Source organism: Vibrio sp. HENC-03 (assembly GCF_000305755.2).
GTDB classification, from domain to species: domain Bacteria; phylum Pseudomonadota; class Gammaproteobacteria; order Enterobacterales; family Vibrionaceae; genus Vibrio; species Vibrio owensii.
Genome location: NZ_JH976123.1, coordinates 788 through 57,582, shown reverse-complemented (window position 1 = coordinate 57,582; position 56,795 = coordinate 788). Strand labels below are relative to the sequence as shown.

The window sequence follows — 56,795 nt, the reverse complement described above, 5'->3', positions numbered from 1 at the left end:
CGCGGTAAATCCTGATGGCTCGTTCAATGTCACTGTTCCTGCCAATGACACCACATACAGCATCACTGTTAGCACAACGGATGATGACCTATTTGAAGGCCCTGAGACCTTTACGTTGTCCGGTGCAACTGCCGTACAGACCACGCCAGCAGAAGGCACAGGTACGATTGTTGATGATGGCAGTGGCCCAGGTCCCGATCCAGATGATGATCGCCCAACCGTGGCATCGATTAGCTCAACCACCGTCAACGAAGGCGATCCTGCGACACTTGATGTGACCATGAGTAATGCGAGTACAACAGATACTGTTGTCAGCATGACGCTCGCCGATGGCACAGCAGACGGTGGCGTAGATTACACCGATACACAGGTGACGATCACTTATGCGGACAACAGCACTGAAGTTGTCGCGGTAAACCCTGATGGTTCCTTTGATGTCACTGTTCCTGCAATGGATACGACATTTAGCGTTACGATGGAAACACTAAATGACGATATCTATGAAGGTGATGAAACATTCACACTATCGGGTTCGACGTCTGTTCAAACTACGCCTGCGGTCGGTACGGTAACGATAGATGATGAAGCGGATAGACCAAGCGTTGCAGATATCACAGATATACAAGTTACCGAGGGTGAGGACGCGACCTTTAATGTCACATTAAGTAACGCAAGTACGGTCGCGATTTTAGTCAGCATGTCACTACTTGATGGAACCGCTTTAGCAGGGGATGATTTTAATGCGACATCTGTGACAATTACTTATGCCGACAATACGACCGAAGTGGTCAATGTGGCACCTGATGGAACGTTTGATGTCTCAGTTCCTGCAAACGATACGACATTTAGCGTTACGGTTAATACTCTTGAAGATCAAGTTTATGAGCAATCAGAAAACTTCACGTTGACTGGCGAAATCCAAGGCCAAAATGTCGCAGCTTCAGGTATTGGTACAATTCTTGACGATGACAACACACCTCCAACCGTAGAAGATTTCAATATCATTATTGATTTGAATAACCCCGGTGAAGATGCGTTGATTGATTTTGGTCCTTATGCGCAGGACTTGGAAGATGACTTCGATCCTTTCGATGATAAAGAAACCAGCATTTGCATCACGACGCTCCCTGAGTATGGGTATCTTTACTACTTTGATGACCAGAATAATGAGGTTGTACTCGAAATAGGAGATGTTATCCCTGAATCAACAGAAGTGCGTTATGCGCTTACTGAAGACTTCTTCGACGAACAAAGTTTTGATTCACAAGACTTGTTGGATGAGTTTGATAAAGACTTTATCGCGGACACTGTTGACGTTAATGGCTTGAGTTTCTTTGGTGGAACTATCGATAGCAACGGAGATTTTGTTAACAACGCTCAAATCAAAGTGGACTTTGCAAACCAACAAGTTGGTTTGGTTGTTGTTTCTCCCGGAGAAACAGGACAAGGTGATGAGATCAGTACTAGTGAGTTCATTGCGATTGAGCTAGATGAAGGCCTCGAGGCCGAAGAAGCTCGCCTCGACCTAGCGAGCTTAAATGACCGCTTTAATAGTGGAGCTGCTTGGATCAATGTTTATTTCTACATGGATGGTGTCCTAGCAGAAACGCAGGTCATTCAAACCTCTGACATTGTGTTTACCGGTAATCAAGAAGGTTTTGCCACAGTGGCTATTACTAACGGTAGTTTCGACGAAATTCGCTTGTTCCCAGAGACGAACAGTGCGAGTGACAAAGCGAGTTTTACTCTCGTCGGTACTCAGATTACCAGCTTTAATAATGTGAACGACTCCTTTGATTACAAGGCAATAGATTCAGATGGTCTCACCAGTGCCGATTCTGCAACCGTGGATATTGATTTTACCAATGTGTCTGTTGATGCAGTCGAAGCGTTTGGTATTCAAGTGGGAGCGTTGCAAGTTAATACTATTCAAGGAACTGATCAGAATGACAACTTAGTCGGAACGGACAGCAATGACATCTTGAACGGTGGACTTGGAGACGATGTACTCACAGGTGGTGGGGGTAACGATGTATTTAAGTGGACAGAAATGGATACGGCAACAGATACGGTTACCGATTTTGAAAGCGGAGATTCATTAGACTTTACGGACTTGTTTGATGACGTGAGTGAGAGTGATATATCTGTTCTGCTAGATGACCTGAGTTCTGGTGACTATGCTGGGCAGGTTGACGATATCTCAGTTTCTGTGACGGAAGATGGTGGAAATTCAACATTGACCATCAACAAAGATGGCCAGCAGCTTGAAGTTAACTTTGACGGCGCGTCGGCGGCTGATATCGCAAACAGTATCATCACCAACCTCGAGCAATTGAGAGAATAAAAAAACGGAGCGAAAGCTCCGTTTTCTTTTTGAGTTGGTTTTAATCAGCGATTATAGAACTTTACACGCAAAACCTTTAAGGTAGAAACCTTCTGGGTAGGCCGTATCCGTTGGGTGGTCGGCTGCTTGTTCAAAACGCTCTACAAACTTAACTTGGCGGTTTGCATCTACTGCGGCGTCAGCAATGATTTTTTGGAACAGAACTTGGTCCATTAAGCCTGAGCATGAGTAGGTCAATAGCGTGCCACCTGGGTTTAGAATTTGCATCGCCAACATGTTGATGTCTTTGTAGCCACGACATGCACCGTTTAGCTGTGCTTTACTTTCTGCAAACTTCGGTGGGTCCATGATCACAACATCGAACTTCGTACCTTGGTCACGGTATTCGCGTAGTAGTTTGAAAACATCTGCGTTTAGGAACACAGCGCGTTTTTTCGAGATATCAAACTCGTTCAGTTTTGCGTTGAACTTAGCAGTGTCTAGAGCTGGTTGTGATACGTCCGCATTGATAACGCGTTTTGCGCCGCCTTTTAGTGCGTACAGACCAAAACCGCCGGTGTAAGAGAAACAGTTCAGAACTTCTTTGTCTTTCACGTACTTCATCGCTTGTTGGCGGCTGTCGCGTTGGTCTAGGTAGAAACCCGTTTTATGACCACCAACGATGTCTACGCTGATTTTTACGCCGTTCTCTTCAATCACCACTGATTTTGGTGGCTCTTCACCGTGCAGTACGCCAGTGGTTTCTTTCAAACCTTCTTTCTTACGTACCGCGACGTCTGAACGCTCGTAAACGTTGCAGTCTGGGAAACACTCAACCAAAGCATCAACAATCGCTTGCTTGTTGTATTCTGCGCCCGCACTTAGAAGCTGGCACACAAAGAAGTTTTGGTAACGGTCGATGGTAACGCCAGGCATACCATCAGACTCAGCCGCGATAAGACGGTAGCCAGTTAGGCCATCGCGCTCGATGATGTCTTCACGAAGAAGCTGAGCGTTGTTGAAACGCTTAACGAAGAAGGCTTTGTTGATTTCTTCTTTTTCAAAACTCCAGATACGAGCACGAATTTGAGAAGCTGGAGAATATGCCGCTTTAGCTAGCCATTTTCCGTCGTGAGTGAATACATCAACGGTTTCGCCAAGAGCAGGTTCGCCCTCAACTTTACTGATGCCTCGAGAGAAGATCCAAGGGTGCTTGCGCTTAACCGATTTCTCACGACCTTTAACCAAATAGATAGCAGCTGTCATTTCTTTAGCTCTTGTTGAATTTTGAAAGGGGCGTATTGTCCGGGATGTTGCCCGCAAAAGCAATATCCATCGACAATCCAATCATTTGTAGAGGCTTTAATTATAAACTGATGAGTGGAGTAACGGATGGGTTTTCCAGATACAAAAAAGGGCCACCGAAGTGCCCCTAGTTACTCGTTTAAGCGATTAAGCTTTCAAGCCAGTCAGTAGCGACTCCATAGTGTCACTTTGAGCTCGAAGCTGCTCGACGTTTTGCGACGTTGTGCTGATCATCGTACATACATTGTTTGCTTGTATGCGAATCTCTTCAACGCTTGATGCGATATTGTCTGCCACGACACCTTGCTCCTCAGCTGCTGTCGCAATTTGAATGCTGCTGTCTGAGATAGTTTGGTTCTTGTCTGCTAGTGAGCCAATCTCGTGGTTCACTTCAGCCATCAGAGTTTGGCCTTCGTTCGCATTGTGAACCGTGACTTCCATCAGTTTAGTCAGTGATTGGCTGTTACGTTGTAGCGCTTCAATCATTGCTTGAATCTCAACTGTCGCTTGTTGAGTGCGGCCTGCAAGAGCGCGAACTTCATCAGCAACAACCGCAAAGCCACGACCTTGTTCGCCTGCACGAGCCGCTTCAATCGCAGCGTTCAAGGCAAGTAGGTTAGTTTGCTCAGAGATACCGTTGATGGTTGTTACCACTTCATCGATTTGAGCTGCGTTTGCATCTAACTCTTCAACTGCTTGAGATGCCGATTGGATCTCAGTAGAAAGGTTCGAGATAGAGTGAAGGGTATTTTCCACTTTCACCTGACCTGATTGCGCGACGCTGCGAGCATCATCAGTTTGTGTGCTTGAGTCATGAGCCAGCGTTGCCACTTCACGAATTGTGGAAGCCATCTGTTCTGTCGCACTTGCCAGTGAGTTAAGGTGCTCTTGTTGAGTATTTGAGATCTCAGAGCTGTTGTGAATCGAAAGGTTAAGGTCAGAGCTGATTTGCTGCATCAGCGCTACGGATTCTTGAATCGACTGAACCATCTTTTGTTCGCGATCCGCTACTTTGTCGATAGTAATCGCGATTTCGCTGAACTCATCACGAACACGGAAGAAATTCATACGCGCTGTTAGATCACCATCTGCCAGCGTATTGAGCGCTTTGTTCATCGTAAACATCGCACCACCGATGAAAGTCATGATGTAGTAAACACCAATCGCGATAATGAACAGAGTCACAAGAATAATACTGACTTGCGCTGTAGAAAGTGCGGTCCATAAAGACTGCTCATGGTTTGCAACTAGGCTAAATGCGCCATTCAATACAGAAACAGAGTCTGGGCCAGTACCAAGGGTAATTGTCTCTGAGCCAGCAATAAGGTTTGCAACTTGAGATTGCGAAAGGTTACCTGCCTCAATAAGTCCCTTCATTAACATCAACTCTTCCTGATACAGACCAGAAATCATGGCGTCAGCGGCACTATTCAGGACTAAAGTGAGAATGACTAATGCAAGAAGAGGAAGGAAGAAGAGTAAATAGAACTTTTCTTGAATTTTTAAATGGATGAGATACTTATCAATCCAACGGAAGGGAATTTCTTTCATAATTATTATAACCATATAAAAACCCACTATCCTTAGTGGGGTAAATAGACGCAATTAATATATCACTCAAATATAGGGAGCGGTATACGGATGGTACTAAAGTGTGAGAAGTTTCTGATAGTAGGTCACGTACAAGGGGTAGGATTTCGATACCACACATCGCATCAAGGATTGAAGCTCGGTTTAACGGGGTACGCGAAGAACTTAAACAACGGAGATGTTGAAGTGATTGCCTGTGGTACAGAAGAGCAAATTGAAGCGTTTTCGAAGTGGTTAGAAGAAGGACCGCGGACAGCGAGTGTGGACAGTGTCACTCAGGAAAGTGTGTCTTACAAACCTTTCCGCGGATTTAAGATCTTATAGCTTTATAAACTGTCATTTTGTAAGTGGTATTTTTAAACCAGAGCCTTACAAACATTTCGCTGGTTTAGGAAGGCCTGCCAATTTGGTTGCCTGTTTCGCTGGGCCTTTCTTAAACAGTTTGAACAGGTACTTGCTGTTACCTTTCTCAGGGCCGTGCGCCTTTTCCATCGCTTTCACAAGCATTCTTACCGCAGGAGAGGTGTTGAACTCCTCATAAAAATCACGTACGAAGTGAACCACTTCTAAGTGCGCATCGGTAAGTTCGATCTCTTCATCTTTTGCTAGAAGCTCAATCATGCCTTCTTCCCACTGAGTGTGGTCAAGTAGGTAGCCTTGAGCGTCGGTTTCAATTTCTTTGCCGTTGTAAACGAACATAGCTTTGTTTCCGCTAAGTAACCATTGATACGTATAGGGTAGCGTAGAGCGAAGCTTAGACTCAACAAAAGAATCTTTTAAGGCTTCTGAGCGAAGTAAATTTACACAATTAATACCAGATAAAGAAAGTCACGGTAGAAGAGGTTAATTGCGCTGACTATTCACAATAATGTAAATTTATTCATCTCGTTAGAAAATTCTCGGGGTGAGTATCTGTGTATTTGCATTTTTACCCAAAGTTATTCATTTCTTATTGTCTTTTTTAATGACTTCATATGCTTAAGTGAGGCGTTGACAAACAATGACTCGCTTACGACGTTGTGTTTGTTCTCATGGGGCGATACTCTCTTGGTTTAATAAGTGACCTGTGTTCAGGTTAGAATCCAAAATCATGACAAGGAGTTAGTCGTGTCGAAACAACGTTATATTGAGATTAACGATAACGTCAAATCCACTTGGTCTATCGAGCGTATTTGGAAGCTCGCAGAATCTTTACCCGTAGAAGAAATTGCAATTGATGATATCAAAGGCCCGAATGAGGTGACTTGGTTTAGTGAAGAGGGGCCGCTGCCAACCTGTCGTGAAATAGCGAAACATTGCCAACGTATCAACAACGCCGATTTGTCCTATCCCGTAATATTAACCAGTGATTATCGAGTCTTTGATGGCATGCATCGAATTGCCAAGAAAATCATGTTGGGAGAGGAAACCATCCAAGTGAGACGGTTTAGAGAAAATCCAGAGGCTGACGAAGTTATCGAGTTGACGGTAGACCAAGCATAACAAACTGAATTACTTGCAAAGAAAAAGCCCGAAGTAGAATTTCGGGCTTTTGAGTTTTAATTCAATCTAACGAATTAGTCGTCGTTCATGATGCCTAGGATGCTTAGTAGGCTGATGAAGATGTTGTAGATTGAAACGTATAGCGTAATCGTTGCAGAGATGTAGTTTGTTTCGCCGCCACGGATGATGCCTTGAGTGGTCATCAGAATTGCCATGGTAGAGAACACAATGAACAAGCTGCTAAGTGCTAGATGCAGAATAGTTGATTGGATGAAGATGCTCGCAATCATACCTACAACTAGAACGACAAATAGTGACAACATAAGGCCGCCCATCATAGATAGGTCGCGCTTAGTTGTTAGAGCGTAAGCAGAAGCTGCCATGAATGACAGAGCGGTACCGCCTAGTGCTGTTAGAACAACGTCGCCCATACCAGCACCGATGTACATGTTTAGAATTGGACCAATGGTGTAACCCAAGAAGCCTGTGAATAGGAATGTAAACACTAGGCCCATGCTGTTGTTACGGTTTTTCTCAGTCAGGAATAATAGACCGTAGAAGCCAACCAACATCAGGATGATACCTGGACGCGGTAGGTTAAATGCCATAGACACGCCAGCCACAAGAGCTGACCATAGTAGAGTCATAGAAAGTAGTGCATATGTATTACGCAGTACTTTGTTGGTTTGTAGAGCACTCTCTTGAGTAGTAGTGCGAGAAAACATAGGACTGTTCATAATCTTCCTCTATAAGGGACTGTCTTATCTTTAATATATAGACATATATGGGCCCGATAGTTCAAAAAATCAAGCCCGCCACATGTATATCTAGAACAAAATAATAATAGAAATAATGTGTTATGTATGTGGCAACTTGTAACACAATATTACCGCCTTGCATAGCGAAGAAAGGCTTACTATTCAAAGCTCTGAAGCCCAGCTCACGAAGTAGGTTGCAAGATTGCGCGAATTTACAACATCTTGAATCAACTGGATTTTCGTAACATGAGTGAATGTCGACCAGTTAAGCAAACAAAAAGCGCTGATTTTGATGTCAGCGCTTTACAATTTTAGCTATGTATCTAAGTTTTAATGGTGAAGGATTTGAGCTAAGAAGTTCTGGGTTCGATCCGATTGCGGATTCTCGAAGAAGTCGACAGGGTTGTTCTCTTCGATGATTTCACCCGCATCCATAAAGATAACTCGGTCAGCCACTTCTTTAGCAAAACCCATTTCGTGCGTTACACACAACATGGTCATGCCTTCTTCTGCCAGTTCAACCATTACATCAAGAACCTCACGCACCATCTCTGGGTCGAGTGCCGATGTCGGCTCATCAAATAGCATTACTTTAGGGCTCATACAAAGAGAGCGGGCGATCGCCACACGTTGTTGCTGACCACCGGAGAGCTGCCCCGGATACTTGTCGGCTTGATCGGGGATCTTAACGCGCTCTAAGTACTGCATTGCGATGGCTTCGGCTTCTTCTTTTGGCATTTTCTTCACCCAGATAGGGGCAAGCGTACAATTCTCCAAAACCGTTAGATGAGGGAAGAGGTTAAAGTGCTGAAAACACATGCCCACTTCACGACGAACCGCCTCAATGTTTTTCAGGTCTTCTGTAAGTTCAGTGCCCGATACATAGATGCTGCCGGCTTGATGCTCTTCGAGACGGTTGATACAACGAATCATGGTCGATTTACCTGAGCCCGATGGTCCACAGATAACGATTTTTTCGCCTTTCTTTACGTCTAGGTTGATGTTCTTTAGTACGTGAAACTCACCATACCACTTATTCATGTCCTTCAACTGGATCATATAATCTTGTTGTTGCGTCATAATACGTCCTTGATCTTAGTGAGTTATCGTTTGTGACCGGTATGCAGTTTGTTTTCAAGCCATATCGAGTAACGCGACATGCCAAAACAGAATACCCAAAACACTAACGCGACAAATACATAACTTTCGGTTGCGAAGCCTAACCACTCAGGGTCGGTATTCGCAGCTTGTCCAATGCCCAGCACGTCAAACATACCAATAATAAGCACAAGACTGGTGTCTTTAAAGAGACCGATAAAAGTGTTCACAATAGAAGGGATAGTAATCTTGAGTGCCTGAGGCAAAATGATCAGTCCCATCTTTTTCCAGTAGGTAAGGCCGAGTGCATCTGCGGCTTCATACTGGCCTTTCGGGATCGCCTGCAAACCACCACGTACCACCTCTGCCATATAAGCTGCACTGAACATGACCACACCGATTAGCGCACGGATGAGCTTGTCAGTTTCTGAGCCTTGAGCCAAGAACAGAGGCAGCATTACCGAGGCCATAAACAGAACGGTAATAAGCGGAACACCACGCCACACTTCAATGTAAACAGTACAGATACTGCGGATGATCGGCATATCTGAACGTCGACCAAGAGCTAGGGCAACACCAATTGGAAGTGAAACCACGATACCAACAAGTGCGATGATCAACGTAACTAATAGACCACCCCATTTGTGTGTCTCAACGACTTCGAGACCAAATACGCCACCATAAAGCAGTGCGGCAATAATGAATGGGTAAATGTTTACGAAGAACAACCAAATCCAAATGCGTTTTGGTGTTTTCTCGTAAGCGAGTAGCACTGTAAAAATAGCCAATGTGATGTAGAACAGACGAGGGCGCCAGAGTTCAGCTTCTGGATAGAATCCATACATGAACTGTTCCCAACGCACGCTAATAAAGACCCAACATGCGCCTTCGCGTGTACAGTCATCTCTTGTTGTCCCGACCCAATCAGCATTGATGAATGCCCAATCGACGATATTCCAGAGTGCTGAGAATACGATGTAAGCCAGAATCAGCGTCACAATCGAGTTGATTGGTCCATTGAATAGATTTTTTCGTAGCCAACCTACGACACCAACCGTGTTTGCTGGCGGCGGGAGATCTGGCTGAAATTGATGTGTACTCATATTATCTCTCCACCAGTGCCACTTTACGGTTGTACAAGTTCATCAACGCTGAAGTAATCAAACTCAACGTCAAGTAAACGCCCATGGTCATTGCGATGATTTCAATCGCTTGTCCGGTCTGGTTCAACGTGGTACCGGCGAATACAGAAACCAGATCTGGATAACCAATCGCCATCGCCAAAGAAGAGTTCTTGGTGAGGTTCAAGTATTGGCTAGTAAGAGGAGGGATGATGATACGTAGTGCCTGAGGAATCACGACTAGCTTAAGCGTTTTTGTGCGTGGTAAACCAAGTGACATTGCTGCTTCAGTTTGACCATGACTCACTGCGTTAATACCAGAGCGAACAATCTCAGCAATGAACGACGCGGTATAGACGCTCAATGCCAACAGAAGCGCAGCCAGCTCAGGAATGATGCTGATGCCACCTCGGAAGTTAAAGCCTTTTAACTCTGGATACTGCAAAGAGATCGGCATACCAGCAAGGAAGTAAACCACTAAAGGAAGCCCAACAATTAATCCAAGCGCAATTCGGCCCATTGGCGTTTGTTGACCTGTTAAACGTTGCTTGTTGTTTGCCCACACGTTAACCAAAACCGTCGCAATGACGCCAAAGATAAGTGCAGCGATAACTAAACCGCTTCCTGCTTCCATCACAGGCGCTGGGAAATACAATCCACGAACGTTCAAGAAGATCGCTTCACCAAGGCTCATACTTTGTCTTGGTGATGGGAGCGCTTGAAGAACCGCGAAATACCAGAAAAAGATTTGTAGAAGTAGTGGGATATTTCGGAACGTTTCAATGTATACCGCAGCTAATCGACTCACCAACCAGTTGGAAGAGAGACGCGCGATACCCATAACAAAACCAATAACGGTTGCGAGGATAATACCAAGCACAGAAACCAGTGCGGTATTAAGAAGGCCAACGACAAAGGTGCGTCCATAAGAGAACGTTTCGTCGTATTCGATAAGAGTCAGGCCGATCCCAAAGCCTGCTTCTTGATTAAGGAAACCAAAACCTGTTGCGATACCACGCGCATCAAGATTGGTCAGTGCATTGTTGATGATTGTGTAAAAGAAAAATACCAGTGCGGCTACGGCAATGATCTGGAAAAGTGCGGAGCGAAAGGCTGGATTGTAAATCAGGCTCTTACTTCCGCTTGGTTTGGACATCGTACTTGGCGATGCATCATTCGTCGGTTTCATACAGCGATAACCTCAAACCCTTATTTATAGATTCACTCACGAAAAAGGGCGGCATAAACCGCCCTGTGATAATCGTTGTATTAGCGGATTGGTGGCGCGTACATGAAGCCGCCTGCATTCCATAGTGCGTTTACACCACGAGAAATTTTCAGAGGCGAACCTGTACCAACCGTGCGCTCGAAGCTCTCACCGTAGTTACCGACTTGCTTGATAACTTGATAGCCCCAATCGTCACGGATACCTAGACCTTTACCTTTAGGACCGTCCACACCAAGAATACGTTTGATGTTTGGATCTTTCGATTTCAACATCTCATCTGCGTTCTTAGAGGTAATGCCGTACTCTTCTGCGTTCACCATCGCAAATAGAGTCCACTTCGCGATATTGAACCATTGGTCGTCGCCTTGACGTACAACAGGACCTAGTGGTTCCTTAGAGATGATCTCAGGAAGAACGGTAGCAGAAGAAGGGTCTTTCAAATTCAGACGTAGCGCGTACAGACCAGATTGGTCAGTAGTTAGTACGTCACAGCGGCCAGCATCAAAACCTTTAGAAGTTTGCGCAGCAGTATCAAATACCACTGGTTTGTATGCCATGCCTTGGTTACGGAAGTAGTCTGCAAGGTTTAGCTCGGTTGTTGTACCTGATTGAACACATACTGATGCGCCATCAAGCTCTTTTGCACTTGAAACACCAAGGTCTTTCTTAACCATGAAACCTTGACCGTCGTAGTAGTTCACGCCGACAAAGTTCAGACCAAGAGCCGTATCACGGTGTAGTGTCCAGGTGGTGTTACGTGAAAGCACATCGATTTCACCCGATTGTAGTGCAGTGAATCGTTCTTTCGCGGTTAGGGGCACATACTTAACTTTCGTTTTATCCCCAAGAACGGCTGCAGCCAGTGCTTGGCAATATTCTACGTCGATACCTTCCCATTCACCTTTTGAGTTAGGGTTTGAGAAACCAGGTAGACCGGTACTAACGCCACAAGTAATAAAGCCTTGTTTTGTGACTTTGTCCAGAGTAGTGTCTGCTGCTTGAGCTGAAGTAGCCATCATGGCAGTAGAAGCCGCTACGACGGAAGCAAGAACTGTGAGTTTATTTGCCATTTGTATCCTTCCTGTATGATCCATGTTAAATCAGGAGCGACCTGATACAACGTGTCCTATTCATTTGTGTTTTCGTCCTACGTGATTGATTTTAGAAGAAACGGTCATCGTCAAATCAATCAGTTATAAGCGTAGGAAAGGATCTGCTAATTCTCAAATATATAATTTAAAAAGAGTTTTGGAGAGAAGTCACAACGTTCCTTGCGATTTAGAATGACGAAATGTTAATTGTTTGTAAATAGTGCAACTAATTGTCAGATTGGTGCATCAGAACAATCAACAAAAGATGGATTAAAACAAGAGGATAATAATTTGTTATTAAAAGTGTCATTAGTGTAGGGTGGCTATGTAAGCCGAAAATTTGAACAAATATTATTTGTGAAGTCGAAACAAGGTGAAGTGATTGCCCCATTTTTGGTAGCATGAATTTCGATAGTTATTTGAAGTGATCATGGATTGAAATGCGATATTTTCCTCTGTTCTTAGATTTAGTGAATAAACCCGTGCTGGTTGTCGGTGGCGGAGAAGTGGCGAGCCGCAAAGTTGAGGCGTTACTTAAGGCTGGTGCTGACATCACCATCGTGTCCCCAAGTCTTGTCGACTTTCTTGATAAACTTGCTCAAGAGCAGCAAGTGCATTGGATTCAACGTTTTTATTCAAGTGACCTTGTCACAAAGTCTTTCATTCAAGTGTGGGCAACCACAGATAACCCAGAATTGAATCATCAGGTTTATAAAGACGCCAAAGAGTTGGGCATCTTAGTCAACGTTGTAGACGATAAGCCTTACTGTGATTTCATTACGCCTTCAATGATTAATCGCGGACGCATTCAGATAGCTATCTCGAGTGGAGGCGCGTCTCCTGTACTGATCCGTAATATTCGAGAAAAGTTAGAAGCGATTCTGCCGCAAAATATGGGACTGATGGCGGAGTTTGCTAATTCAAAACGTAACTCGATTAAAGAAGCGCTACCAAGCGTCGATCTACGCCGTAAGTTTTGGGAGAACTATTTCTCTCATCCTGAAGTAGAAAACGCGCGAGATAATCGTGAGCTTGAAACCATCTATCAAGAAACCATGGCAAAGCCTCTGGATGAAACGGGAAGCTGCACTTGGATTCAAGTGGGTAAAGATGTAGAGATGCTGCCGATCAAGGCTGTACGATACATGCAGCAAGCAGAATTGGCTCTTTACTCAACCAAATGCGAAGCAGATGTAATGGAGCTGGTAAGAAGAGATGCGGAACGTGAGGCATTTTCTAGCGCAACTGAACTCTCTGACATGCTTAGAAAGGCCAAAGAAGAGCAACTTCGTGTTTGTGTATTCATCCCTCAAGGAACAAGTGAGTTTTCTCTCCTGCAAGGACAGGACCTTGTAATCTAATAAGAAGCGTACGTTCATAGCTTCTTGCAATAGTTAGAGGTTCAAAACAGACATACAAAAACGCCGACGAACACTTCGCCGGCGTTTTTTATTCCACTGTTCTCATTCTCATCATTAAGAGAATAGGAGAGCGCAATTAATCACGGAAGTTGTTGTACTGAAATGGGATACCCATCTCTGCTTCACGGATCGTTGCAATCGTCGCTTGCAAGTCGTCACGTTTCTTACCCGTTACGCGCAGTTTGTCGCCTTGGATAGACGTTTGAACTTTAAGCTTCGCGTCTTTGATTAGTTTAACTAGCTTTTTCGCTGTAGGCGTATCAATACCTTGGCGGAAAGCAACGTTTTGGTGCCAGTTCTTACCCGTCGCTTCTGGATTTTTTGCATCCATAGCGTTCGCATCAATGTTACGCTTTGCCAAGTGGCTACGTAGGATGTCACGCATTTGCTTAAGCTGGAACTCGCCTTCTGCTGACACTTTTACATTTTCTTCTACTAGCTCAAAGCTCGCATTCACATTGCGGAAATCGAAACGAGTAGACAGTTCACGGTTAGCGTTATCAACCGCGTTACGTAGTTCAACGGTATCGATTTCTGAAACAATATCAAACGATGGCATGAAGATTCCTTGATTATCTTGTTATAGGGAAATTACTTACTGGATTTTACTGCTTCTGCCAGCATGTCTAGCATAGTCACAGTATCATCCCAACCTAGACATGGGTCAGTAATCGACTGGCCGTAAGTTAGGTTGTGAATATCAGTCATTGGCTGATTGCCTTCTTTAATGAAGCTCTCTGCCATGATACCCGCAATGCGAGTACTGCCTGATTTAATTTGTTCACAAATGTCTTGTGCAACTTCAATTTGCTTGCGGTGCTGCTTCTGACAGTTTGCGTGGCTAAAGTCTACAATCAAACGTTGTGGCAAGTCGAATTCTGCAAGCGCTTCACACGCTTGTTTCACTGACGCTTCATCAAAGTTTGGACCTTTCTCACCACCACGAAGAATGATGTGACCATATGGGTTACCACTTGTGCGGTAAACTGTCATACGACCATTCTTATCTGGCGAGTAGAAGTAATGTGATGCTTTAGACGCACGAATCGCATCAATCGCAATTTTCACGTTACCGTTTGTGCCGTTCTTGAAGCCAACTGGGCAAGATAGGGCAGACGCCATTTCACGGTGAATTTGTGACTCTGTTGTACGAGCGCCAATCGCGCCCCACGTAATCAGATCAGCAATGTACTGGCCTGTGATCATATCAAGAAACTCAGTAGCCGTTGCAAGACCAAGCTTGTTGATATCCAGTAGCAGTTTACGAGCTTTGTGAAGGCCAGCTTCAAGTGCGTATGAACCATCTAGGTTAGGGTCGGTGATAAGACCTTTCCAACCAACAACGGTACGAGGCTTCTCAAAGTAAGTACGCATAACAATGAACAGTTCATCTTTGTACTTATCTTGAATGTCCGCAAGACGAGTTGCGTAGTCAATTGCCGCTTCAGTGTCGTGCACTGAACATGGGCCAACGATAGCAAGGATACGGTCATCCTCACCAGTCAAAATCTTCTCAATTTGTCGACGAGATTGAGCAATACGGTCTGCTACATCATCAGTGATTGGATGTACGCTACCTAGCTCTGCGGGTGTCGGCATTGGACCCAAAGGTTGGGTTCTCAATTCATCTGTTTTAATAGGCATGTTATAGCTTTATTCTCTATTGCGAAGCGGTAAAGATAACGGAATTATAGTTAGGAATAAACCGTTTCACGGGATTCTTATCTAGTAAATACCGAAATGTATGTAATGCTGTGGCTTATCATAAATGATAGTTATGTATAAATGACAAAAACGGCGGCAGAGATCAATACATAGTCGTTTGAATTTATAACTAGTTTTTCTATTTAGTAACACGCAAATTTGGCATTTTAAGCGTTAGAGCTAGGTGTGGTGGGTGTTTCATATTCAACGGAAAGCCTTACAGGAAAGAAACCGATTGCTAAATTGCCTACGTAGATCGATTTCTCGTTAACATTTCTTTGACATTTTGGCGCTTCATTGATTAACTGGTCTGACTAGTCTGGTAAGGAGACCAAGATGTTATCTGCTGTTCGCCGTGCAAATCTTTACTTAAACCTTTTTGGCTTTTCTAAAGTCCCACTTATCTGGTTGTGTAGACCAAAGATCCTTGCCATCGATGATCAACACGTTGAAGTTAAAATTCCATTAAAGCGAAGAACGAAGAACCATCTCAATAGTATGTATTTTGGTGCGCTTGCTGTTGGTGCCGATGTCGCTGGTGGTTTTCTTGCTATGAGTAAAGCAGAAGAGCAGGGAGAGCGTATCTCTCTTGCTTTTAAAGGCGTGACAGCTGAGTTTCTAAAACGTCCTGAAGGCGACGTGCATTTTGTGTGTCACGATGGTCCATTGATTGATGAAATGTTGCGAATGACATTAGAAACTGGCGAACGTATCAATCGAGATGTGAAGATCACCGCCCTGTGTCCGAGCATTAATGGTAATGAACCTATGGCCGAGTTTTCTCTTACGCTTTCTATTAAAAAAGCAGCTAAAAAACAAGCTGCTTAATTTCAGAATTCATATTGTGGGCTTAAACCAGTTCGATTTTCTCAAGAGAGACGATCTTTGAACGGTTAAGCACGACCTTCCAACGGTAATAAACGGGCTCATCAGTGTGGTTGTCTTCTTTGACAATCACATTGAGAAGGTGGCGTTTCTCTACCGACTCTTTACTTACTTGCCCATCATTCAAACGATAGACTCGGTTCGAGCTCTTATCCATTAAACGAATAATAGGGCGCAAACTAATGTTCAACGTTTCACGCGTTTGCTCGTAACCACTCAAGAACAACGACGTCGCCATCTCAGTCTTAGCATGGTAATGCAGGATTTGTTCTTCACGCTGAACCACACGCTTCTTACGAATGTTCTGAATACGATCCGGCAAACTTGAAAGCGAACGATAGTCTAACCATTCCAGCTTACGGCCAACGACTTTCTTCGTCGTCGGATCCATGTACTTCTTACGCCACTTTGGCTTACCTTTACGAATCCAACGCCACATTGCGTCACGCAAGTCGTCTTTAAAGATTTCACGTAGCGCATAGATAAATGACATCGCAATAATGAAAGACGCTGAAATCTCGCCTAGGTAATCTCGTGCAAGGATAACGGTACTTGTCACAACGACCATAACTAAGCCCGTCGCGATACCTTTGATTGCACGTTTGATGTTGTTACCCATCGACATCGTTTTTTCACGCAAAACAATGGGGTGCTCAATCAAACGTCTCAACAAGCGCATTTTGTTCGACAAACGTGTCACGTCCTCAACGACGCTCGCTGAGTTGTAGTTATTCAACTTACGGTGCGCTTGCTCTTTTTCACACAGAGTAATCAAGCGTTCTTTAATCGTACTGTAATCGCCTTCACGGGGAAGGTGAGCGACAAGAGATAGGAACTTTTGCTCGGTGTACCAAGACAAGTAATTGTCGATGTTAACGTAGTAACGCTTGAGGTTTTCTTCGTAAGGAATCGAACGACGTAGACGCTTCAGGATGTCGAGCGTCAATTCAATCACTTCATCCACTTCTTCCGCTGTTACGCTGTCACTATCATGCTTGTTTAATGCAGCTACGGCTTTATCAAGCGCAATAACGTATTGATACGCAAACAAACTCAAACTTACGCGGTACTGACGATTGGACAGACGACCACGTTTAGCAAGGCGGCTGTGCACTAAAGGCAAAAGCACCTCTGTACTGTAGTAAGAACGTTTTTGCGTGATTGAAGTGTAGTAGAACTCGGATTCGCTGATAATGTCGGAATTTAAACCCAACTCTCCGGGTACGAAAACATAGATATCAAGGTCGAGCGTTTTACTCTTTGCCAACGCATGGCTAATTTTTAAAGTTACCGAGTCTTGTTTGTCGACAGTGACCAAGGAAAGCTCCTGATTTTGCTAAAGCATCCTATATCCAAAAGCGTCCGTTCATTGAAATAACTTAAGGGCGGGCTAGGATAAATTGTTGAACGAGCACAGCATAACAGAGAGGTTTGGTTTTCTCTCTGATTTTCTTGTTAGTTTGGGTATAATTCCCAGTAAATTTAAAAAGAGACAAACTCAATGATTAAAATTGGTCAAATTAACAGCTTAGAAGTCACTAAAACGGCTGATTTTGGCGTATTTTTGGATGGTGATGATTACGGCTCAGTCATGCTGCCTAATAAATATGTACCAGAGGGTACAAACGTAGGCGATCATATTGACGTATTTCTTTACTTTGATTCAGAAAGTCAGCTAGCTGCGACCATTGATAAACCCATCGCTCAAGTTGGCGAGTGGGGCCTAATGCAAGTTGAAGGTGTGAGCAGCACTGGTGCATTCGTAAATTGGGGTATTAAAGAAAAAGATCTTCTTATCCCGTTTAGTGAGCAACGTGCTCGCTTTACTGCTGGTCAAAATATTCTGGTTTACGTATACACAGACAAAGCATCTGGTCGTATCGTAGGTACAACCAAGTTCAATAAGTGGCTAGATAAAACGCCAGCAAACTATGAAGTGAACGAAGAAGTTAACCTCATCATCGCAGAGCGCAGCCAACTTGGTTACAAGGCGATTGTGAACGGTGAGCACTGGGGCATGATCTTCCCATCTGACGTATTCGGAAAGCTGTTTATCGGTAAAAAGCTAAAAGGTTACATTAAGCAAATTCGTGAAGACGGTAAGATTGACCTAGCGCTACAAAAAGTTGGTGTCGCTAAAATGGACGACCTATCTAGCAAGATCGTTGAGCTACTAGAGAAGAAGGGCGGGTTCTTGCCTCTTAACGATAAATCTTCTCCAGAAGCGATTTTTGACGCATTTCGCACCAGTAAAGGCACGTTCAAGAAGACCATCGGTGGCCTATACAAAGCAGGTAAAATCGTTATTGAGAAAGACGGAATTCGTCTCACTGAATAAAGACTAAAGATGCAATTTGGCTGGTGGATCGAGTCTTAGTCGATAAGATTTGAACGAGAATTGAAAAGTACCAGCCAAAAAAATGGCCCAAACTCGTCCTTATTTTGGGCCTAGGGGAAACGGCTCCTTGATAGAGCCTGCGCTAAACTTTTTGACCAACACATATTGTCGGTTAAACATAGAGAGAAATGCCGTTTCAAAGCGATGCTTTGATATGTTCAGTTTAGTACAGCGCACTCGGATCGCTAGTGAACCCAGTTCCAATCATGCTTTAGAACCAAAAAGCCATCGTAAATACGATGGCTTTTCATTTATTTATAGCATTTCACTTTGCTACTAAAATAAGTTCTTATCTCGCACTAATTCGCGTGGAAGACCGTTTTTGATGCGGTTGCTTACCCATTTCCCAAGGCCAATAATGGCATCTTCGTACTTTACAAGAACTTCGCCTTTACCTGTTTTCATCTCAGCTGGAATATTTTGAGGACGAACATCACGACCCATATACCATTCACGCGCTTCTTCGATGGTTAGTTCAACCGCATTACTCTCATTACCTGTAGCCAGAGCTGTCGCAACTTGGTGTTGCCAGCGGTAACCGTTTTTATGGGCTTCAGCAATCTTGATGCCCATGCGAGAGAAACGCAGCTCGCCAATCATCGGTTCTAATGCGTCTGGGAAAAGCCACACATCTTTTTCACGAATCCAAACCGTGCTGTCTTCAGGCAGTTTGATGTCCATTGCGTTTTGTAGTTGCTTAGCGATCTCTGCAGATTCTTTGTTTGATGCTTTTGCAAATGGGAATTTACCCATGCGCTTCTTCACTTTTGGCGCTTCTACTGCCGCAAGTTTACGAATTCGAGCGACGAAGAAGCCTTCACAGTCATAAACTTGAGGGAAGATGTGCAAGAATCCTTCTTCGGTCAGCGCCGCTTCTGCATTTTCAAACAGATCTTTTAAGCTTTCGAATTCAACAGCGTCACCAAATGTCTCTTTTAGATGGTGACAAACTTGCTGGTTCTCTTCGGTGCTTAACGTACAGGTTGAGTAAACCATTACGCCACCTGGTTTTAGAGCATGGAACGCACTTTCAATAAGATCTTTCTGCGTATCGGCAATTTCAATGACGGACGCTTGCGTCCAATTCTTCATTGCATCTTCATCTTTACGAACCGTACCTTCACCAGAACACGGCGCATCGAGTAGAACGGCGTCAAATTGCTCTGGGAGCCAGCCACCAAACACACGACCGTCGAAGTTGCTTAGTGCAGCGTTACGCACGCCACAGCGCTCAATGTTTGCATGAAGTACTTTTACTCGGCTTGCCGCGTATTCATTTGCAACCAAAACGCCTTCGTTATTCATCAACGCAGCAATTTGAGTTGTTTTTGAGCCTGGTGCAGCCGCAGTGTCGAGAACCGCGTCGTACGATTCATTATTCATAAATAGGGCAGAGACAGGCATCATTGAGCTGGCTTCTTGGATGTAGAAAAGCCCTGACATGTGTTCAGCGGTGTTACCAAGTGGTACAACCGATTCATCCGCATCAATCCAAAAGCCCGTTTCACACCAAGGTACAGGAGAAAGCTTCCAGCCTTTTGCTTCTGCGCGCTCTAAAAACGCTTCAACGCTGATCTTAAGCGTATTAACACGAATACTTTTTCGCAGTGGCTTCTGGCACGACGCGACAAAGTCTTCCATGTTGAGGTGAGCAGGGAGGATGGTTTGGATTTTTTCCAAAAAAGCTTCTGGGATGTAAACGTTAGGATGCAAAGTGAAATCTCGATTGCAGAATTTGCCGCAAATGATATACGAAAGCGAGCCAGAAACGAATAGTCACAAAGGTTTGAGCAATAAAAAAGAGCAGCGATTGCTGCTCTTTAAGTCGTTATGGTAAATCTAACGCATTATGGTTTTGGTATTGCTGTGCGCCACTGTGTCCAGCTTTCTTCCGCTTGCGGGTATAAGTAGAAAGATTGACCGCGCTTCGCCGCTGGCGGGATTTTCGATTGCTCAGGAGTAGAGAAAGCGATACCGCCACGCACTAAGCTGTCAAAAGTTCCTGCCTTTATGTTTGCGCCACCAAGGCCGATAGAAACATCGACGCCAGAGACATTCCAGAACACACTGTTTTGACGAACTAAGTAGGCATACTCTGGCTGAATCTCGATTTTCGTTACCACTCGATCCGCAAATTCACCCAAACTCACATCCGTCACAGTACCGACTTCCATTTGACGATATAGGATAGGGGTACCAACTTGAACCGAGCCACGCTGTTCACTCTGTAGTGTAAAAGAAATACCTTGTTCAGCTTGCTGGCTTTTCGCTAATTCAAATTTGAACTTCGCTGCGCCATTACCCGGCTCGACACTGATAGATTTCGACACCAAAGCGCCCAAATTCTTAACACCACCTAAGCCAATTTCTGGTTCTGTTAACCAGAAGTGTGACCCGGTAACGGCAATGTTGTCGACGTATTCAGGAAGGATGCGAGCCGTAACCTCAACCATTTCTCGATGGAAGTTTGGAACAACCAAAGTAACTTCACCGACCTTAACACCTTGGTATTTGATAGGCGTTCCTTTCGCGACTTCTTGGCTTCCGTCGGTTTCAAGGGAAATCACACGGCCAAACTTACGTGCTTGGTTTTGGTCATTGTATAGCTTCCAACGCTGACCGATTTTATTCTCAATTCCCGGAATGGAATCAAACGCGATACCACCTTTAATGAGAGTTTTAAGAGGGTGCGCCTTCACACTAATGCCCGCGAGAGAGGCATCAATTTCAACACCTGAGCGATTCCAGAATACGGTTTGATCTGTAAGAAGGTGCGCATAACGATTTTCAATTGTCGCTTTTACAATGACACCACCGTCGACCAAATTGAAATCGGAAATACTGCCCACAGGCAAGTTACGGTAGAGCAGTGGGCTGCCTTTTGAAATTGGTGGTAATTCAGAAGCAAATAGAGTCAGCGTTTTTGACCCTGTTTGGTTGTACTGCGCAAGATCCGCCAAAGAGGCACTTTGGAATAGTTGGTACTCTTTTTGGACCTTTTCTTGCCCTTGACTTACAAAGCTAATTGAACCCGTTAGAAGCTGTTTTGCAGGCGGAACGGTAACGCTAAGCCCAGATTCAGTCAGTTCTGCAGAAGCACTGCCAGTGACATAAAAGCGGTTATTCGATTTGATCAGATGCTTGTATTCGTTGTCGATTAGGACATCCATGAATACTTCATGCTTCGCCGCCAGTGCCTTTGCTTCATCCAGCAAGCCGACTTTTATAATCGAACCAACCACAATACCTTTGTAAAGCACGTTTGCACCGCTGTCTAAACCAAAAGAGTTGTCCGAGACAAGGCGAATAGCAATCGATTTCTGTTGTTGTTGGTTAAAAACATTCTTACGGATGGCGGTAAAGCGTCTTGAACGTTCACCTTCACCCGGCACGATAGTTAAAAAGTTACCGCGCACAAGGTTTGCAATGTTCTCTACACCAGATAATGAGACTTTCGCTTCTTCAAGAACAAAGCGGGTTCCTGACGTTAGCATATCGCTAAACGCAGGCTGAATGGCTGCAGAAGCCAGAATCACTTCTCGACCTTCAGAGAGTTTTAAATCGGTGATTTGGCCAACTTCTAGGCCGCGATACATAATTGGCGCGCCTTCGCCACTGATTTTATTATCATCAGGAAGCGCGATTTTAATTAGGATACCTCGACCCGCTGTTTTCAGATCTTTGTATAAACGGAATTCGGTGTTCTCTTTGACTGGCTCACCATCGTCTGGCGAATCTACCGCAATCGCGCCGCCAAGTAGGGCACTCATGCTCTCAAGTTGAACATCAACACCATCGAAACCGATACTCGCACCAATACCACTCACATTCCAGAAACGGCTGCGGCTGTTAATGATGTGTTGGTACTGTTCTTGAATGTTTGCTTGGATAGTGATGGATTTAGCGTCTTCATTTAACTGATAGCTGAACACTTCACCAATCGGAATCTTTTTGTAGACAATCTGAGAACCAATAGAAACGCCGCCCAAGTCTCGGCTCTTCAATTTAATGTTCAAGCCTTGTGTCACGCGCAAATCTGTTGGTGCAGATTCAAGGGCATGGAAGGTAGTTTCGAACTTCTCGCCATCACCCGGCTGAATAGATATGTAGTTACCAGAAACAAGAGCATCAAGACCAGACACGCCAGTTAAACTCGCTGTCGGTTTGACCAACCAAAAACGTGTTTTGTCGTTCAGTAATTTAGCGGCTTCTGGATAGATGTCTGCGTCAACATAAATGCTGCCCAAGTCTTCAGACAAGTTGATATCTCGCACCATACCGACTTCTAAACCCTGATAGCGAATGGTGGTTCGCCCAGCGACTAAACCAGCCGCATCGGAGAAGTAGATTTGCACGCGTTGCCCGGCGTCATGAATCGACTTCACCACGAGCCAACCGGCTAACACCATGGTCAAAATCGGCAACAGCCAAAGAGGAGAGATACCTTTACTCCTCTTTACCTCTGGCACATATGACGTTTGAGAACTGTTCTGATCACTCATTAATTGACTCTTTTTCTGATTGTGTTGGGGCTTGGTCCCAAATAAGCCTTGGGTCAATGCTCTCCGCCGCGAGCATTGTAAGTACGACAACAACACCAAACGCAACTGCGCCATAACCCGGTGTGAAGTCGAGAATTTGTCCACGATCGACCAATGTCATCATGATAGAAATAACAAATAAATCCATCACAGACCATTTACCGATCCATTTTACTGCAAAGTAAACCATCATTCGTTGTCTTCTGAACACCGAACGTTTGAATTTGATACATAACAAGATGTAGGCAAGGCCAAGAATCTTAGCGACAGGTACGACGATACTCGCCACAAAAATGATGATAGCAATGCCGTACATACCGTTGTTCACCAATCCTGCAACGCCAGAGAAGATCGTATCTTCCAGACGTTTCCCGTTTGTCAGCAGAATGGAGATAGGAATTAAGTTAGCAGGGAAGATGGCAATCGTTGCAGCGATTAAATAAGCCCACGTCTTCTGAATCGAGTTTGGTTTGCGATGATACAGTTCGTGATGGCAACGACGACAACGTGAGCCTTCTGGTTGTGAAAGGTGACACTCATGACAATGAACATCTTTATGCTCGAAGTCGAAACTGAGCTCTGATTCCCATGACTCCCAGTAGCGACGGACGCTAATGCGAGATATTAACAAAACAGTGAAGATTTGCAGCAGGACGAGGCCGATGAGCCCCGGTCCAACAAAAATATCTGAGTAATCTTGCAGCTTGAAACAAGAGATAGCGATACTGACAAGGAAAACGTCCAACATCACCCAGTGTTTGAGATGTTGAATCAACCATAGCGAAACACGAAGCCCTTTAAACCAGCGCTTGTGTAATGACCAATGCGCTGTCACTACCGAGCTACATACGATTAATGGAGCCAACGAGCTACAAAATAGAATAAGAATAGAAAGAAGAACGAACCCTTCTTGAAACAGTGTGATCATCCCTGATGGTAGTGTTGCAGGAATCATCACTCCAAACAGACGAATACTGATGAAGTTAAAAAAGTGCGAAGGAATAAAAAGCAGAATACAAGTGACAGCGATTGCTAGGTTGCCAGATAAACTCGGACTACCACCACGGTATAGTTGTGTACCGCAACGAGGGCAGTGTGCATTTTTGCCACTAGGTAGATCGACAATATCGACAGGTAATTCGCAACCTTGGCACAATCGAATGCTACTCGGTTGCATGGCGTGTTTAGACAGAGAGGTCACAACGACCTCTCTAAATAGAATGGTTTAAGCGTGGGACTGAATGCCCCCATACAAGGTTTGATATAAGCCTTCTTGCTCAACGAGCTCACCATGGGTTCCTGTTTGCGTCACTCTTCCATCTTCAAGCACATAAATCAAATCGGCTTGTTTCACCGCAGATAAACGGTGGGCAACGATTAAAGTAGTTCGACCGCGTAAGAATTCAGTTAACGCCTTATGTAATGCCGCCTCTGTCGCGGTATCCAATGCAGACGTTGCTTCATCTAGGATAACAAATTGTGGGTTACTCAGCACCATGCGTGCGATCGCTAAACGCTGACGTTGGCCGCCTGACAAGCGGATACCATTACGCCCAATCTGTGTATCCAAACCGTGGCTAAGTTGAGAAATGACGTCTTGCAGCTGCGCTACTTCTAGGGCTCGCCACAGTGACATTTCATCGAAGTCGCCACCGAGGGTGAGATTATGCCTCAAGGTGTCATTAAATAGTATAGGTTGTTGTAAAACCACGGCAATTTTGTCGCGTATCACTTCAAAACTAATGTCGTCGGTCAGTTCATCATTAAAACGGATAGAACCTGCGTTTTGACGGTAAACACCAATCAACAGTTGAATCAGCGTGGATTTACCCCCGCCACTTGCACCAACCAAGGCCACCTTCTTACCAGCAGGAATATGCAAAGAAAGATCGTCCAACACTTTGTTTTCGTTGTTGTATGAAAAATCGACATGTTCAATTTTTACATCAACTTCTCGATTTTCTTTGAAAGGATTTACTTTCGAAACAGGTCTATGTTCTTCTTCCAATTCTAATAGGTCGTTAATACGCTTAAGCGCCGCTTTTGCACTGTACCAAGAGAATTGGATGCCTAAGAGTTCTTGTACCGGAGATAACATAAACCACAGGTAACCAAATACCGCAAAAATTTGACCAATGGTGAGGTCACTGAACATCACCATTAACATGGCAACGGCGCGGAATAGCTCAAAACCAATGAGAAAAAGAAGAAAAGATACACGACCAGCAGCTTCTGATTGCCAAGCGTATTTGTCGGCGTCGATACGAACTTGGTTGGCACTGCCTTTGAGCTGCTGTAAGAATTCGCGTTCTTTGTTCGCTGCTCTCAATTGGTAAATGCCATCAAGCGTCTCAACCAGACGGTTTTGGAAAATCTCGAAAGAGTGGTTTTCCTTACGCTTTAGATGTTTCACCATACTTCCCAATTTACGAGAGAAGTAGATAACAATAGGGTTCACCAGAAGGATAAATAGACCGAGTCGCCAATCGAGCCAAAGCAGAACAATGGCAGTACCAATCACGGTTAGAAAGCTAATAATGAATTTCGCTAACGTAGAACCAATAAATTTATCAATGGTCTCAATGTCGGTGATAAGGTGAGCATTGATGCCGCCGCTGCCTTTGGTTTCGTACTGACGAATGCTAATACGACCAAGTTTGTCGATCATCTTGCTGCGCATTTCAAAGGTGATGGTCTTTGAAACCAGTGTGAATTGTCGACTTTGAAGAATGTTGAAAGCTTGGCTGCCTGCTCGCATGAGTACAACCAAAAAGAGAGTAAAGAAGATATAACCCGTAGGTGTATGCCACGCCTCAGGTAAAACCGCGTTCATCGCTGCAAGGCCAGATGCCGGTTTGTCCAATAAGACTTCATCCACCATCAAAGGCATAAGAAGAGGGATTGGAACACTAATCAAGGTCGCAAGTACGGCTATCAAGTTCGCTAGAATCAGCTTGGACTTGTGCTTTTTCACTTGTGTTATCAACCAAGAACGGCTAATAGTGTCGTTTTTCGGATTCATTGTAATTGAGAATAAGTCCTATTAAAAAGTAGGGCTGCATTGTAACGCCATACGATAAGAATGGAAGCCTAAATAAAAAGTAGGAAGTTAATATGAACATAGAACAATACCAAAGACTTACCAAGCAAGCTGTTGCGCTGATCGAATCAGAAAAAGACTACATTGCGAACTTAGCGAACATTAGTTCTCTACTATTTATGGAGCTAGACGATCTAAACTGGGCTGGCTTCTACCTTAAGAAGGGAGACGAACTGGTTCTTGGTCCTTTCCAAGGCAAGCCAGCATGTGTTCGCATCCCAATGGGTCGTGGTGTCTGTGGTACGGCTGCACAAACTAACAGCGTACAAAGAGTATACGATGTACATGAGTTTGAAGGTCACATTGCTTGTGATGCAGCGAGCAATTCAGAAATTGTGATTCCTTTTACTATCAATGGGGAAGTGGCTGGCGTGTTGGATATTGATAGTCCAAATATCGGCCGATTCAATGAAATTGACGAAGAAGGTCTCACTCATTTTATGGTTGAAGTAGAAAAGCTGCTTAATTCGCACGCTAACGACGCATAAATTCGCCCTCGAGTGTGGTTTTTCCTTGGCATGTCACTATAATACGAGAATATTTTTTCTTAATGCTTCGCGGAAATCCGCTCAAACCAGGAACCCTCATGACTGAAAAGTTAAAAAACAGCAAAGAAGTTATCGCATACATTGCTGAATGTTTCCCTAAGTGCTTTACTTTAGAAGGTGAAGCAAAGCCTCTGAAAATTGGTATTTTTCAAGATCTTGCGGAACGTCTAAATGAAGACGAAAAAGTAAGCAAAACTCAGCTTCGTGCAGCGTTAAGACAGTACACTTCATCATGGCGTTACCTACACGGCGTAAAACCAGGTGCAGTACGTGTTGATCTAGATGGCAACCCATGTGGTGAGCTAGAAGAAGAACACGTAGAACACGCTAAAGCGACACTTGCTGAAAGCAAAGCGAAAGTTCAGGCTCGTCGTAAAGAGCAAGCTCAAAAAGCTCGCGAAGAGGGTAAGGCGAAAGCGAAACCTGCGGCTAAAAAGCCACAACAGCCTCGTCGAGCTAACAAACCAAAAGTACAAAAAGAAAGTAAGCCTGTAGAAACACGCGCGCTAAACGCTGATGAAATCACAATCGGCAACGCAGTTAACGTGAACATGGGCAAAGGAAACATGGCAGCGACCATTGTTGAAGTCAATAAGGATGATGTACGTGTTCAACTTGCTAACGGCCTACAAATGGTTGTGAAAGCGGAGCACTTGCGCGCATAAGGGAGATACTCCTACGCATGAATTGCCGTTCAAAAGTGACACTGATTGCTGCTAGCTTCTGGCTAGCAGCATCAGCTCAGGCTCTAGAAGCCAAACTAAACAAAGATGATTTGCCGGTTCTTGCACCTGAAGTTCAGCATGAAACAGCCAGCAAACGAGTAACTTCTCGATTTACCCGCTCTCATTATAAGCATTTCAATCTAAACGATGATTTCTCCAAAGCGATCTTTGAGCGCTACGTAGAAATGCTTGATTACAATAGAAATATTTTTACTCAAGCCGATATCGACTCTTTCAAAGATTGGTCCGTCAGCCTTGATGATCAGCTTAAAGCTGGTAATAACAAGATTGCATTTGATGTTTATAATCTTTCGATGCAGAAGCGTTTTGATCGTTTTGCCTACGCATTGACTCTACTCGATAAAGAAATCAAGTTTAATACTGATGAGTTTATTGAACTGGATCGTTCTGAAGCCGCATGGCCCAAGGATGAAGCTGAGTTAAATGAATTATGGCGAAAACGCGTTAAGTACGATGCTCTTAACCTTAAAATGACTGGTAAAGAATGGCCAGAAATCAAAGAGGTTCTAGCGAAACGTTACAACAACGCGATGAAACGCATCACGCAAACTCGCAATGAAGACGCTTTCCAACTTTACATGAATGCATTCGCTCGTGAAGTTGATCCACATACTAGCTACCTATCTCCACGAAACGCGGAACAGTTCCAATCAGAGATGAATCTGTCTCTTGAAGGTATTGGGGCTGTGCTTCAAATGACCGACGACTATACAGTGATTCGTTCATTAGTTGCCGGCGGTCCAGCATCTAAGAGTAAACAGCTAGGTGAGGGCGACCGCATTATCGGTGTTGGTCAAGATGGCGAAGAAGTTGTCGATGTGATCGGTTGGCGTCTTGATGATGTCGTTCAACTAATCAAAGGTCCTAAAGGAACCAAAGTTAACCTACAAGTCTTGCCAGAAGGTAAAGATGCGAAGAGTTACGTTGTCACTATTGTGCGTGATAAAGTTCGTTTAGAAGACCGTGCGGTTAAGTCTGAAATCATCGAGAAAGACGGTAAGAAGATTGGGGTTCTTGAGGTTCCTAGTTTTTACGTTGGTCTTTCAAAAGATACCGATAAACTGCTATCTGAATTGAAGGCGAAAAACGTCGACGGTGTTATCGTTGATCTACGCAACAACGGCGGTGGTGCGCTGACTGAAGCAACGGCGTTAACAGGGCTCTTCATTAAAGAAGGTCCAGTTGTTCAGGTTCGCGATAGCTATGGTCGCATCAAAGTAAATGCAGATACCGATGGGCAAGTGAGTTACGATGGTCCACTAACAGTGTTGATCAATCGCTACAGTGCTTCAGCGTCTGAAATCTTTGCGGCAGCAATGCAGGATTACAACCGTGCGATTATTCTTGGTGAAAACTCTTTCGGTAAGGGTACCGTTCAACAACACCGCTCATTGAATCATATCTACGATCTTTTCGACAAAGAACTTGGCTACGTACAATACACGATTCAAAAGTTCTACCGCATCGATGGTGGCAGTACTCAGAACCGTGGTGTTGCACCAGACATCGCTTACCCAACTCCAGTTGAGCCAAGCGAAACAGGTGAGAGTGTTGAAGACAACGCATTACCTTGGGACAGCATTGATAAAGCAAAATATCAGACATTCCCAAGCAACGACGCGCTTGTTACCAAACTAACTGAGCTTCACAATAAACGTATTGCTGATGAGATGGAGTTCCGTTTCATCAAAGAAGATATTGAGAAGTACCGTAAAGAGAAAGACGATAATTTGTTGTCTCTTAACGAGAAAGTGCGCGAAGACGAATCAGATAAAGCCGAGGCTCTACGCTTAGAGCGCATCAATGAACGTCAAGCAGCAATGGGTAAAAAACCATTCAAAACGCTTGATGATGTGCCAAAAGATTACGAAGCGCCAGACGTTTATCTAGATGAATCAGTTGCTGTTATGGTTGATATGCTGAAAGGCTAAAAATTCAGTCAAAACGACTAATAATTCTCTATATAAAGAGCGAGTCATAGCGACTCGCTCTTTTTTTATGCGTTTATAAAGCGGCGTTTCTATAAAAATAGGTTGTTCCTGCGCTTAATTTGCACTAACAATTTACGTGATGTAGATCAAATATTTCGCGAAAATGAGATCTAGAGCCTAAGCTAAAAGAAAACGATAAGGATACCGTTATGAAATGGTTCATTATTTTACTTAGCTTTTGCTGCTTTAGTGTTTCTAGCGCGGAAACCAACAAGGAAGACGAACTCAGTCACTTCGACACCCCGTTTTTGATCGGCGACTGGTACTTGATGAATCCCAACCCGGAAGAATCATCAGAGAATTTCCGTGCTATCAAACTGACTTTGGGTTCTGATTACACCTTCTCGATCGATATACAGAAAAAAGACTATTCAATAGACCATTGGGAAGGGATGTATAACGCTAATGAAGACACCATTGTTCTTGGTTTGAATACAGATGAACCGCAAATTTATGCATATCGAAACAATCACAACACACTAGATTTGAACGGTGTGACCTTCACAAAAGGACTATCAAATGCGCTTGCTGGCATTTGGTCCAGTTCACAAGTCGGTGGCGATGGTATGCTCGCCAATAACATCAATCAGATGGATTTGATTCTACAACCTGACTTTGTATTTATGTTCCGTGTCGCGAACGATGAAGGCGAGGAGTCTGTTAAGCAGGGCGTGTTCTATACCGAGGGGGAACATTTGGTTCTTTTGTATGAAAACGGTGAACATGGTACGCGTTATGTACTCAATCAAAATGAGCTTACGATTAAGGATTCCAACGGGGATATGTACGCGGTTCTCAACCGAGTGACACCCTAAATGATTCATCATCATTATTTCACGCTAGGTTATTAATAGTGAAATGTTCTGATGTTGATTAAATGTTAAACAGAAAGCGGAGCTAAGCCACTAAAAGCTCCGTTTTTTTATAGAAAGACTTGTATTCTGATACCACAACCCCTACAAATAGCTTATATCGTGATACCAGTAAGAGGTGTTTGAGCCTCTAGTCCTGGTATTTTTGTGGTTCTATATACAAGGATTTATGGACATGTCTCAAGCTCCCCAAGCGAAATATCGCAAAGATTACAAATCGCCATCTCATGCCATCACGAACATTGACTTGACGTTTGATCTTTATGACAACGACACGATCGTTACAGCAGTATCAAAAGTAGTTCAAAAGGGTGAATCCACCACATTAGAACTTGATGGTGAAGGGTTAGAGCTACGCTCCGTAAAAGTGAATGGTGAAGATTGGGCTCACCATGAAGTAAAAGAAGCCTCTTTAGTGCTTACCGATTTGCCTGCGGAATTTGATTTAGAAATCGTTACTAAGATCGACCCGGAAGCAAACACGGCACTTGAAGGTCTTTACAAATCAGGTGGTGCGTTTTGTACGCAGTGTGAAGCAGAAGGCTTCCGTCGTATTACTTACTACCTAGACCGTCCAGACGTTCTTGCGAAATACACAACAAAAGTGATCGCAGACAAAGCCGTGTATCCATACTTATTGAGCAATGGTAACCGCATAGCTGAAGGCGAGGCAGAAAATGGTCGTCATTGGGTTCAATGGCAAGACCCACATCCAAAACCAGCTTACTTGTTTGCGTTGGTAGCCGGTGACTTTGATGTACTACGTGACAAATACACAACCACATCAGGTCGTGAAGTAGACCTAGAAATCTTTGTCGACAAAGGCAACCTAGATCGTGCTGGTCATGCGATGACTTCACTTATCAACTCAATGAAGTGGGATGAAGACCGCTTTGGTCTTGAGTATGATCTAGATATTTACATGATCGTGGCCGTTGATTTCTTCAACATGGGCGCGATGGAAAACAAAGGTCTAAACATCTTCAACTCGAAGTTTGTCCTTGCGAATGAAAAAACCGCGACTGACCGTGAATACCTTGGTATTGAAGCGGTAATCGGTCACGAATACTTCCACAACTGGACGGGTAACCGTGTTACTTGTCGTGACTGGTTCCAACTGAGTTTGAAAGAAGGCCTAACGGTGTTCCGCGATCAAGAGTTCTCATCTGATCTTGGTTCACGTGCAGTAAACCGCATCGACAACGTTCGCATTATTCGCGGTCCTCAATTCGCGGAAGATTCAAGCCCAATGTCGCATCCAATTCGTCCGGATAAAGTTATTGAAATGAATAACTTCTACACGCTAACCGTGTACGAAAAGGGCAGCGAAGTGATCCGCATGTATCATACGCTACTTGGCGAAGAAGGTTTCCAAAAAGGTATGAAACTGTACTTCGAACGTCATGATGGTACTGCAGCAACGTGTGAAGATTTCGTTTCTGCAATGGAAGACGCAACTGGCGTTGACCTTAAGCAGTTCCGTTTATGGTACAGCCAGTCTGGTACGCCAACGCTTCGTGTAAACAGTGAATACAATGCGGAAGCAAAAACGTACACACTAACAGTTGAGCAATTTACTGAAGCAACGCACGACCAATCAGAAAAACAAGCGCTACATATTCCATTCGATATTGAGCTGTACGCACAAAACGGTGATGTGATTCCACTGGTAATCAACGGTGAATCGGTACACAACGTTCTAGACGTGAAGCAAGATAAGCAGACTTTCGTATTCGAAAACGTCGCAGAACAACCAGTGCCATCATTGCTTCGTGAGTTCTCTGCACCGGTTAAATTGGAATACGATTACAGCGATGATGAACTGATCTTCTTGATGAAGCACGCAACAAACGATTTTGCTCGTTGGGATGCAAGCCAAATGCTGCTAGCGAAGTACATTCGTCAAAACGTAACTAACGTTCAAGCGGGTGGTGAGGTTAAGCTATCAGAAGACTTAATCGATGCATTCCGTGGCGTGTTACTTGATGCGAATCTTGAGCCAGCGTTTATCGCACAAGTTCTGTCTTTGCCTTCAATTAACGAAATCACTGGCTGGTACAAGCAGATTGATATTGATGCGGTAGATACGGTACTGAATAGCATTACAGTGTCACTTTCTAAAGAACTAGAAGATGAACTGAGTGCCACTTACCACGCATTGAACCAAGCAGAGTACAGCATTGATCATGACGCTATTGGTAAACGAGCTTTGCGTAACCAATGTCTGCAGTTCCTAGCTCACACTGAAAAGGGCAATGAACTAGCTAAAGCGCAATACGAGTCATCAAACAACATGACAGACACGATCGCGGCAATGAGTGCAGCGAACAATGCGCAACTTGCATGTCGTGAAGCCCTAATGGCGGACTACAGTGACAAGTGGAAGCATGATGGTCTGGTTATGGACAAATGGTTTGTTCTTCAGGGCAGCAACCCGGTTGAAAACGCACTTGAGAAAGTTAAAGAAACCATGAGCCACGAAGCATTTAGCTTGAAGAACCCGAACCGTACGCGTAGCTTGATTGGTTCTTTCTTAAACGCAAACCCAGTGCGCTTCCATGATAAATCAGGCTCTGGCTACCAGTTTGCCGGTGAGATCCTTCGTCAGTTGAACGATACCAACCCACAAGTGGCGTCTCGTATGATCGATCCTCTATTGAAGTTCCGTAAATACGATGAAGGTCGCCAAGCCCTTATCCGCGCAGAGCTTGAAAAGCTTAAAGCGATGGACAATTTAGCGAAAGACCTATTCGAAAAAGTGACTAAAGCACTAGACGAATAATCGACAAAAGAATAGGGTGGTCGTTATGATCACCCTAGTTTTTTGTTCTGACAATAATCTATTCTAATGAACCAGTATTACTTCTCTCTCAACATCTCTTATCAAACATTTCTTTCACACTATTCCGGTGCCGCAAGCTCGGTACAAGTCATAACTGACAATGGTTTGAGAGTGCAACTAGATGCATCAAAATTTAGACCATTTCTTAGTCAATTAGGCGTTAGAGGCCGTTTTAGACTCACAACTGACCAAAATAATAAGTTTCTAAAGTTAGAAACTCTGTGATGCCTGATATTCCTAGTGAGTTAAACAGGAATCTTAGTCACATAATCAAACATTTCACCTCTTACCACTGCGAATTTTTGTTAAACATTTGTAATTATGCTTTTACAATAAGTGCATGCATTACCTATGCTTAGTTTCGAGGCTAAAACCCGAAGTTAAGTCCCCCTACAAAACAACAATTCTAATGTGGAGTGTGAATATGACCGCGCGTGAAAATGTAGTGCCGGTTCTGCTTGAAAAGGTATACCAACTAATTCAAGACAAACTCGAGCTTTCTCACCAACCGCTTGTAACTAAACTTGCTCAACACTTATTTAGCAACATTGCTGATGATGACTTGATTCAGCGAAATGAATCCGACCTTTATGGTGCCGTTGTTAGCCTGTGGCATCATATCAATGAAAAGAAACCAGAAGATATTTCTGTCAGGGTATTCAACCCGACTGTCAGCCGCCAAGGTTGGCAATCAACTCACACTATTGTTGAAATTGTTGTACCGGATAGCCCGTTTTTGGTGGATTCCATCAAGATGGCGCTAACGCGACTCGACCTTGTTTCTCACTTGATGCTCAACAACCCAACGCAACTAGAACGCGACAAGAAAGGGCAAGTGACAGACGTAAATGGCGAGGGCGGCGTTCTTCAATCTCTATTCCACATCGAAGTAGACCGTTTAACCAGTAAAGATGAAATGCAAGCGCTGAAAAATGAGTTGCTAACCATCTTATCAGACACGCGCTTAGTCGTTGATGACTGGAAGCAAATGGTTGAAAAACTTAAGATCGTTACCAACGACCTTGAGAAGAATAAAGATCGTGTTTCAATGAAAACGGATCGTTTAGATGAAACGATCGAATACCTACGCTGGTTAGGGGATCATAATTTCACCTTCATGGGGTATAAGGAATATGATCTTGTTAGTGTCAATGGTGACACTGAACTCCAGCCGGTGAAAGAGAAAGGCCTTGGCATGTTTGCTGATGACAGTCGTGTTCGCAGCATCAAGCTTTCTGAACTGTCAGACTCTGCGCGCCTTGAAGCGAAAAAACCTTACGCGCTGATCATCACTAAGGGTAATCAAGCCTCTCGCATTCATCGCCCAGCGTACACTGACTACATTGGTGTTAAGAAATTCGACAAGAATGGTAAAGTGATTGGTGAGCACCGTTTCACTGGTCTTTACACTTCTGCGGTATACAACCAAGCGGTACAAAGCATTCCTCTGATCCGCGAGAAAGTGGATCGTATCCTTGAAGCAAGTGGCTACCGTAACGGATCGTACTCTTACAAAGCCCTGCACAATATTCTAGAAAACTACCCACGTGATGAACTGCTTCAAGCTCGAGAAGAAGAGCTATTAGAAGTGGGGATGGGCGTCGTACAAATGCAAGACCGTGACTTGTTACGTCTATTTGTTCGTAAAGACCCGTTTGGTCGATTCTTCAGCTGCATGGTTTATGTGACAAAAGACCGTTACAACACCGAGCTTCGCCGTCAAACACAACGCATTCTTAAGCAGTACTTTGGTTGTGAGCAAGAAGTTGAATTCACTACCTTCTTCTCAGAGAGCCCACTGGCGAGAACCCATTACATTGTTCGTGTAGACAATAACAACATTGATGTAGACGTGAAAAAGATTGAGCAGAACTTAATGGAAGTATCAACTTCATGGGATGATCGCCTAAAAGAATCTATCATTGCTAACTTCGGTGAAAGCAAAGGTCTTCCGCTTTCGAAAGAGTATATGAGCGCATTCCCACGTTCATACAAAGAAGACATGATGCCTGGTTCTGCGGTTGCAGATATCGAACGTCTTGAAGCATTAAGCGATGATAATAAACTCGGCATGTTGTTCTACCGTCCGCAAGAAGAGGCGGCAGAATCGAAAGCGGTGCGCTTAAAGCTATACCACCGCGACGAGCCAATTCACCTATCCGACGTGATGCCAATGTTGGAAAACCTAGGGTTACGTGTGATCGGCGAATCGCCTTATGAGATCGAAACCAACAATGGCCAAACGTTCTGGATCCTTGATTTCTCAATGCTGCATAAGAGCGATAAGACCGTTGATCTTCGTGAAGCTCGCGATCGTTTCCAACAAGCATTTGCTGCAATTTGGGCTGGAAATTTAGAGAGTGATGGCTTCAACCGCTTGTTGCTAGGCGCTTCACTGTCTGGTCGTGAAATCTCAATTCTTCGTGCATACGCTCGCTATATGCGCCAAGTTGGCTTCCCATTCAGCCAACAATACATTGAGGATACCCTGAGCCATTACCCAGATTTGGCAACAGGTTTGGTGAATCTGTTTGCTAAGCGATTCGATCCAAAACACAAGGGTAGTGAAAAAGGTCAGAACGATCTTATCAAGAAAATAACCGAGCAATTGGATCGTGTTGAAAGCCTCGATGATGATCGTATCATCCGTCGCTACATGGAAATGATCACGGCAACGCTACGCACTAACTACTACCAGTTGGACGAAAATAAACAGCCTAAACCTTGGTTATCATTGAAGATGAAGCCAAGCGAAATCCCTGACATCCCTCAGCCAGTGCCAGCGTTTGAAATCTTCGTGTATGCACCGGATATCGAGGGTGTACACCTACGTGGCGGTAAAGTTGCGCGTGGTGGTCTACGTTGGTCGGACCGTCAAGAAGATTTCCGTACTGAGATTCTTGGCCTAGTTAAAGCACAGCAAGTTAAGAACACGGTTATTGTTCCTGTAGGTGCAAAAGGTGGCTTCGTATGTAAACGTCAGCACACTCTAACTAACCGTGATGAAATCTTTGCTGAAGGTCAACGTTGTTACAAACGTTTCATCCGTGCATTACTCGATGTTTCTGACAATATCATTGAGGGTGAAGTTATCCCGCCGAAGAGTGTAGTGCGCCACGATGAAGACGACCCATACTTGGTTGTTGCAGCCGATAAAGGTACAGCGACGTTCTCTGATTTGGCGAACTCTGTATCGGATGAGTACAACTTCTGGCTAGGTGATGCGTTTGCGTCAGGTGGCTCTAACGGTTACGACCACAAAGCAATGGGCATCACTGCGAAAGGTGGTTGGGAATCGGTGAAACGCCACTTCCGTGAAATGGGCATCAACTGTCAAACCACTGACTTCACGGCAATTGGTGTTGGTGATATGGCGGGTGACGTATTTGGTAACGGTATGCTGCTATCTAAGCACATTCGTCTACAAGCTGCGTTCAACCATATGCACATCTTCATTGATCCAAATCCAGATTCAGCCACCAGCTGGGAAGAGCGCAATCGCTTGTTCAATCTACCACGGTCAAGCTGGGAAGATTACAATGCCGAGTTGATCTCACAGGGCGGTGGTATTTTCTCTCGACGCTCTAAATCGATCCAACTTACGCCTGAAATCCAAAAAATGTTGGGCACTAAGAAAGCGTCTCTTGCGCCAAACGATCTGATTAAGATGATCCTACAAATGGAAGTGGATCTGCTTTGGAATGGTGGTATCGGTACTTACGTTAAAGCTTCTAGCGAGACACACACTGATGTTGGCGACCGTGCAAACGACGTACTCCGCATCGATGGACGCGATTTAAAAGCGAAAGTCGTTGGTGAAGGCGGTAACTTAGGTATGACCCAGCTTGGCCGTATCGAGTACGCGACCACAGGTGGTCGTGTAAATACTGACTTTGTTGATAACGTTGGCGGCGTAGACTGCTCGGACAATGAAGTAAACATTAAGATCTTCTTGAACGGCCTTGTATCAAATGGCGATTTAACGGTTAAACAACGCAACCAAATTCTTGAATCGATGGAAGATGAAGTGGGCGAAATCGTATTGGACGATGCATACCGTCAATCTGAGTCGATTTCGGTGACTGAACAACAAGGTGTTGGCATCGTTAAAGAGCAAATCCGCTTTATTCACACTATGGAAAAAGCAGGGTACTTGGATCGTGCTCTTGAGTACATTCCAGACGATGAAACCTTGATTGAGCGAGAAAAACAAGGTCTTGGTCTGACACGTCCTGAGCTTTCAGTGCTTGTGGCTTACGGCAAGATGGTTTTGAAAGAACAATTGGTTGCTGACGAAATCGCAAATGACGAATTCCATGGAAAACAACTGGTTGCTTACTTCCCAAGTAAGTTACGCCGTAACTACAAAGATCAGATGGTAAACCACCCGCTGCGTGCTGAAATCATCGCAACAGCGCTGGCAAACCAAATGGTTAATGAAATGGGCTGTAACTTCGTGACTCGTCTTCAAGAAGAGACGGGGGCGAGTGTGGTTGATATTGCGAACGCTTACAGTGCAACACGTGAGATCTTCGAACTGGAAGATATTCTTAAGCAAACCCGAGCACTTGATAACGTTGCAACAGCAGAAGCACAGTATGAGATCATGTTCTACGTACGTCGCGCATTGCGCCGTATCTCTCGTTGGTTACTTCGCAATCGCAGCGGTAAGAGCACAGTAACTGAGCTCGTTGCACTATATAAAGACGATGTTCACACTATTACTGAAACTCTAGACACCATGCTAGTTGCATCAGAAGTGGAAGAGCATAACGAACTTGCCCAGAAATGGATTGATCGTGGAGTAGAAGAGAAACTTGCGCACCACGTAGCTCGTCTCTCTAGCTTACAATCAGCACTGGATATATCTTCAGTAGCGAGCGAAACGGGTAAAACGGTTGAACAAGCATCTAAGCTTTACTTCAACCTCGGTGACCGTTTATCACTTCATTGGTTCTTGAAACAGATCAATAGCCAAGCAGTCGATAACAACTGGCAAGCCTTAGCTCGTGCGGCATTCCGTGAGGATCTTGATTGGCAACAACGTCAACTGACTGCTCAAGTTTTAACTTGCGGCTGTTCAACAGAAGATCTAGACGTAATGCAAGCACTCGAAGATTGGATGACAACAAATGAACTGTCATTGCATCGTTGGGAGAGTATCTTGAATGAATTCAAAGTTGGTTCCGTCCATGAATTCGCTAAGTTCTCTGTAGCACTTCGAGAATTGGTTCTACTTAATCTGAATTGTTCTTCGAACGAATAGGGTAAGTGACTTTGACAAAGGCCTCGCAATAGCGGGGCTTTTTTATGTTTAAACCATTTCAATTAACCCAATTCAGTGACGCTGTAACACTGATTTTAAGTTTTCATGACATGAAATCGTTTGCTTTTAATGAAAAAGCTAGCAATTTTGTATAGGAGAACTAGCGCTAATCGACTGTTTTTAAGAATAAAACTAAAATAAGAGGCTCAATTTTGCTGAATTCATTCATTTTCATTGAATTGCATTGGAAAACAGTAAATAATATTGACCCGTTTACACGGGGCTTTTTTCTTTCGGAGGCACAATGCTTTACCGTCTAGCCAGAACTGGCTTTTTCCAACTTGATGCCGAAAAGGCACATGATCTTGCAATCAAAAACTTCCAACGCTTTAACGGCACTCCTCTCGATCTTTTCTATCGTCAACAATTACCAAATCGTCCAGTAGAATGCATGGGGCTTACATTCCGTAACCCAGTGGGTCTTGCTGCTGGTTTGGACAAAAACGGTGAATGCATTGAAGCGTTTGACGCTATGGGCTTTGGTTTTGTCGAAGTTGGTACTGTTACGCCTCGTCCGCAACCAGGTAATGACAAGCCACGCTTGTTCCGCCTAGTTGAAGCGGAAGGTATCATCAACCGTATGGGCTTTAACAACCTAGGTGTGGATCATCTGGTTGAGAATGTGAAAAAGGCAAAATACAACTGCGTTCTTGGTATCAACATTGGTAAGAATAAAGACACACCAATTGAGAACGGGGCAGAGGACTACCTGATTTGTATGGAAAAAGTGTACGAGTACGCCGGCTACATCGCCGTGAACATCTCGTCACCAAATACACCAGGACTTCGTTCGCTTCAGTACGGTGAAGCGCTAGATGAATTGCTATCTGAACTTAAAGCAAAACAAGCAGAACTTGCTAAAAAACACGGTAAGTACGTACCACTTGCGCTAAAAATTGCACCGGATTTGAGCGATGACGAAATCAGCCAGATCTGCGAGTCTCTAATTAAGAACAACATTGATGGCGTTATTGCAACCAACACAACACTGGATCGCACAGTCGTTGAAGGTATGAAGCATGCAAACGAAGCGGGTGGTTTAAGTGGACGTCCGGTTCAATCTCGTTCAACAGAGGTTGTTCGCAAACTTCACGAAGAACTCGGCGACAAACTTCCGATCATTGGTGTCGGTGGTGTTGACTCTTACGTTGCAGCAAAAGAGAAAATGATGGCAGGCGCGCAACTTGTTCAGGTTTACACTGGTTTTATCTACCACGGACCTGGTCTCGTACGCGATATTGTTAAAAATCTATAAGATCAATCGCTAAATCGTTGAGAAATCGACGCTTGTTACTAAAAAAAGAGGAATTCGTTTCCTCTTTTTTTTTGTCCGTTCGTTTGTAAAATTTAAAAATCATGAGTAGGTAATTAAGCGTCTTACCTCTTATTGCTGTTTAACTAGTCACAAGAGAACGGAATAATGCTTAAACCCAGCGACAAATGGAATTGGTATTTTGACGAGCAGAAAGCTTGCCTAATGCTGGATTTAGGGGAGGAAATGATTTTCCAAACCAATCTATGCCGAAAGCTGTTGGTCAATTGTGCCTTCTCAGACAATGAATTCACCGTTGATGACGCAAGCGCGTTCCAAACGTACAACGAACGAATCCGCTGTCTCGACATCAACGAATACCGTCAAGCCGAACTTACGCTTTATTGCGTAGCCGCGAAACGCTTTCATAAGCCAGTCCAACCTAAGAGTTGGTTCTTCGATGCCCAATGCGATGGGCACGAGCCAGAAGAAGGGGACATGGTCTTCCTAACAAACCGATATTCAGAAGGTGTGTTCGTCGTCCTAGAGCCAGGTGAAACATCAAGCCTGTGTGCTTATGTTGGACAGGAAGAGTTCCTGTTAGACGGCAACAAAACGCTCCAGTTTGGTCAACCGATTAAAGTAATGCATGATCGCATGGTCTGTGCTAATCACTTATTCATGATGGCACCGATGGCGATGGTGGGTTAGTTTCCTTTTGATTTTTTCTTTAATTTCGTTCCTTTGTTTGCATTAATCGACCGTACTAGGTCGATTTTTTTTGCCTAGAATTTTCCAAATCTCTCCTAATACACGCTCCAAACCCACCCTTAGGTGAGGGGATTTCGTATCTCATATATGAAGCAGCTCACTTTTATTTCACTTTTTTCATTTTAGCGTTTCCTTAAATTAGGCAACTTGGCGCCTAATATTTCACCTTTTATTCCCCTATACATTCATTTTGTAAGTAAATTACACGCTCCAAATGCATTTGGTATAGACCAAATTTACAGTAAATAAGTATTCACTTCTTCTGTAGGGCTTGTTTTTATTAGGTAGTGAAAAAGAGACTTATTTCTTGATGAAAGGTGTTGTGTTTTGACTTTCAGCAGGAAAGGTTGGTGATGGATTGCGCTAACAAATCGAAAAAGCCTTTAAAAACGAGGCATTGATCGTAAAGTCAGGTATAATCAAAGCCATTTTTTATCGACGAAAGAACACTATGAATCAATATCTCGCGGTAACTTCAAATGGCATGGAAAACTTGCTTGTTGAAGAACTGACTAAACTAGGCATTGAAAACGCCAAACCAGTACAGGCAGGCGTAAAATTTAAAGCAACGAATGAACAGATTTACCGTTGCTGTTTGTGGAGCCGCTTGGCGTCTCGATTTGTACGTGTTTTATCGGAGTTTACCTGTAACGACGACATGGACCTTTACCTGTCAACGTCTGCAATCAATTGGGTAAACCAATTCCATAGCTCAAAGCGCTTTGTGGTTGACTTCAACGGTACTAACCGCGAAATCCGCAACAGCCAATATGGTGCAATGAAAGTAAAAGATGGCATCGTAGACTGCTTTGAGAAGAAAGGGCTTCCTCGTCCAAATATCAGCAAAGAGCGTCCCGATATCCGCGTTCACGTCCGTCTACACAAAGATAAAGCAATTCTTGGTGTGGACATGGTGGGTAGTGGTCTTCATCAACGTGGCTACCGTCCAGAATCTGGTCGAGCTCCGCTGCGTGAAACACTAGCAGCAGCTATCGTAATGCGTTGTGGCTGGAATGGTTCTCAACCACTTCTAGATCCAATGTGTGGTTCTGGTACGTTGCTGATTGAAGCGGCAATGATGGCAGCGAACATGGCACCTGGCGTTAAGCGCAAACAGTGGGGCTTTGAAGCACTAGAAGACTTTGAACCAGAGCTTTGGGCAGAGATTAAATCAGAGGCAAATGTACAAGCTCGACGTGGTGTCAAAAAAGTTGACGCTAAGTTTTTCGGCTTCGATAACGACCCGAAAGTACTGAAGGTTGCACAAGACAACGCTCGTAGAGCTGGTGTTGAAGAGCTGATCACATTTGCACAAGGTGATGCGGCAACTATTACTCGTCCAGCTGGTTTCGAAGCCGGCGTTATCGTTTCTAACCCTCCTTATGGTGAGCGTCTTGGTACTGAGCCCGGTCTGATTGCGTTATACACAGCATTTGGTGGTCAGCTAAAAGCAGAGTTTGGCGGTTGTAAAGCGTCTATCTTCTCTAGTTCAGATGAGCTACTAAGCTGTCTTCGTATGCGTGCGGACAAACAATTTAAATTGAACAATGGTGCGTTACCGTGTCACCAAAAGAACTACAGCATTGCAGAGCGCAGCGCTGACGAAGTAAAAGGCGCAGATACTAGCGTTCAGATCGCACCTGACTTCTCAAACCGTTTGAAGAAAAACATTGGTAAGATTGGTAAATGGGCTCGTAAAGAGAAACTAGACTGTTACCGTATCTACGATGCGGACCTTCCAGAATACAACGTAGCGATCGACGTGTACGGCGATCAAATCGTGATTCAAGAATACGCAGCACCTAAGAATATCCCTGAAGAAAAAGCCAAACGCCGTCTAACGGACATCATCCGTGCAACGATTCAAGTAACAGGCGTAGAAGCGAACAAAGTTGTACTGAAAGTTCGTGAGAAGCAGAAAGGCCGCAGTCAGTACCAAAAACTGGGGCAAGTTTCAGAGACACTTGAAGTGAACGAGTACGGCGTGAAGCTGATCGTAAACCTTCACGATTACCTAGACACTGGCTTGTTCTTGGATCATAAGATCACTCGTCGTCGCCTTGGCGAAATGGCACAAGGTAAAGATTTCCTTAACTTGTTTGCTTACACTGGTAGTGCGACAGTACACGCAGCCGTTGGTGGTGCTCGTTCTACAACTACGGTAGACATGTCTAACACGTACCTGAACTGGGCGAAAGACAACATGCAGCTAAATGGCTGTGTTGGTCGCCAGCATCGTTTTGAGCAAGCTGACTGTCTACAGTGGCTTGAGAACGCGAAAGGTGAATACGATCTTATCTTTATTGATCCACCGACGTTCTCTAACTCTAAACGTATGGAAACGTCGTTCGATGTGCAACGCGATCATATTAAGCTAATGACAAACCTTAAGCGCCTGTTGCGTGATGGCGGTACGATTGTTTTCTCAAACAACAAACGTCACTTCAAGATGGACGAAGCAGGGCTTGCAGAACTGGGCTTGAAAGCGCAGAACATTTCTTCTCAAACTCTGCCATTGGATTTCTCTCGTAACAAACAGATTCACAACTGCTGGCTGGTTACTCACGCAGAATAGGGACGGAACAGTAAAAGGATGTTGAACGTGCTAACACTTTACAGCACTGAAGGATGCCATCTCTGTGAGATGGCGTTTGACCTCATTGGTCAGATTGGCCTCGCCGAACAAACTCACATCGTCGACATTGCGTTCGACGATGTTCTCTTTTCTCGTTACGGTGTCACGATTCCCGTATTGAAATATCAAGATTCTGAGTTGAACTGGCCGTTTGACTTAGAACAACTCACACATTGGTTGGATAATAATGGCATTACTTACCATTCATAACGCGCAACTTGCATTTGGTGACCACCCATTACTAGATAAAGCGGAGTTCGCTCTTCAAGAAAACGAACGCGTTTGTTTAGTTGGTCGTAACGGTGCAGGTAAGTCCACGTTAATGAAAGTGCTTGCTGGCGACATTTTGTTGGACGATGGCAAGATTCAAATCACTCAAGACGTAGTTGTTTCTCGACTTGAACAAGATCCGCCGCGTAATCAAGAGGGTACGGTTTACGAGTACGTATCTGGTGGTTTAGCTGAAATCGGCGAACAGCTGAAGATCTACCATGATCTTCTCGATCTTGTGGCTCAGGACCCAAGTGAAAAGAACATTAATCGTCTTGCTAAGATTCAAGAGCAGTTGGATCATCTAAATGCTTGGCGCTTTGATGACCGTGTCAAGAACGTTCTGGGCGCTTTAAAGTTAAGCCCGGAAACCAAACTGACGGACTTATCGGGTGGTTGGCAACGCAAAGCTGCTCTGGCTCGTGCACTTGTTTGTGACCCTGATGTATTGCTTCTTGATGAGCCTACTAACCACCTTGATGTAACAACCATCGAATGGTTAGAGAATTTCTTAAAAGACTTTAAAGGCTCAATCATCTTTATTTCTCACGACCGTGCGTTCATCAAATCGATGGCGACACGCATCGTTGACTTAGATCGCGGTCAATTGGCTTCTTTCCCTGGCAATTACGATCAGTACCTGAATGACAAAGAAGAGATGCTTCGTGTTGAAGAAATGCAAAATGCAGAGTTCGACAAAAAGTTAGCTCAAGAAGAAGTATGGATTCGTCAGGGGATTAAAGCGCGTCGTACCCGTAATGAAGGTCGTGTTCGCGCTCTTAAGAAGCTTCGTGAAGAACGTCGTGACCGTCGTGAAGTGCAAGGTAAAGTTAACCTTAACATCGACGATGCATCGCGTTCAGGCAAGATCGTCTTTGAAGCAGAGAACGTCTCTTTTGCTTTTGAAGGCAAAAAGATCGTGGATGACTTCAGCTTCAACATCATGCGTGGTGACCGAATCGCCCTGATTGGCCCTAACGGCTGTGGTAAGAGCACCGTACTCAAACTTCTACTCGGTCAGTTAGAGACACAGGGTGGCCGTCTACATTGCGGTACAAAGCTTGAAGTGGCTTACTTCGACCAATACCGTGAAATTCTCGATCCTGAAAAGACGGTTATCGATAACTTAGCGGATGGCAAGCAAGAAGTGATGGTGGGTGGCCGTCAACGTCATGCATTGAGCTACCTGCAAGATTTCTTGTTCGCACCAAAACGTGCCCGTACGCCAGTAAAAGCGTTATCCGGCGGTGAAAAAAACCGTTTGTTGTTGGCTCGTATCTTATTGAAACCTAACAACTTGCTTATTCTTGACGAACCAACCAACGATTTGGACATCGAAACGTTGGAACTTTTAGAAGAAATGCTTGCCAATTATCAGGGTACGTTACTGTTAGTGAGTCACGACCGTGAGTTCGTAGACAATACAGTAACAACCAGCTGGATTTTTGAAGGTAACGGCGTAATTGAAGAGTTCGTTGGTGGTTATCACGATGCTAAACAGCAGCGCGATCAAGTTCTTGCTTCACGCAGTCAGGTTGAAAAAGCAACGAAGAAAGAGAAAGTGGTTGAGGAAACTCCCAAAACTACGCAACCTAAGAACAATTCGAAGAAGTTATCGTATAAGCTGCAAAGAGAATTAGAGGCTCTTCCAGCTAAACTAGAACAATTAGAGTCGGATATTGAGACGCTACAAGAACAAGTGAATGACCCAGAGTTCTTCACTAAATCTGTGGAACAGACTCAACCGGTATTGGAACAGCTCGCTGCAGTAGAGCAGGAGTTGGAAATCGCATTCGAGAGATGGGAAGAACTCGAAGCAATGCAACAGGACAGTTAAGAATTCAATGAATTGTAGTAACAAATTCAAATTAACCGCCGTCGCGATGATGGTTGGTACAGCAATGAATGCTAATGCAGCATTGTATCAAGTTATTGAAGTAGAACCGGAGTCAAACGGTGATATCGTAAATTACGAGACCGCTTATGGCGTTGCGATTCAGCAAGGTGATGTTCAGGATGTAAGCACTGGTTCACCGTTTGTCCATGGTTGTTTTGATTCTGCAGCTGGTTGTACGTCGGAACAATTTAAATTGGCGATGGAAACTCGCACAACGGCTATATCAGCAGGAGAAGCTGTTGATGGTGTTAGCTACCGTGAAGAAGTTCCGTTTGCAATGGACTCAGGTTTTTATTACGTACAAGAATACGATGACTTTGAGCGCTATTGCTACAATGAACGTCGTTACTCAACGTGCGAGTCCTGGGCGTCTGTGCATTGGCAACCATGGAGCAAAGAATTAGGCAAAGACTTTACAACAAACGCACTAGCGTTTGTTGAGGGTGATGACAGTGCTTACGAAAACAAGTACAACAATGTGATCAACAGCCTTACTGCTGAGGGTGAACCAGTTGGTAACCAGAGTGTAGTAAGCGAGTCGGATTCTTCTGAACTGGAAACACGAAATACTGTTGTTGCACCTGTGGTCCCTACGATTATTCCGAGTGACGAAGACGCAACTGTTGTAGCGAGCCGAGCGTGGCGCACTGACGGCACATTTACTGTTGGTAGTATTTCGGAAGAAGCAGTAAATGATAATGGCACGCATCATACGTCAAAAGCTGCTATCTGGGATAAAACTGGCGCGGTGAGTCAAGTTGATTGGCCTAGCAATACCTCTCAAGACGGAGAGCGCTTGGCACAAGGCAGTATGCGTGGAGTGGTAGCTGACGGACTCACGGTTTATGGTGTTGGCTACAATACTTACCCTGACGACAACTACATGAACGCTACCGTGTTTGTAGGTCAGTTAGCAACTTCTGGTGAAATTGCTGGCGTCGAGTGGGAGAACAAATTAGTAAGCGGCGCTGAACAACGTATTAGCGGTGATACTGTACATACAAACTCGCGTTTAACAGATGTTAACTCAAACTTTGTCGCGATTGGTGAAGCGAAACGTTCTGGTGCTTATTTGATGCCAACAGGTTCTGCACCAAATCGTCTTTTTGTTGTTGAAGACGTAAGGAAAGACTCTGTTGCTGCAGAATATCCAACCACAGGTATTTTCTTCAGTGGTGCAGGCGGTCACATGGGAGCGATTAACTCGTACAACGAGATCGTTGGTCAATTAGACGCTGAAACAACTCGTGAAGATGAAGGTAAACCTCGTCGTAAACGCGGATTTATCTATCCATATGCACTTGGTGGAGAAGTTAGCGACCGTGCTAAAGAAATCTTCGATGGCAAAGCATGGTTCTTGGATAACCTGACGAATGGTGGAGATTTCTCTGCAGACAACAACGCGTTCCGCATCATTAATGCGACTGACATTAACGACGCTGGCGTTATCTCAGCCACTGCAATGAAGTGTGAAGGTGGATATAAGAGTACCGACCATAACGCGTCTTGTGATGGTACTGAAAAGATCGTTGCTGTTAAGTTGATGCCTATTGCCGGTGCTACTTCAGCAGATATCCAACAGAGAAGTATTGAAGACGAGGCTTCTGAGCGCGAAGGTGCTGGCCTTGGTTGGTTGGCTTTGACCATGCTTGGCTTATTTGGGTTCCGTAGAAAATAGTCAGTAATTTTTAAATCAAGCAGAGGCTCACAGAAATGAACCTCTGCTTTTTTTATGCCTTGAGAAAACGCGTAATTTGATCGATTCTTATAAGTGGAGTCATAAAAACTCCATCAAAGTTTCACAGTAACAGTAGTACGTTTGTAAATGGACCTGTATGAGGAATTAACTATGAAGAGACAAAAGCGTGATCGCCTAGAACGAGCTCAATCTCAAGGCTATAAAGCTGGGTTGAATGGAAGGTCTCAAGAGGCTTGCCCATATCAACAAATTGACGCTCGGTCGTATTGGTTAGGTGGTTGGCGTGATGCCAGAGATGAAAAACAATCTGGTCTCTACAAATAACTCTCCACATACAAACAGAAGGATTTGAAAGGGCTCGTTAAGAGCCTTTTCTGCGTTTGATAAATAGGAGTATGGTTATCTAGATAAGGAAAAGGCCCCTTAAAGGAGCCTTCTAAAATAATTCAGAGTAGGAGACTAGAAGCTTGAAGTGTCTTGGAACAAGCCCACTTTCAGATCTTTTGCTACGTAGATTTCTTTGCCATCTACACAAACACGACCATCAGCTAGACCCATTACTAATTTACGGTTAACAACACGCTTCATGTGGATCTCATATGTCACTTTTTTCGCTGTTGGTAGGATCTGACCAGTAAATTTCACTTCGCCAACCCCAAGAGCACGGCCTTTGCCTTTACCGCCAACCCAGCCTAGGAAGAAACCAACAAGCTGCCACATTGCATCAAGGCCAAGACAGCCTGGCATTACTGGGTCGCCAGGGAAGTGACAATCGAAGAACCAAAGGTCTGGAGTAATGTCCAATTCTGCTAGGATCAAACCTTTACCGAAATCACCTTCAGTCTCAGACATTTTTGTGATGCGGTCCATCATCAACATGTTTGGTGCTGGTAGCTGAGGTCCTTGTGGCCAAAGTTCACCTTGGCTAGAAGCTAGAAGATCGTCACGGTTGTAAGAATCACGTTTGTTTTGCATTATCAATTACTCCAATTTTTGATAGCTGCATCTTAGTGAACACGTGTACGCTAAACAACTCCGATCAGTACTAGACAAACCAGTTTTTGATGCGCTCCACAATTCCGACTGGATGCTCATGTCTTTCAAAGTTTTCAATACGTTCAGCAATTTTACCGATGATGCTATCGTCTTCACCACGGAACGGTTTAGACATAAGAATAGGAATCGCTTCATCAACAGTAGAAACTGACCAAATATGGAACTCACCATTCTTAATGCTTTTTATGACATCTTTATGTAGAGCGAGATGTTTTAGGTTGGATTTCGGCATAATTACGCCTTGCTCACCCGTAAAGCCCTGGTGTTTACATACTTGGTAAAAACCTTCAATTTTCTCGTTCAAACCGCCAACGGCCTGCACACGACCAAATTGGTCTACTGCACCAGTAACAGCGATCTGCTGGTTGACCGGAGATTCAGATAGGGCACTCACCAAACAACAAAGCTCTGCTAACGAGGCGCTGTCTCCGTCGACTTCACTGTATGATTGTTCGAATACGATCGATGCAGAGTAAGGCAGAGGCTCATCTAGGTTCAGAGCAGAACTCACAAACGCTTGCATGATCATCATACCCTTCGCGTGTAAGTTACCACCAAGCTCCGCTTTGCGTTCAACATCTGAGATATCACCATCACCGAAGTGAATAACGCAGGAAATACGAGCAGGCTCACCATAAGAGACAGGGTGTCCGGCCATATCAATGACAGTTAGACCATTAATCTGACCGACTTGTTCGCCAGTTGTTTCAATGATCACTTGTCCATCAAGGATATCGTCTACTGCGCGTTGTGGTAGGTACGATTCACGATAATATTTGTCGTCAATTGCCTTATCAATATCATCGAATTCAATCACAGAAGCGTTTGAGTACTGACTAGCAAGAGCCAGCAATTGGCTGTGCCACATGACACCGAGTGGTAAATAGTGTTGATCTTCGGTGTAGCGCATACCAGCGAGAATAAGCCTTCTAAACGCCTGAGAACTCAAGGTTGGATATTGATAACGTTGGCATACCCAATTAACGAGGCCGATATAACTACGTAGGCTTTCTTCGGACAGATGGATATCTTCTTCAACCTCGGTATACATGGTAATGCCAGCCGAGAAGTCTTCGTCAATGAACTCAATTTCCGCTAACTGATTACGATCCCCCGTTATAACAAGTTTTACATCATACTCTTGGCTGCCAAGCGGAGAAGACGCGATACGATTAGGTGTCAAATTGGCCGGTGCAAAGCTTCCACCTTGAATGGCCGCTTTAATACTTGGCCATCTAGCAGCATTCGCCAAAACTAAGTTTGCTGGAACAATAAGGTAACCACCATGCGCTTTGGCGATTAAACCTGATTCAAATGTTGTTTGCCCATCTAGATTGACGCTATAACGATCGAACAGCTCTTTTGCTTCCAACGACTCTGTAACAACGACAGGAGTATCTGTCGTCGTTTGCAAAGCGTCACAGATAAATCCGCGATAAACCGAGTTATCCGTGCAGTTAACTAGTAGTATGCGAGTTAGGCCTCTCACATTGACGAATCGACGGATAGTCGCTTCCAGTCTTGGTTGTAAATCAATAAATGACTTTAGCGGGAGTGAAGGAGCGTTGCTCAGAATTTCTTCGTACTGCTCAAAAGAGGGGGTGACATCTTGCCAGTTAACTTGGTTCATTCAAATTCATCGTAATTTAGTCTTGTGCGCATTATAGCGAAACGATGATCAACTCCCTAGTAACAATTTGACCTATCCAAAAATTCTGCAAATTCAGTTGATTAAACCTTCGACAAATGAGTGATCAACATCGATACTTTTATGAGTTTTAATTGCTGAATCTGTGCATCTGGGTTACGCTGTCACCATATGCGCATTAAGGGTCGGAAGGATGAAATATCAGCAGCTTGAGAATTTAGAATGTGGTTGGAAATGGAAGTACCTCATCAAAAAGTGGAAAGATGGTGAAGCCATAACTCGATACATTGATACGAGTGAAGCGGATGCTGCTATTGCCGAACTACGAAAGTTAGAGCATGAGCCAACACAAGTGCTAACTTGGATAGAAAATCACATGTCAGAAGAGCTTGATAATAAGCTCAAACAGGCAATTCGTGCAAAGCGTAAACGTCACTTTAATGCTGAGCAAGTACACACGAAAAAGAAGTCAATTGATCTTGATTACCGAGTGTGGGAAAAGCTCTCAAACCGAGCTAATGAGCTAGGGTGTACATTATCAGACGCCATTGAATACCTTTTATCAGAAGCTTCACGAAGTGAGAAAGCAAGTATGAAGGTATCATCTTTGAAAGAAGATTTGAGTAAATTGTTGTCCAGCTGAGGAGTATCAAATGCTTTATGTAATATTGATTGCTGCTGTTGTCATTTTTTGGCTTATCGCTGTAGATAGACCCGTCTTAAAGGTTAAATTCGAGAAAGGGCATATATCTAACGTGAAAGGTCATATTCCACCTTCTTTTAAACACAACCTGCAAGACATCGCTGAGCATGACCCCTTTGATGGTGAGATGAAAGTCTACAATCAACGTACTGGTATGCGTTTAACTTTCTCTAAAGAAGTCCCTAAGAAAGTTCAACAGCGCATAAGAAACGTATTCCCTCACCAAGGCTTTAAGTCAACCAAGGGCAAGAAACGAGCTTAAGCATATTATCAGTTACTTGTTCATGTTAAACGGGGCGCATTAATTGCGCCCCGTTTTTATATTAACTAAGTCAGTGAGTTAGAGTTCTAGCTTTCACGAACTAAAAGGTAACTCCATGCGATACACTGTCACGTTTTTGCTTGTGTTGTTTAGTATATCTGTTGCTAAAGCTGACGATTCACAGACCAACCCCGTAGCGAACAAAATTAAAGTAGAACTTCAAAAGAAAACCAACAGAAAGTTTGATGGTTACTACGGTTATTGTGACTTGATGATTGAAATGGAGCATAAAGGCAAGAGCGCCAAGGTCAAAAAAGTAAACGGAAGTGGCGATAAACGCGTATGCCAGTTCGCTAAGTAAATGTGAGAATTGGAAAACGTTATCGCTATAAATTCTCTGAAAAGTACATACGACTACACATAACAACTGGGAATTAGTATTTGCTAATTACATTTCGATAAGTTCGAATTATTTATAACTGGAATTAATGTCACATTTCGTTTACTGCATGTGGCTTTATATATAAACTTGCCGACAGGAAAATAAACAACGTTAGGAATATCAGTTTGTTGCTCACACAAAAAAATTACACACAAGAAGCAATGGACATCGCGGCCAAAGTATCGAAAGAAGTACAGCTTAGGCATGCAAAATGGCTAGCAAGCATGAACCATCAAGTAGACCAGTCACAGGTGGACAAACTTCTCAGTTTACAAGGACGCTATTGCGACGACGTCATCTTCAGTGAGGAAGACCGAGTTACACGTAACCAAAGAATACTTCTTATGTGTGAACAAGAGCGAGTCAAAGAAAAGCGGAAGGTTGTTCAAGATAGACAGAAAACACTGCAAACAGTGATCAATGACGTGTCTAAAGTTGCCGAGCGAATGTTAGTGAAAAAGCTAGAAGCTCTACCTATTGATAAACTATCTAGCAACCTACCAGCATTTGAACAATTTGCATCATTTGCCTATGCGCCATCTCTGAGCCTGCAAAAACTGACTGATTTAGCCAACAGCAGTCATCACTTAAGTTCAACAATCGCTGATCTCATTGAAAACTCGAGGCTACGTGAACGAGGCAGCGCGGCAAAGAACAACTCAGATGTTCGAATTGCGGTCGGTCGCATGGGAGTTGAGAATTGCCGCAAGTTATTCCCAGTATTGATGGCGCGTCCAATGATGAGATGGTCAGACAACAATACTAAGGTTCTTACACCGAAGTTTTGGCAACAATTAGTTTTAACCGCCAATATCACCAAGATGCGATTGAATGAAACTGATGTTCCTGACCCCGATTGCGGAGTTTTAATCGGAACGCTTCGAAGTCTCGGCAATATCGTGCTCATTAATCATTTCACCGACACGTTTGAAGATGCACTCATAGAAGTTATGCTGAATTACAGAAAGACTAACCGGAAAGATGAGTACTACGCGTGTGCTGATGTCCGACCCAATTCAGCGTTTTTACCTAACGTCATTGTCAATATGGAAGCATTGGTGACGAAACGACTTGTGGATAGCTTTAACTGGCCGAAAAACATAGAACACATTAAAGTCGCGATTCTAGAGGACATAGAAAATAAACCTGTCTTAGAACGCAGCGTATATGGTGCAGCTTTGGCACAGGCTAGGGCATATGCAATCTACGATAACTTATCAAGAAGTGAAGTGTTTGCGGAAAAGCACAAACCATTTTGGTTTGCTAACGTTCAAATATCTGGAGAAGCGTTGTCATCTATTAGAATGAGCGCCCCTGGAAATATGACTCTTTTGATGTAAAAGAGTTACGACGTCACATATATATTTAAGGCGACCACGTTTGGTCGCTTTTTTATTGCTTCAAAAAGAGAAACCCACAGATGATAAATCCGAGTTCGTTGATTTTTAAAAATGACCAAACCCTTAGTGACAATGTCACTTAAAGAGGTAAGCAATGTTAGAAGAACTGCCGCCAAGTTTTAAAATTATGGCGGAGCTACTTATCTAATCTTGAAAGCATGTTTCTAAGGCGATGGATTCCCAAAGCGTTTCCAGAATCTTGAAATCTTTTACTGACGTGAGTGACACAATATAGGACGTGAAAAATAAAGTGCATCTTCAAACATCACCGATGAACCCCAATAACTACCAAAAGAACAGATAGAGAATAAGTTGGCCAAACAAACTAGTGCAAGGTCAGCATTAGAACAAATAACGAAGAACTAGAACAATTGGTAAATTAGATTTAGTGAAGAAACAGAGCTGTTAGTTGTCACGCTGATCGCAACGAGAATCCAGAGATTCGCGGTATGTGGGAAAACATAGCAAAAAAGTATAACGGGCTTGGATTAGCAGGAATTTCAATTTCAAGCCCAGTGGAATCCTCAATTAAGTGCGCATTATATCTGCTTATGTTTAATGTAGTTGCATATTCATTATTTATAGAATGTCCCGCTTTTGAGGGACAATTCAATGAAGTATCACGAAATGACAAAAAACTATATTTTTCGTGAGTTTGAATGTGGTTTATCCGTTGAACAAGCTGCTGAACTTTGTTTGAAAACTGTGAGAACAGTCAAAGAATGGGATAAGGGAAAAACCATTCCACCGGAGTGCAAACGACTCATGAGAATGACTAAGGGCAGGGAACTAAGTTCATGCGAACAATGGGAACACTTTAAGATGCATCATGACCGGTTAGAATTACCCACCGGACAGTTGGTCACAGCACAACAGGTTTTGACTGGAATTGCGTTATTGGAGATTGGAGCGTTAACTGACTTAGAGGCAGCAGGTCAGGTATTGAAGTATGCAAGAGCACTTAAGGAAATGATGTAAAAACAGGCTCCGAATGGAGCCTTATTCTTATATAGAAAGAGAGGATGTTAACGAATTTAATTTAGAGTGAAGGTAAATTGCAATCGTAACCGTAGATATTCTTGCTAAGAATTCTTAACAACAAAACCGATACTTATAGAAGAAATTTTTTTCATTATATCGTTCTTAATCTCCATACTATCCGTTTTATCAGCTAGTTCAACGAGTTCACTTATTTTCCTTACAGACTCATCAAACGGCACATAGTCGGCAAATTCATAAAATCTATTAAGGCCACAATATTCAATTGTTGCTCGGCCTTTTTTCTCTTTGGGGTAATAGAAAAGCCCTACCTTTACCGGAACTATATTCTCATGATAATTATCAAAAAACGGGTGGACAATATGATAGAGTTCGGATTTCTTTGGGTACCTCTGCTTTGCTGTACTACGTGTAGTGTGCTTTGCGGCCTTTTCCTTGTTGCAATCTACACACGAAACGCAGAGATTTAATGGTTCGAACATAAACTCCAGTGTTTGTGCCCGTGGGACTATATGCTCTATATCCCAATATCTACCATGTTTAGATTTTATCTTTTGTAAACAATAGGGGCACGTATAGTCTTGGGCCTTTAGATAGTACTCTTTTATATATTTCCTTAACTCATCTAAATCACTATCTTCCCACGTTTTAATATTAAAGTTATCGCAGTTAAGTTTACTTTTAATTAAATTTTCGTAGTCGGAAGGGAAAGATATTGGTTCAATCTTCACCTATAGCCTCCAAAGTGGTTTTAATTATATCAATTAGTTGATATACAGTATCCTTCTCTGAAATTAGATGTTGCGATGAAATAAGAAACTCAACTTCAGATTCTCTTTCTTTGGACAAGGTTCTACCTTGACTTAGTTCACTAAGAATATTTACACAAAGCCTTTTTAAATACTCATTTTGGTCTCCTGGCGTTTGGAATAATCGTGCTAACTGGAAGTCAGCGGATTTGTTACTAAAAGATTTAGCATTGTGTAGCTCATCATTATCAAGATCTAAGATATAACAATTTTCTGACTTTAAATTAGATACTATTAATGGAGAGTGAGTAGCAATAATGAAGTGACAGTTTTTATATGTCTTAAATACCTCGGCAATTAGTTGTATAAATTGTTCCTGCCATGCTGGGTGTAAACTAATCTCGGGTTCATCGATACAAATCAACGAATTGTTTTTTATTTCATTGGCTATAGAACAAACTAAGAGTAGCAGTGAGCGCTCGCCAGAACTCGCACCATCTATGCTAAATGATTCGCCTGTTGACTTCTTTAAAATAACACTCTCAATTCTCGAAAGGCCGTCACGTAATGACGCTTTTAAATCAGTTTTAATATTACTATCAACGTTACTGCCGAATGTAAAATATTTAGGTAAACTCGACTTCAAATTAGACCTTAAAAGCGCTCTTTTATAAGGTGCACTGATATTTATATGGTCTGTGCTGCGTTTATACAATTTGCCAAAAGTGGTATTGGGAACTTTTACAACCTCATTTTGTGATGAAAGAGCTCTTACAATTCTTCGGTTGAGAGAGCCAATACCGTCATCTAAAGCAAGTTGATGGACTTGTTTATCATTTAAGAGCCATGAGTCAAAGCTCTTGTAATTGCTTCCGTTATCTCGGTAAAGGTTTCTAAGTTCGTGGCTAAATGTAACCTTGATCTCTGGTTCATATCCCAATAATCGTAGCGTACGCATAACAGCAGGCTTTGGAGACTGATCGAGTAATGACTGAACAAAAGTATTCATCAATTGTTTATCGCACAACTGTCCATTTTTTAGTCTTAGACCAATATAACTATAGAACTTACCGCGACTTGATTTATCCGAATCAAAGGAGGTTGGAAATTTATCAAACGGGCTCGTAGAAGCTGCTATCACTTTTTTAGGGGAATTTTTCTTAACTTTATTATTATTTTCAATTAACTTTCGACTGCTTCTTCCTCTTCCTAAATAAACCTTAGTTCTTACACCGTTATTCTCAAAATCTAAAGATAAAAATCGATTGTGTTTTAAGTTCGGATGATTTTGATTATAGCTCTGAGAACGTTCGAAAAGTTCTACTATACTAGCAAGTATACGACTTTTTCCTGTGCCATTTTTTCCTATTAGGATAGAGACTGTATTTGAAGAACTTTCCCCTAACGGATCACATAGTTCATACTTCTTTCCATTAAAGTAAGCTTGCAACACCTTCATATCATTATACCTATAAACAATTTGTTGCATTATAAGTAAAACAAGAGGTTAGTTCTAGTTAAACGCATGATGGTTACGTCAAAGTAAAATAGAGTTAGGTTAATGTTTCAATTCGAACTTTTAATGTAAAACACATTGTTGTAGTAACGCTCTGGTTGTTTTGGTGTGTATACGTTGACTCTAGGCTTACCGTTGAATAGAACAACATAAAACTCGCCCCATTTTCTAATGCCAATGACATAGTGATTCTCTGGAATCTTTATCCAGTTCTTCCCATCATCAAAGCTGTATTCAGTAAAACCAACCAACTTAACGCGCTGAAAAGAACCACACTCAAAAGCGTTAACCATACCTCGAAATTTACTGTACTTATGTTCACCATCACGAAGTAAAGCGGGTACGTCGATGCGTTTCCCGTAAATGTCTAAACCGTCAGAGTCTAGTAGGTGGCCAACGTGGCTCTTTACGTATCTAATCAGCATAAAATCACCCATACTGTATATATATACATATATTAGCAAAGTTAAGCTCTATTCGATTAACCAAAACTCTCGATACTGTTAAAAAAGTCGAAAAGAGAAGCCTGTGATCTATTCAGCAGGTTCTTACATGTGCAATTGATCTTATATGTATTTTTATTGAGAATTTCCGCAAACAAAAAAACAAAAGATACCGATACACATCCAAGAGAGAACAACTAGAAGATGAAATATAAATGCCTAATACTTGCACTTGCTGCCGTTGCAAACCTTGCATATGGTCAGACATCTGCTTTTCATGAATACACGCCAAGTAAGACTAAGAATCACACCACTAACAACAACCAAGTTTTAGTCTCGCTTCCGAACAACTACGATGCTTCTGACATACTAAAAGTCGAGATTAACGATTACAGCTATCTAAGTGTCCACTATTTGAATAAGACTACAGGACGAGAAGATGATGTGTGGTGTGCTCGATATACAGATTCCGGTCTAAAAAAAATGGATGCTGCGTTCAAGCCTGTTACAAGACCATTATGTGAAGCGGGTATAGCTGCATTCGAAAAAGCAGCACACTAAGTATCTCAGCACAGAGAACTTCGATAGTTCTGTGGAATTTACCCCCGTAATACAGGTACGGGGGTTTTGACCTCCCGCCGCACGTCGCGTAATCGTCCTAGCCCGTCCTCACTTGCTCCGCG

At 43.5% G+C, this 56,795-nt stretch carries 45 protein-coding genes and 2 pseudogenes; 27 read left to right on the top strand and 20 right to left on the bottom strand.

The features are described 5' to 3' along the window. The coding region (locus tag VCHENC03_RS12360; RefSeq protein ID WP_009706145.1) for a calcium-binding protein at positions 1-2,344 on the top strand (2,344 nt) is incomplete at its 5' end. 51 nt (positions 2,345-2,395) lie between these two features. Here VCHENC03_RS12360 and VCHENC03_RS12365 read toward each other — a convergent pair. Both VCHENC03_RS12365 and VCHENC03_RS12370 read right to left on the bottom strand, forming a co-directional pair. Next, positions 2,396-3,589 (bottom strand): class I SAM-dependent methyltransferase, encoded by a 1,194-nt coding sequence (locus VCHENC03_RS12365; RefSeq protein ID WP_009706144.1) that lies wholly within the window; start codon positions 3,587-3,589, stop codon positions 2,396-2,398. A 186-nt stretch (positions 3,590-3,775) separates the two neighbouring features. Further along, positions 3,776-5,179, bottom strand: coding sequence for a methyl-accepting chemotaxis protein (locus VCHENC03_RS12370; protein ID WP_009706143.1), 1,404 nt, complete (start codon positions 5,177-5,179; stop codon positions 3,776-3,778). Between the two features lie 90 nt (positions 5,180-5,269). On the opposite strand from VCHENC03_RS12370, the gene yccX reads away from it, so the two are divergent. After that, the gene (yccX, locus tag VCHENC03_RS0125915; RefSeq protein ID WP_020197443.1) at positions 5,270-5,542 is read left to right on the top strand and encodes an acylphosphatase; all 273 of its coding nucleotides are present in this window, start codon (positions 5,270-5,272) and stop codon (positions 5,540-5,542) included. A gap of 45 nt (positions 5,543-5,587) precedes the next feature. Here yccX and VCHENC03_RS12375 read toward each other — a convergent pair whose 3' ends face one another. Continuing rightward, positions 5,588-5,917, bottom strand: coding sequence for a TusE/DsrC/DsvC family sulfur relay protein (locus tag VCHENC03_RS12375; protein WP_005443942.1), 330 nt, complete (start codon positions 5,915-5,917; stop codon positions 5,588-5,590). 408 nt (positions 5,918-6,325) lie between these two features. Between VCHENC03_RS12375 and VCHENC03_RS12380 the strand changes: the two genes are divergently transcribed. Next, on the top strand, positions 6,326-6,700 hold the full coding sequence (locus VCHENC03_RS12380) for a chromosome partitioning protein ParB (protein ID WP_009706141.1): 375 nt from the start codon (positions 6,326-6,328) through the stop codon (positions 6,698-6,700). Between the two features lie 74 nt (positions 6,701-6,774). On the opposite strand, the gene VCHENC03_RS12385 is transcribed toward VCHENC03_RS12380, so the two are convergent. From VCHENC03_RS12385 to VCHENC03_RS12405, 5 genes are all read right to left on the bottom strand, one after another. Further along, positions 6,775-7,437: a Bax inhibitor-1/YccA family protein gene (locus VCHENC03_RS12385; RefSeq protein WP_005443944.1), complete on the bottom strand. Its 663-nt coding sequence runs from the start codon at positions 7,435-7,437 to the stop codon at positions 6,775-6,777. 351 nt (positions 7,438-7,788) lie between these two features. Then, positions 7,789-8,538: an amino acid ABC transporter ATP-binding protein gene (locus VCHENC03_RS12390; RefSeq protein WP_005443945.1), complete on the bottom strand. Its 750-nt coding sequence runs from the start codon at positions 8,536-8,538 to the stop codon at positions 7,789-7,791. Between the two features lie 23 nt (positions 8,539-8,561). Continuing rightward, on the bottom strand, positions 8,562-9,659 hold the full coding sequence (locus VCHENC03_RS12395) for an amino acid ABC transporter permease (protein WP_005443946.1): 1,098 nt from the start codon (positions 9,657-9,659) through the stop codon (positions 8,562-8,564). A gap of 1 nt (position 9,660) precedes the next feature. After that, positions 9,661-10,866, bottom strand: a complete 1,206-nt coding sequence (locus VCHENC03_RS12400) for an amino acid ABC transporter permease (RefSeq protein WP_009706140.1) — start codon at positions 10,864-10,866, stop codon at positions 9,661-9,663. An 80-nt stretch (positions 10,867-10,946) separates the two neighbouring features. After that, positions 10,947-11,975 (bottom strand): amino acid ABC transporter substrate-binding protein, encoded by a 1,029-nt coding sequence (locus tag VCHENC03_RS12405; RefSeq protein ID WP_009706139.1) that lies wholly within the window; start codon positions 11,973-11,975, stop codon positions 10,947-10,949. Between the two features lie 461 nt (positions 11,976-12,436). On the opposite strand from VCHENC03_RS12405, the gene VCHENC03_RS12410 reads away from it, so the two are divergent. Continuing rightward, positions 12,437-13,357, top strand: coding sequence for a precorrin-2 dehydrogenase/sirohydrochlorin ferrochelatase family protein (locus VCHENC03_RS12410; RefSeq protein ID WP_009706138.1), 921 nt, complete (start codon positions 12,437-12,439; stop codon positions 13,355-13,357). Positions 13,358-13,493: 136 nt separating this feature from the next. Here VCHENC03_RS12410 and VCHENC03_RS12415 read toward each other — a convergent pair whose 3' ends face one another. Both VCHENC03_RS12415 and VCHENC03_RS12420 read right to left on the bottom strand, forming a co-directional pair. After that, a complete protein-coding gene (locus tag VCHENC03_RS12415; RefSeq protein ID WP_005443962.1) occupies positions 13,494-13,976 on the bottom strand; it encodes a YajQ family cyclic di-GMP-binding protein in 483 nt (160 codons plus the stop codon). Between the two features lie 32 nt (positions 13,977-14,008). Beyond that, positions 14,009-15,061: a 3-deoxy-7-phosphoheptulonate synthase gene (locus tag VCHENC03_RS12420; RefSeq protein WP_005443964.1), complete on the bottom strand. Its 1,053-nt coding sequence runs from the start codon at positions 15,059-15,061 to the stop codon at positions 14,009-14,011. Between the two features lie 396 nt (positions 15,062-15,457). On the opposite strand from VCHENC03_RS12420, the gene VCHENC03_RS12425 reads away from it, so the two are divergent. Next, entirely contained in the window at positions 15,458-15,949 is a 492-nt protein-coding gene (locus tag VCHENC03_RS12425; RefSeq protein WP_009706137.1) for a DUF4442 domain-containing protein, read from the top strand. A gap of 22 nt (positions 15,950-15,971) precedes the next feature. Here VCHENC03_RS12425 and VCHENC03_RS12430 read toward each other — a convergent pair whose 3' ends face one another. Then, entirely contained in the window at positions 15,972-17,324 is a 1,353-nt protein-coding gene (locus VCHENC03_RS12430) for a hypothetical protein (RefSeq protein WP_005443968.1), read from the bottom strand. A gap of 183 nt (positions 17,325-17,507) precedes the next feature. Here VCHENC03_RS12430 and VCHENC03_RS12435 point away from each other — a divergent pair, with 183 nt between their 5' ends. Continuing rightward, complete coding sequence (locus tag VCHENC03_RS12435) at positions 17,508-18,344, top strand: CvfB family protein (RefSeq protein WP_009706136.1); 837 nt, start codon at positions 17,508-17,510, stop codon at positions 18,342-18,344. 336 nt (positions 18,345-18,680) lie between these two features. Here the strand turns inward: VCHENC03_RS12435 and rsmF are convergent, their stop codons facing one another. The 4 genes from rsmF to VCHENC03_RS12455 form a co-directional block, all read right to left on the bottom strand. Next, positions 18,681-20,117: a 16S rRNA (cytosine(1407)-C(5))-methyltransferase RsmF gene (gene rsmF, locus VCHENC03_RS12440; RefSeq protein WP_009706135.1), complete on the bottom strand. Its 1,437-nt coding sequence runs from the start codon at positions 20,115-20,117 to the stop codon at positions 18,681-18,683. Positions 20,118-20,251: 134 nt separating this feature from the next. Continuing rightward, positions 20,252-22,906 carry an MlaD family protein gene (locus VCHENC03_RS12445; protein WP_009706133.1) on the bottom strand — a complete coding sequence of 885 codons (2,655 nt, stop codon included), beginning with the start codon at positions 22,904-22,906 and terminating at the stop codon, positions 20,252-20,254. Beyond that, positions 22,899-24,146, bottom strand: coding sequence for a paraquat-inducible protein A (locus VCHENC03_RS12450; RefSeq protein ID WP_005440097.1), 1,248 nt, complete (start codon positions 24,144-24,146; stop codon positions 22,899-22,901). The genes VCHENC03_RS12445 and VCHENC03_RS12450 overlap by 8 nt, the downstream gene beginning before the upstream one ends. Before the next feature lie 24 nt (positions 24,147-24,170). After that, positions 24,171-25,967 carry an ABC transporter ATP-binding protein gene (locus tag VCHENC03_RS12455; protein ID WP_009706132.1) on the bottom strand — a complete coding sequence of 599 codons (1,797 nt, stop codon included), beginning with the start codon at positions 25,965-25,967 and terminating at the stop codon, positions 24,171-24,173. A 92-nt stretch (positions 25,968-26,059) separates the two neighbouring features. On the opposite strand from VCHENC03_RS12455, the gene VCHENC03_RS12460 reads away from it, so the two are divergent. The 14 genes from VCHENC03_RS12460 to rmf all read left to right on the top strand — a co-directional run bounded on the left by VCHENC03_RS12460 (position 26,060) and on the right by rmf (position 47,218). Next, positions 26,060-26,533: a GAF domain-containing protein gene (locus VCHENC03_RS12460; protein WP_009706131.1), complete on the top strand. Its 474-nt coding sequence runs from the start codon at positions 26,060-26,062 to the stop codon at positions 26,531-26,533. A 98-nt stretch (positions 26,534-26,631) separates the two neighbouring features. Then, positions 26,632-27,258 (top strand): RNA chaperone ProQ, encoded by a 627-nt coding sequence (gene proQ / locus VCHENC03_RS12465; protein WP_005446802.1) that lies wholly within the window; start codon positions 26,632-26,634, stop codon positions 27,256-27,258. 17 nt (positions 27,259-27,275) lie between these two features. After that, complete coding sequence (gene prc, locus VCHENC03_RS12470; protein WP_005446803.1) at positions 27,276-29,270, top strand: carboxy terminal-processing peptidase; 1,995 nt, start codon at positions 27,276-27,278, stop codon at positions 29,268-29,270. A gap of 209 nt (positions 29,271-29,479) precedes the next feature. Continuing rightward, entirely contained in the window at positions 29,480-30,145 is a 666-nt protein-coding gene (locus VCHENC03_RS12475; RefSeq protein WP_009706130.1) for a hypothetical protein, read from the top strand. Positions 30,146-30,377: 232 nt separating this feature from the next. Beyond that, a complete protein-coding gene (gene pepN / locus VCHENC03_RS12480; protein WP_009706129.1) occupies positions 30,378-32,984 on the top strand; it encodes an aminopeptidase N in 2,607 nt (868 codons plus the stop codon). Between the two features lie 66 nt (positions 32,985-33,050). Beyond that, positions 33,051-33,269: a DUF2835 domain-containing protein gene (locus VCHENC03_RS26895; protein WP_078607003.1), complete on the top strand. Its 219-nt coding sequence runs from the start codon at positions 33,051-33,053 to the stop codon at positions 33,267-33,269. 199 nt (positions 33,270-33,468) lie between these two features. Next, positions 33,469-38,310, top strand: a complete 4,842-nt coding sequence (locus VCHENC03_RS12485) for an NAD-glutamate dehydrogenase (protein ID WP_009706128.1) — start codon at positions 33,469-33,471, stop codon at positions 38,308-38,310. 304 nt (positions 38,311-38,614) lie between these two features. Beyond that, positions 38,615-39,625: a quinone-dependent dihydroorotate dehydrogenase gene (gene pyrD, locus VCHENC03_RS12490; protein ID WP_009706127.1), complete on the top strand. Its 1,011-nt coding sequence runs from the start codon at positions 38,615-38,617 to the stop codon at positions 39,623-39,625. A 165-nt stretch (positions 39,626-39,790) separates the two neighbouring features. Next, positions 39,791-40,333, top strand: a complete 543-nt coding sequence (locus tag VCHENC03_RS12495) for a cell division protein ZapC (protein WP_005426674.1) — start codon at positions 39,791-39,793, stop codon at positions 40,331-40,333. 511 nt (positions 40,334-40,844) lie between these two features. Next, complete coding sequence (gene rlmKL / locus VCHENC03_RS12500) at positions 40,845-42,968, top strand: bifunctional 23S rRNA (guanine(2069)-N(7))-methyltransferase RlmK/23S rRNA (guanine(2445)-N(2))-methyltransferase RlmL (RefSeq protein ID WP_009706126.1); 2,124 nt, start codon at positions 40,845-40,847, stop codon at positions 42,966-42,968. A gap of 18 nt (positions 42,969-42,986) precedes the next feature. After that, the gene (locus tag VCHENC03_RS0125910; RefSeq protein ID WP_032802757.1) at positions 42,987-43,238 is read left to right on the top strand and encodes a glutaredoxin family protein; all 252 of its coding nucleotides are present in this window, start codon (positions 42,987-42,989) and stop codon (positions 43,236-43,238) included. After that, positions 43,216-45,135 (top strand): ABC transporter ATP-binding protein, encoded by a 1,920-nt coding sequence (locus VCHENC03_RS12505; RefSeq protein WP_009706124.1) that lies wholly within the window; start codon positions 43,216-43,218, stop codon positions 45,133-45,135. The genes VCHENC03_RS0125910 and VCHENC03_RS12505 overlap by 23 nt, the downstream gene beginning before the upstream one ends. Before the next feature lie 7 nt (positions 45,136-45,142). After that, complete coding sequence (locus tag VCHENC03_RS12510; protein WP_009706123.1) at positions 45,143-46,873, top strand: DUF3466 family protein; 1,731 nt, start codon at positions 45,143-45,145, stop codon at positions 46,871-46,873. A 171-nt stretch (positions 46,874-47,044) separates the two neighbouring features. Next, a complete protein-coding gene (gene rmf, locus VCHENC03_RS0125905) occupies positions 47,045-47,218 on the top strand; it encodes a ribosome modulation factor (protein WP_005532367.1) in 174 nt (57 codons plus the stop codon). Between the two features lie 135 nt (positions 47,219-47,353). Here the strand turns inward: rmf and fabA are convergent, their stop codons facing one another. Together fabA and VCHENC03_RS12520 are read right to left on the bottom strand one after the other, a co-directional pair. Continuing rightward, complete coding sequence (fabA, locus tag VCHENC03_RS12515; RefSeq protein ID WP_005440057.1) at positions 47,354-47,869, bottom strand: bifunctional 3-hydroxydecanoyl-ACP dehydratase/trans-2-decenoyl-ACP isomerase; 516 nt, start codon at positions 47,867-47,869, stop codon at positions 47,354-47,356. Between the two features lie 70 nt (positions 47,870-47,939). Further along, positions 47,940-49,580, bottom strand: a complete 1,641-nt coding sequence (locus VCHENC03_RS12520) for a S16 family serine protease (RefSeq protein ID WP_009706122.1) — start codon at positions 49,578-49,580, stop codon at positions 47,940-47,942. 211 nt (positions 49,581-49,791) lie between these two features. Here VCHENC03_RS12520 and matP point away from each other — a divergent pair, with 211 nt between their 5' ends. The 6 genes and pseudogenes from matP to VCHENC03_RS0125895 all read left to right on the top strand — a co-directional run bounded on the left by matP (position 49,792) and on the right by VCHENC03_RS0125895 (position 53,383). Continuing rightward, positions 49,792-50,241, top strand: a complete 450-nt coding sequence (gene matP / locus VCHENC03_RS12525) for a macrodomain Ter protein MatP (protein ID WP_005440054.1) — start codon at positions 49,792-49,794, stop codon at positions 50,239-50,241. Positions 50,242-50,251: 10 nt separating this feature from the next. Next, positions 50,252-50,563 (top strand): DUF3634 family protein, encoded by a 312-nt coding sequence (locus tag VCHENC03_RS12530; protein WP_009706121.1) that lies wholly within the window; start codon positions 50,252-50,254, stop codon positions 50,561-50,563. A gap of 115 nt (positions 50,564-50,678) precedes the next feature. Then, a pseudogene (locus VCHENC03_RS0125900) lies at positions 50,679-51,001 on the top strand (hypothetical protein). 129 nt (positions 51,002-51,130) lie between these two features. Further along, positions 51,131-52,345 carry an HDOD domain-containing protein gene (locus VCHENC03_RS12535; protein WP_009706119.1) on the top strand — a complete coding sequence of 405 codons (1,215 nt, stop codon included), beginning with the start codon at positions 51,131-51,133 and terminating at the stop codon, positions 52,343-52,345. A 473-nt stretch (positions 52,346-52,818) separates the two neighbouring features. Next, a pseudogene (locus VCHENC03_RS26890) lies at positions 52,819-53,058 on the top strand (DUF3693 domain-containing protein); the annotation flags it as partial. Further along, entirely contained in the window at positions 53,018-53,383 is a 366-nt protein-coding gene (locus tag VCHENC03_RS0125895; protein WP_032802756.1) for a phage protein, read from the top strand. The pseudogene VCHENC03_RS26890 and the gene VCHENC03_RS0125895, both read left to right, overlap by 41 nt. A 104-nt stretch (positions 53,384-53,487) precedes the next feature. On the opposite strand, the gene VCHENC03_RS0125890 is transcribed toward VCHENC03_RS0125895, so the two are convergent. The 3 genes from VCHENC03_RS0125890 to VCHENC03_RS12540 all read right to left on the bottom strand — a co-directional run bounded on the left by VCHENC03_RS0125890 (position 53,488) and on the right by VCHENC03_RS12540 (position 56,094). Further along, positions 53,488-54,135 carry an HNH endonuclease gene (locus tag VCHENC03_RS0125890; protein ID WP_232310339.1) on the bottom strand — a complete coding sequence of 216 codons (648 nt, stop codon included), beginning with the start codon at positions 54,133-54,135 and terminating at the stop codon, positions 53,488-53,490. Continuing rightward, positions 54,125-55,612 carry an AAA family ATPase gene (locus VCHENC03_RS26400; protein WP_009706117.1) on the bottom strand — a complete coding sequence of 496 codons (1,488 nt, stop codon included), beginning with the start codon at positions 55,610-55,612 and terminating at the stop codon, positions 54,125-54,127. The genes VCHENC03_RS0125890 and VCHENC03_RS26400 overlap by 11 nt, the downstream gene beginning before the upstream one ends. 107 nt (positions 55,613-55,719) lie before the next feature. After that, positions 55,720-56,094, bottom strand: a complete 375-nt coding sequence (locus VCHENC03_RS12540) for a hypothetical protein (RefSeq protein WP_032802759.1) — start codon at positions 56,092-56,094, stop codon at positions 55,720-55,722. Positions 56,095-56,316: 222 nt separating this feature from the next. Between VCHENC03_RS12540 and VCHENC03_RS0125880 the strand changes: the two genes are divergently transcribed. Beyond that, positions 56,317-56,673 (top strand): hypothetical protein, encoded by a 357-nt coding sequence (locus VCHENC03_RS0125880; protein WP_032802755.1) that lies wholly within the window; start codon positions 56,317-56,319, stop codon positions 56,671-56,673. Positions 56,674-56,795 lie beyond the last annotated feature (122 nt).

Coding starts and splice junctions, on each gene's coding strand:
- VCHENC03_RS12365 (WP_009706144.1), bottom strand. CDS start 3,589: ATGACAGCTGCTATCTATTTGGTTAAAGGTCGTGAGAAATCGGTTAAG.
- VCHENC03_RS12370 (WP_009706143.1), bottom strand. CDS start 5,179: ATGAAAGAAATTCCCTTCCGTTGGATTGATAAGTATCTCATCCATTTA.
- yccX (WP_020197443.1), top strand. CDS start 5,270: ATGGTACTAAAGTGTGAGAAGTTTCTGATAGTAGGTCACGTACAAGGG.
- VCHENC03_RS12375 (WP_005443942.1), bottom strand. CDS start 5,917: ATGTTCGTTTACAACGGCAAAGAAATTGAAACCGACGCTCAAGGCTAC.
- VCHENC03_RS12385 (WP_005443944.1), bottom strand. CDS start 7,437: ATGAACAGTCCTATGTTTTCTCGCACTACTACTCAAGAGAGTGCTCTA.
- VCHENC03_RS12390 (WP_005443945.1), bottom strand. CDS start 8,538: ATGACGCAACAACAAGATTATATGATCCAGTTGAAGGACATGAATAAG.
- VCHENC03_RS12395 (WP_005443946.1), bottom strand. CDS start 9,659: ATGAGTACACATCAATTTCAGCCAGATCTCCCGCCGCCAGCAAACACG.
- VCHENC03_RS12400 (WP_009706140.1), bottom strand. CDS start 10,866: ATGAAACCGACGAATGATGCATCGCCAAGTACGATGTCCAAACCAAGC.
- VCHENC03_RS12405 (WP_009706139.1), bottom strand. CDS start 11,975: ATGGCAAATAAACTCACAGTTCTTGCTTCCGTCGTAGCGGCTTCTACT.
- VCHENC03_RS12410 (WP_009706138.1), top strand. CDS start 12,437: ATGCGATATTTTCCTCTGTTCTTAGATTTAGTGAATAAACCCGTGCTG.
- VCHENC03_RS12415 (WP_005443962.1), bottom strand. CDS start 13,976: ATGCCATCGTTTGATATTGTTTCAGAAATCGATACCGTTGAACTACGT.
- VCHENC03_RS12420 (WP_005443964.1), bottom strand. CDS start 15,061: ATGCCTATTAAAACAGATGAATTGAGAACCCAACCTTTGGGTCCAATG.
- VCHENC03_RS12425 (WP_009706137.1), top strand. CDS start 15,458: ATGTTATCTGCTGTTCGCCGTGCAAATCTTTACTTAAACCTTTTTGGC.
- VCHENC03_RS12435 (WP_009706136.1), top strand. CDS start 17,508: ATGATTAAAATTGGTCAAATTAACAGCTTAGAAGTCACTAAAACGGCT.
- VCHENC03_RS12445 (WP_009706133.1), bottom strand. CDS start 22,906: ATGAGTGATCAGAACAGTTCTCAAACGTCATATGTGCCAGAGGTAAAG.
- VCHENC03_RS12455 (WP_009706132.1), bottom strand. CDS start 25,967: ATGAATCCGAAAAACGACACTATTAGCCGTTCTTGGTTGATAACACAA.
- VCHENC03_RS12460 (WP_009706131.1), top strand. CDS start 26,060: ATGAACATAGAACAATACCAAAGACTTACCAAGCAAGCTGTTGCGCTG.
- proQ (WP_005446802.1), top strand. CDS start 26,632: ATGACTGAAAAGTTAAAAAACAGCAAAGAAGTTATCGCATACATTGCT.
- prc (WP_005446803.1), top strand. CDS start 27,276: ATGAATTGCCGTTCAAAAGTGACACTGATTGCTGCTAGCTTCTGGCTA.
- VCHENC03_RS12475 (WP_009706130.1), top strand. CDS start 29,480: ATGAAATGGTTCATTATTTTACTTAGCTTTTGCTGCTTTAGTGTTTCT.
- pepN (WP_009706129.1), top strand. CDS start 30,378: ATGTCTCAAGCTCCCCAAGCGAAATATCGCAAAGATTACAAATCGCCA.
- VCHENC03_RS26895 (WP_078607003.1), top strand. CDS start 33,051: ATGAACCAGTATTACTTCTCTCTCAACATCTCTTATCAAACATTTCTT.
- VCHENC03_RS12485 (WP_009706128.1), top strand. CDS start 33,469: ATGACCGCGCGTGAAAATGTAGTGCCGGTTCTGCTTGAAAAGGTATAC.
- pyrD (WP_009706127.1), top strand. CDS start 38,615: ATGCTTTACCGTCTAGCCAGAACTGGCTTTTTCCAACTTGATGCCGAA.
- VCHENC03_RS12495 (WP_005426674.1), top strand. CDS start 39,791: ATGCTTAAACCCAGCGACAAATGGAATTGGTATTTTGACGAGCAGAAA.
- rlmKL (WP_009706126.1), top strand. CDS start 40,845: ATGAATCAATATCTCGCGGTAACTTCAAATGGCATGGAAAACTTGCTT.
- VCHENC03_RS0125910 (WP_032802757.1), top strand. CDS start 42,987: ATGTTGAACGTGCTAACACTTTACAGCACTGAAGGATGCCATCTCTGT.
- VCHENC03_RS12505 (WP_009706124.1), top strand. CDS start 43,216: ATGGCATTACTTACCATTCATAACGCGCAACTTGCATTTGGTGACCAC.
- VCHENC03_RS12510 (WP_009706123.1), top strand. CDS start 45,143: ATGAATTGTAGTAACAAATTCAAATTAACCGCCGTCGCGATGATGGTT.
- rmf (WP_005532367.1), top strand. CDS start 47,045: ATGAAGAGACAAAAGCGTGATCGCCTAGAACGAGCTCAATCTCAAGGC.
- fabA (WP_005440057.1), bottom strand. CDS start 47,869: ATGCAAAACAAACGTGATTCTTACAACCGTGACGATCTTCTAGCTTCT.
- VCHENC03_RS12520 (WP_009706122.1), bottom strand. CDS start 49,580: ATGAACCAAGTTAACTGGCAAGATGTCACCCCCTCTTTTGAGCAGTAC.
- matP (WP_005440054.1), top strand. CDS start 49,792: ATGAAATATCAGCAGCTTGAGAATTTAGAATGTGGTTGGAAATGGAAG.
- VCHENC03_RS12530 (WP_009706121.1), top strand. CDS start 50,252: ATGCTTTATGTAATATTGATTGCTGCTGTTGTCATTTTTTGGCTTATC.
- VCHENC03_RS0125895 (WP_032802756.1), top strand. CDS start 53,018: ATGAAGTATCACGAAATGACAAAAAACTATATTTTTCGTGAGTTTGAA.
- VCHENC03_RS26400 (WP_009706117.1), bottom strand. CDS start 55,612: ATGAAGGTGTTGCAAGCTTACTTTAATGGAAAGAAGTATGAACTATGT.
- VCHENC03_RS12540 (WP_032802759.1), bottom strand. CDS start 56,094: ATGCTGATTAGATACGTAAAGAGCCACGTTGGCCACCTACTAGACTCT.
- VCHENC03_RS0125880 (WP_032802755.1), top strand. CDS start 56,317: ATGAAATATAAATGCCTAATACTTGCACTTGCTGCCGTTGCAAACCTT.